The organism is Planktothricoides sp. SR001 (assembly GCF_001276715.1).
Classification (GTDB): domain Bacteria; phylum Cyanobacteriota; class Cyanobacteriia; order Cyanobacteriales; family Laspinemataceae; genus Planktothricoides; species Planktothricoides raciborskii.
Window position 1 is genome coordinate 1 of record NZ_LIUQ01000046.1, and the last position, 55141, is coordinate 55141.

Genomic DNA, 55141 nt, shown 5'->3' on the forward strand with positions numbered 1-55141 from the left:
ATTGATGACACGCCCTAGAATGCTCTTACTTTCCTATCAGTAAAAGTTAATACCGACTTGGGGGCAAGCCACCACTATTGATGAGTGGCTAGATGTTTGTCGTTCGGTTTATAACTATGCGCTGAAGGAAAGGAAAGACTGGGTGAACAGTAGAAAGTGTCCGATCGACCGATGTTCGATTCAGTCAGAATATATCATCTCTCCAGAAGCGAAACGGCCAACTTATGCCAGTCAGTGTAAATCTCTAACTCAGGCTAAACTCTCAAACCAGAATCTCAAAATCCCCCAAGCTCAAGTATTGCAGCAAACCATCAAACAATTGGAAACTGCTTTTGTGAATATGTGGGAGAGAGGATTTGGGTTTCCCCGTTTCAAAAAGCGGATGCGGTCGTTCGTATTTCCCCAAGTTAAACCCAACGCTATCGAAGGAAACACGATAGACCTTCCTAAGATTGGTAAGGTCGCATTTCGCAAATCGAGAGATATTCCCGACGGGTTTATCTGCAAGCAGATTCGAGTTATCAAGAAAGCCAGTGGCTATTACCTCACCGTCACTATCCAGTGCGATGTTGACGTTCCCGATGTTATGCCTCATGGTTATGCTATTGGGATAGATTTAGGACGAAATCACTTTCTCGCCACCAGCGAAAACGAATTCATCAAAGGACACAAATTTTTCAAAGCATCTGAAGGCAAGCTGAAATTGCTGCAACGGAGATTGAAAAATCAAAAAAAAGGTTCGCGACGGTGGTTGAGAGTTAAACGCCAAATTGGACTACTCCACAAAAAAATACACAATTGCCGCAAGGATTTCTTTTTCAAAACTGCCCATCATCTCTGCGATGGTGTAGGCATGATTTTTGCTGAGGATTTAAACCTCTTGGCGTTAGGGCGGTCAGCTTTAAGAAAAGCTTGTCTGGATGCGTCCTGGGGTTCGTTTCTGACAATCCTCAGTTCAGTCATGTTTGTGGGAAAAGAGGGGTGTATTTTGCCAAGGTGGATGCGAATGGGACGATTCAAATTTGTCCTAATTGCGGTGTGAACTGTGGTAGGAAGAAATTGTCTCAACGAGTCCATTATTGCCATAATTGCGGCTACACCACCGATAGAGATGTGGCCGCCGCAATTCTGGTCAAACAAAGAGGATTAAGTGCGGTCGGGCAGGTCGTACCAACGCTCGTCGAGGGTAAAGAGGTCGGGGTTGGAGTTTATACTCCTTCTAGACTCTCCCTATGACGCGAGAATCCCCTCGCCTTTAGGCAGGGGAGTTGTCAAAAAGCTAGAACGATATTTGTTGCATATAATTTTGCTGCAATATTTATGCTGCCAATATTCTGTGACAGATACGTAATAATTAATTATTCGATCGCCAAACTATAACCCATGTTTTGGGTTTCTGGGGTAGGGGCGATCGCTGCTGTTTGGCGACCCACGCCGATAGATCCCATACCCTCGATAATTTCCCGCCGCTAAACAACTTCATGGGCGATTTTTTGATAAATCAGGAGAAAATGTCAAGGAATACTTACTTCTTGGCGGATTTTAGCTAAATCTGGAGCAGAGTAAATCTTTTTTTTACTTTTTTAATGCAAATTAAATATCAATAAAAAATTTTACTAATAACTAAGACAATTTTTTTAATTAAAGCAAGAAAAAAGTGAAAAATTTACATTTTATCGATATAGAAAAATACCTATTTAATTTTTTTTTAGCATTGTCAGCACGGCATGATATTATCTTTTGTGGTCTGTTCCATACCAGTCAACGATCTGGTCAAAATTTATTTTAGCTTGTGAATTTGCCTGATAACTCTCCTGAACCAACCCTTGCTGCCGCAGAACAACTCACCACCAGTGAGGCTGCGGACAACCAGCCAAATGCCGCAATGCAAGACTATTACGACCTGCAAAACCAGTTGTTATTAGTCACCCTAGCAATGACGGCCATCATATTCATGTCAACTTGGTGGGGTTACTCCCTAAACATGGCATTGAATTATTTGCTCGGCGCGATCGCAGGTGTGGTTTACTTGAGAATGTTGGCAAGAGACGTTGGGAAAATAAACGGTTCCGCTCCGCCATTAATCTCTGGCAGGCTAGGGCTGTTTGTTGGCTTGATGATACTGGCCACCCAATTGAATCAGCTACAGATAATTCCCATATTTTTGGGATTTCTGACTTATAAAGCTGCGATCATCGTCTATGTATTGCGAACGACCCTTCTGCCTGAATCTAAGTAAGTCAGAAACCTATTGAAAACCTCAACTCCCTCCGGGGAAAATCCCTGAATGGACATGATCGAGGTGTTAAACACATTTAACCTTGTTCCACTCGCCGAATTAGAAGTAGGCCAACACTTTTACTGGCAGTTAGGCAATTTAAAGTTACACGGGCAGGTATTAATGACCTCCTGGTTCGTAATTGCTGTACTGATAGTTGCATCCTTCGCCGCCACTCGGAATATCCAACGAGTACCGAGCGGCATCCAGAACGTGATGGAATATGCCCTGGACTTTATCCGGGATCTGACCAAAACCCAAATCGGCGAAAAAGAGTATCGTCCGTGGGTGCCTTTTGTCGGCACTTTGTTTCTGTTCATTTTTATTTCTAACTGGTCAGGTGCATTAGTTCCCTGGAAACTAATCCACTTGCCATCCGGAGAATTAGCGGCTCCCACCAGTGACATCAATACCACCGTAGCATTGGCTCTGCTGACGTCCTTGGCGTATTTCTACGCTGGACTGAAGAAACGTGGTTTGGGATACTTCTCGAAGTATATTCAGCCTACGCCGATTCTTCTGCCAATTAACATCCTAGAAGATTTTACCAAACCCCTCTCGCTGAGTTTCCGTCTATTTGGTAACATTCTAGCCGATGAATTGGTGGTGGCAGTGTTTATTCTGCTGGTTCCCTTATTCATCCCCCTGCCGGTGATGATTTTAGGGTTATTCACCAGTGCAATTCAGGCATTAATTTTTGCCACCCTGGCCGGGGCTTACATCGGAGAGGCGATTGAAGGTCATGGCGAAGAGCATCACGAGTAATTATTGGACAGACCAAATCAGTCTTGTCTAAATGTTTACTCACCGACTCCGGTGCAAACGCTGTAGGGGCGCAACGCTTGCGCCCGCAATGTTTATCGCCCTGGGCAAAGCAAATTTTGCCCCTTTAAATAAATTTCGTTGTGTCGTTTAACTTGTACTCTACTAAGGAAAAGTCATGGATTCATTAACTGCTGCTGCTTCCGTTATCGCTGCTGCTCTGGCTGTTGGTTTGGCTGCGATCGGTCCTGGTCTAGGTCAAGGTAATGCCGCAGGACAAGCTGTGGAAGGCATTGCTCGTCAGCCAGAAGCTGAAGGAAAAATTCGTGGCACCCTGCTGTTGAGCTTGGCTTTCATGGAAGCACTGACGATTTACGGCTTGGTGGTAGCACTGGTGCTACTGTTTGCTAACCCCTTTGCGTAAAATATAGCCCTTCTTGTAGGTAGAGACGTTACGCCCCTAAGCAATCGTGAGACGGATCCTGTCACCAAGAGGCAACGAATGCCACCACGTGAGCAGAGCCATCACCCTGTGTACCAGTTACTCAGCAACGGTAACGTCTCTACATACAAGGATTTTTTCTGTTTTGTCAATAATAAGCTCAACCCAATAGCACCCTTGGTGCCGATTTGATATGACGCACTGGACAATCCTACTAGCCGTAGAAGAGGCTGCGGAAGGTGGGCTGTTTGATTTTAACGCCACCTTGCCTTTCATGGCATTACAATTTCTGATTCTGGCGGCTATCTTAAACGCAATCTTTTACAAGCCCCTTACTCAAGCAATTGATGAGCGAGACGAATATATCCGCTCTAACAAACAAGAGGCGAAAGAACGCTTGGCCAAAGCTGAACAACTCGCTAAACAATATGAGCAAGAGCTTGCTAGTAGCCGTAAGCAGGCTCAACAAATTATTGCCCAAGCCCAAGCAGATGCCCAAAAAATGGCAGCGAGTGAAATAGCCGCTGCTATGCAAGCAGCCCAAAACCAACGGGAACAGGCTCAAAAAGAAATCAACCAGCAAAAACAAGAAGCATTGGCTTCTTTAGAGCAACAAGTCGATGCTTTGAGCCGCCAGATTCTAGAAAGACTCTTAGGTTCTGAGTTGGTCAATAGTTAGGGTTGAGAAAGGGACTCATAATTATGACAACTTTCTCGATATTAACTTATAAAAACTGAGAACCGCACTAATTAAGGGAGTAATCAATAGACTATCATGGGTAATTTTTGGTTGCTGGCCCATGCGGAGGCAGCTTCAAAAGGCGGTTTCGGTCTAAATTTAGACATATTTGAAACCAACGTTGTTAACCTGATCATTGTTATAGGTGTATTGGTTTACTTTGGCCGTGGCGTGTTGGGAAAAATCCTGGCTGAACGGCGGGAAACGATCGCCTCAACGATCGCTGAAGCGGAAAAACGCCAAAAAGATGCGGCTGCCGCTTTGGCAGAAAAACAGCAGCTCCTTGGAGAGGCGCAAGCTGAAGCGAATAGGATCCGCGCTGAAGCTGAAACAAAAGCTAAAGCAGCTAAAGAAGTTATTTTAGCTCAGGCTCAAAAAGATATTGAGCGGTTGCAAGCGGAAGCGGTTCAGGATCTCACTGCTGCTCAAGAAAGAGCGATCGCTGAATTGCGTCAACGAGTGACCGCAATGGCTTTACAAAACGTGGAAACCCAATTGAAAACTCAGCTAGACGAAGGCAAACAGCACAAGTTAATTGATCGCAGTATTGCACTGCTCGGAGGTGGTTGATGAGCGTTGTACAAGCACAAGTTCTCGAACCATATGCACAAGCCTTAATGTCTGTGGCGCAAACCCACAATATCACCGAAGAAATCGGCGAAAATGTGCGTTCTTTGCTGAGTTTACTGCAAGAGTCCGCCGATTTAAAGGATCTTTTGGCCAATCCTTTGGTGAAACCAGAGGTCAAGAAATCGGTGGTTAATCAGATTGTAGGCGATAAAATTCATCCCTACACCGTTAACTTTTTGAAACTGCTCGTTGATCGCAGACGCATCCTATTTTTAGAAGGAATTTGCCAACAATATCTGGCAATTCTGCGTAAGCTGAATCAAACGGTACTCGCTGAAGTCACCAGTGCGGTAGAACTAAACGAAGCCCAACAGCAGGCGGTGAAAGAACGAGTCAAAGCGATCGCCAACGCCAATCAGGTAGAACTAGAACTCAAACTGGACAGTGAATTAATTGGGGGTGTGATTATTAAAGTCGGCTCTCAAGTGATTGATGCCAGTCTGCGGGGACAACTGCGGCGAATTGGGATGCGTTTGAACAGTAAGATCTAGAACTATTTGACGATCAAAAATCGTTTGCGGTTGACTGTGATTTAAAAACAGTCAACCCCCGCCAGCAAGCCTAACCGACCGGATGCCGATCAAGACTTCTACGGTATGGGCGATCGCCTTGGGCGCGGGGGCTTCTCTTCAAGCGAGTTAAATCGTCAGTTCATTAACAGTTAAACGTCCACAGCCAATAATCAATAAACAAGTCGTTAAAGATATGATCAGCATCAGACCTGACGAAATCAGCAATATTATTCGCCAGCAAATTGAACAGTATGATCAAGACGTTAAGGTTTCTAACGTCGGTACAGTATTACAGGTGGGAGACGGAATTGCCCGGATCTATGGCCTAGAACAGGTGATGGCTGGGGAATTGGTCGAATTTGAAGATGGCACGGTTGGCATCGCCCTGAACCTGGAAGAAGACAACGTGGGTGCAGTGTTGATGGGCGATGGCCGTGATATCCAAGAAGGTTCCTCAGTGACGGCTACGGGTAAAATTGCCCAGGTGCCAGTCGGTGAAGCCATGATTGGTCGGGTAGTGGATGCCTTGGGTCGTCCCATTGATGGCAAAGGTGAGATTAATACCACCGAAACTCGTTTGATTGAATCCCCGGCACCAGGGATTATTGAACGCCGGTCTGTGTATGAACCGATGCAAACGGGGATTACAGCTATTGACTCCATGATTCCGATCGGACGCGGACAGCGGGAACTGATTATTGGCGACCGCCAAACCGGGAAAACCGCGATCGCCATTGACACGATCATTAACCAAAAATCAGAAGATGTGATCTGTGTCTATGTGGCGATCGGTCAAAAAGCCTCCACCGTGGCTCAGGTGATCGACAGTCTGCAAGAAAAAGGCGCAATGGACTACACCATCGTGGTTGCGGCTAACGCCAGTGACCCCGCTACCTTGCAATACCTGGCTCCCTACACCGGCGCCGCAATGGCCGAATACTTTATGTACAAAGGCAAAGCCACCTTGGTGATCTACGATGACCTCTCCAAGCAAGCTCAAGCCTATCGTCAAATGTCCTTGCTGCTACGTCGTCCCCCCGGTCGTGAAGCCTATCCTGGGGATGTGTTCTATCTCCACTCTCGCTTGCTGGAACGCGCTGCCAAGCTGAGTGATGCTTTAGGCGGTGGTAGCATGACCGCCCTGCCTATTATTGAAACTCAAGCCGGTGACGTTTCCGCTTATATCCCCACCAACGTGATTTCGATTACCGATGGTCAAATCTTCTTGTCTTCTGACTTGTTTAACTCCGGTCAGCGTCCCGCAGTGAACCCCGGTATTTCTGTGTCTCGGGTGGGTTCTGCGGCTCAAACCAAGGCCATGAAAAAAGTGGCTGGTAAAATTAAGCTGGAACTAGCTCAGTTTGCTGAGTTGGAAGCTTTCGCTCAGTTTGCCTCCGATTTGGATGCCGCAACTCAAAATCAGTTGGCTCGTGGTCAGCGTTTGCGCCAAATTCTCAAGCAATCCCAAAATTCTCCCCTGCCTTTGAATGAACAAGTGGCAGTGATTTATGCAGGGATCAATGGATATTTGGATGAAATTCCCGCCGATAAAGTGGTGGAATTTACCCAAGGTCTACGGGAATATTTGCGGAATAATAAGTCCCAATATTGCGAAACCGTTCAGAAGTCTAAGGCATTAGACGAAACATCGGAAAATCTGCTCAAGGAAGGAATTAAAGAATATAAGCAAACCTTTCTAGCCACTGCGTAAGCAATGGTTCCGGTCTTCAGTAGGGGCTGTAGGGGCAAAGCATTCGGCAATTAATTCCTGATTATATGTGCTTTTGCCCGAATGCTTTGCCCTTACTGTAGGGGCAAAGCATTCGGATATTAAATTTGGGGTTTTTTCCAGAAATTGTTGCCCGAATGCTTTGCCCTAATCCACAGGGCAAAGCATTCGGATATTAAATTTGGGGTTTTTTCCAGAAATTGTTGCCCGAATGCTTTGCCCCTAGAACCCTAATTTAATTTTGATTTTTGTAAGGGCAAAGCATTCGGATATTAAATTTGGGGTTTTTTCCAGAAATTGTTGCCCGAATGCTTTGCCCCTACAACCCTTTCGCAATTCCGCAATTCTGGGGAAAAATTATGGCAAATCTCAAAGCGATTCGCGATCGCATTCAGTCCGTTAAAAATACTAAAAAAATTACCGAGGCCATGCGCTTGGTGGCAGCAGCTAAGGTGCGTCGGGCACAACAACAAGTGACCGCGACTCGCCCTTTTGCTGATGAATTGGCTCAGGTGCTCTATGGTCTCCAGTCCCGTCTGAAGTTTGAAGATGTGGATCTGCCTTTGCTGCAAAAGCGGGAAGTTCGCACCGTTGGTCTGTTAGTGGTTACGGGCGATCGCGGTTTATGTGGCGGTTACAACAGTAACCTGATCAAACGCGCTGAAGCTCGGGCAAAAGAACTGAAAGCCGAAGGTCTTGACTATAAGTTCGTCCTCGTCGGTCGCAAAGCCACCCAATATTTCCAACGCCGCAATCAACCGATTGATGCTAACTATACGGGTTTAGAACAAATTCCCACAGCCACAGAAGCTTCTCAAATTGCCGATGAACTTCTGTCTTTGTTCCTCTCGGAAAGCGTGGATCGGGTGGAATTAGTCTATACCAAGTTTGTCTCTTTGATTAGTTCTCGTCCCGTAGTCCAAACTTTGTTACCTTTGGATCCTCAAGGGTTAGAAGTGGCGGACGATGAAATGTTCCGTTTAACCACCAGAGGCGGACAATTCCAAGTGGAACGGGAAAAATTCACTCCCCCAGTTCGCAGCTTCCCACGGGACATGATCTTTGAACAAGATCCTGCCCAAATTCTCAATGCCTTGTTGCCATTGTATTTGAATAATCAACTGCTGCGAGCATTACAAGAGGCTGCCGCTAGTGAATTGGCAGCCCGGATGACGGCGATGAACAACGCCAGTGAAAATGCCAGCCAATTAATCAGTACCTTGACCCTGAGTTACAACAAAGCCCGACAAGCCGCTATTACCCAGGAACTTCTGGAAGTGGTTGGCGGTGCTGAAGCCTTGAAGGGTTAATTTTAATCACCTAGGCATTGTTTTGATTTGATATAAAGCGTCTGAGGCAACTCAGGCGCTTTATACGTTATTGGTTGATTGTTGATGGTTGATGGTTGATTGTTGTTGGTTTTTTGTTCAGCAGTTGCCAAACTTGCTCGATCGCCTCTTCAGGGGTCGTAACAATCATAACATTTTTCGGGGATAAATATTGCAAAAAAACTTGACTTTCTGGTTCATTATTTAACAAAATTACTGGCTTATTCGCTTTAATTGCTAGGGCAATTTCTGATACGGTTACCGCTCCAATGCCACAAGCAATCACCACATCAGACGAAAGCACATTAATACTATTGCGGGCGCTACCCATGCCGGTGACAATGGCAATATCTACCCCATCAGAAATATTTTGCGTATCCGCTTCCGGGAGAATCCCAATAGTCAGGCCATTGGCCGATTTTGCCCCCAGACTGGCCGCATCCATCACGCCGGATTTCCTGCCTCCTGTAAGTAATACCCAGCCGTTTTCGGCAATCAATTTTCCGAGTTTATAAGCATTTTTTAGATTAATTTCAGTGGCACCGAGGCTCGGTCCCATAATGCCGACGATTGTTTTTTTCATTATGATTAAATTTTTTTCAAAAAATTATAGTAATTTTTAAAAAATTGTTTCCAGCTTAGGTTATGTCGATATATTTTCGTTTTTCTGACGCAAGATTATAGGCTAATTTCATGGGCATCAAGTAAATTTTGCCTGATTTATATCAGGTTCAAAAGGTTGATGGTGAAATTTTCAGGACATTGGTCAATGAATTAGCCCGCTTTTTGTTTGAGGTTGTTGTTTAAGGTTTGCGCTTGACAATGTAATGTTTTCATAACATTTGGGGAAATTGAATTTTGTTAAATCTTAGGGAAATTTTAGCAGCGATCGCGTGTAGAAAGCGAACAGGGGAGCGATCGCCTACGATACTGAGTCCACAATAATTCTCACTCCTAACCTTAAACCAGGCTTTTGGCTGAGGAATTCTTAAGAAGATATAAATCTAGAGAAATCTTGACACTGCTTTGGTAAAAATGGGTTGATAATAAAAATTTGTTTCTTGTAGGAGTGAAAACATAATGGGTCGCGCTACTAAAGTTGTATTAGCGTATTCGGGCGGAGTCGATACCACCGTCTGTATTCCTTACCTGAAAAAAGAATGGGGCGTTGAAGAAGTGATTACCCTGGCGGCGGATCTCGGTCAGGGAGACGAACTCAAACCGATTCAGGAAAAAGCCCTCAAATATGGCGCCAGTGAATCTTTGGTGATGGATGGCAAGGAAGTATTTGTCAAAGATTATGCTTTCGCGGCGATTCAAGCAAATGCCTTGTATGAAAATCGCTATCCTCTATCCACCGCTTTAGCCAGACCGCTGATTGCTAAAATGTTGGTCGAGGTGGCGGAAAAATATGGGGCCGATGCGGTGGCCCACGGTTGCACCGGCAAAGGCAATGACCAAGTAAGGTTTGATGTGGCGATCGCTGCCCTCAACCCCAATATCAAAGTCTTAGCCCCAGCCAGAGAATGGGGGATGAGTCGGGAAGAAACCATCGCTTATGGGGAAAAGTTTGGCATTCCCTCTCCCGTGAAAAAGTCTTCCCCTTACAGTATTGACCGCAATATTTTAGGACGCAGTATTGAAGCAGGGCCGTTAGAAGATCCCTGGAATGAACCCCTGGAAGAAATCTATGCCCTGACTAAGGCGATCGCAGACACCCCCGACCAGCCAGACTATGTAGAAATTGGCTTTGAACAAGGAATTCCCACCAGTCTCAACGGCCAAACCCTCGATCCCGTCAGCCTGATCGTCCAACTGAATGAAATCGTCGGTCAACATGGTATTGGTCGCATTGACATGGTGGAAAACCGCCTAGTAGGGATCAAATCGCGGGAAATCTATGAAGCCCCGGGCTTACTGGTCTTAATTCAAGCCCACCGGGATCTAGAAAGTCTTTGCTTAACCAAAGATGTGGCTCACTACAAACGTGGCATCGAAGAAACTTATGGCCATCTAATTTATAACGGTCTGTGGTATAGCCCGCTGAAATTGGCCTTAGATGCTTTCATCCAAAATACTCAAGAGCGAGTTTCTGGTACAGTACGAGTCAAACTCTTTAAAGGCAGTGCCACCATCGTCGGTCGTAAATCGGCCAACTCTCTCTACAGCATGGATTTGGCAACTTATGGCGCTGAAGATCAATTCGATCATAAAGCGGCTGAAGGCTTTATTTATGTTTGGGGACTGCCCACTCGTGTTTGGTCAGAAAAAATGCGGGGTTAATGAACAAGAAACCGGGTTTCGCCGAATTTACCCGGTTTCTGTGCCGCAACATAAAGAAACCCGGTTTCAAGAAGAAACCGGGTTTCTTTGCCGAAAAAAATCCTAAATGCCTTTCGCTGCTTCGCGAATCAATGCACGGGCAACGGTTTGAATTCCCGTATGCTCATAATAATTCGTCGCTTGATCGAGAAAAGCGGCGACAAAATCCAATTTATCATCGGAAAATTCAATAAAACCTTCCAGATGAGAAAAAACATTTTGCGGGGTTAAACCAGCGGATCCCACTAAATTAGTCATCCAGCCACTAACGGCTCCAAAACTGTTAGAAATAAAGCCTAATTTATCCTCTCCAGGAATCAAACTGCTGACGGAACTAAAAACTGGATTGCTGGTGAAAGCACTTTGACCCTCACTGCTCAAGGTATTCTGCACTTTTTGCAGAAAATTTGGGCCAAGAGGAACGAGGCCATCAATACAAACTAAAGCGGCCATTCGCATCAAAGCTGCATCGGTATAATGCTGATTAATTTCCGTGGCAAATGTTTTGGGATTAATACTGGGTAAACCATTTATTTTGGCATAAGCGAGTAGTTCTACCACAATTTTTAGACATAAATCAACGGATTGTATGGTGTCAGCTTTTGGGGTTAATTTATTTAAAAAAGAGAGAAAGCCAATTTTCTCCCCAACCTTATTGGCCATTGCCGCTGCGCCCATTGCTTTGTCTGCACCATCAACGGTTTGGTAAAGCCAAATCGCTTGTTGATAGCCTTTTGATTTATCATTATAAAGTTCAATTGCCCGATTGCGAATTTGCATAATTTTATTCGCATCACTGACCCCGGTGACAGCTTTAATAGTGTTGTCAAAACCGACAACATTCTGCCATTTACCCGGAATCACATAATCTAAAGCGTTGAGAACTTTTACGGTCAGGTTATTGCTGGGCAATGTATCGACTAATTGAATAATTGATTCACTCACAATAAACTCCTGATAAATAAGTGAAAAGTCGGAGAAACCCGGTTTCTTCAAGAAACCGGGTTTCTTGAAGGTGACATCGGCGAAACCGGGTTTCTGTGTTTAAGCAACCGCAGCCGTAGCAGCGGCTAATATGCCCTGAAATAATTTGAGGCCATCAGTGCCACCGTTCGCGAAGCGTTGCGGATGCAAGATCGCTCGATCGGCGGCTCTTTCTGGGTGGGGCATCATCCCCACAACATTGCCTTTTTGGTTACAAATTCCGGCAATATTATTTAAGGAACCGTTGGGATTTCCCTCGGAATTAATTTCACCGTTAGCCGTACAATACCGGAATAAAACTTGTTGATTGTCTTCGAGTTGTTTTAGGGTATCAGCATCGGCATAGTAGCACCCCTCTCCGTGGGCAATGGGCAAGGTAATAATTTCACCGGGAGAATAGCCAGAAGTCCAAGGTAGGTTAGTGCGTTCGACTTTTAAGGGAGCGCGATCGCAGATAAAATGTAAATCTCGATTGCGGGTCAGGGCACCGGGTAGCAGTCCCACTTCCGTTAAGACTTGGAAGCCATTACAAATGCCAATGACCCATTTCCCTTGTTCCGCGTGTTTAACCACTTCGTTCATTACGGGAGAAAAACGGGCGATCGCGCCACAACGCAAATAATCCCCATAACTGAAACCCCCCGGAACCACTACCACATCAATATCGGCAATATCCTGATCCTGATGCCAAACTAAGCGGGTGGGTTGCTTCAGTAAACCTTCTGTCACCCAGACCACATCGCGATCGCAGTTGGATCCGGGAAAAACCAGCACGCCAAATTTCATGCTGTTGCCTCCTCTAGCAGACCAATTTCGGTCAACTCAACGCAATAATTTTCAATCACTGGGTTGGCCAAAAGTTGATCGCAGACGATATCCAGTTGTTTTCTCGCGGCTTCCTCCGTAGCAGAGGTAATCGTCAACTGAATATATTTACCAATTCGGACACCTTCGACATTATGGTATCCCATATTCTTCAGTCCCGACTCCACAGCGGTTCCCGCCGGATCCAATACTGAAGGTCTAAGAGTGACGTAGATTTGAGCGTGATATTTTTTTTGAGTCACGGTAAAGTGGTGTCAAGTATATGTTGTAGGGGCGAACGGCTGTTCGCCCCTACTGCTATTTTCCAACTTGTTTGTCCGTTCCTAAAGGGATCGGCCAATTTTATGTCATCAGTTAACCAAGTTTCTGCGCGTTTCGGGCTTTCAACCCTTGAAAATAGCGAAGTAAATCCTCGTAATTGGCTGTAACCCCACCATAGCGATAAGATACATAAGCCGTAGAAATTCGAGCGATCGCTGCTGCATCCTCTTGGTTAAAGTGCTCTCGTAGCATCTGGGCATATTCAAACGGGGTCTGAACCGATGATTTACGATAACCTTTGACCGCTAACCAGTCGAGCATTTGTTGATATAACCGGACAATTGGGGGCAATTTCCCTAAAAATCTCTGCTTACGCCAATTTTGCCAACCAGTCCAACTCAGCCACAGTAAGAATCCTAAACCAGTGATGGCCAGCAAAAAGGCAAAAAAACCGATCCAACCTTTTGCCAGTAATCCAAATAACCAGCCAAAAGTGGTAAAGACGATCGTGGCGATCGCCCGAAACAGATATTGCAACACCCCTGTAACCGGGGATGGCAACCAACCGGCCACCCATTGCCAAAACTGGCGCAAGACGCCAAAAGTTTGGTTTTCCTCCACCGACGGGGGAATTAAATCATGGCCTGGAATGGGATCGAAGGCAAACCAACCATAACCGGGAAAATACACCTCGGTCATAGCATAAGCATCGGTATTGCGAACAACGTAATATCCCGTAAACGGATTAAATTGACCTTGACCAAACCCAGCCACTAATCGTGCGGGAATGCCAATAGAACGCAGCATCACCGTTAAGACCGTAGAGTAGTGGTCGGGATAGCCCCATTTCCAATCAAATAAAAAGGCTTTGACTAAATCTTGGTCTGGCAATAAAAACGGCAGGTCTGGTTGATTAGATGGAGGTGCATATCTTTGCTTCAGATATTGGGCTAAATAAAGAGTTTTTTCATAAACAGAATCTAAATTAGCCGCCTGAGATGGGTCACTGCCCGCTCTTTGGGCATTAGCTTTTAGTTCTTGGCGGCGTTTTTCCAGAATTTCTTCGGTAAATTGACGAATCTCCGGCAGAATTTCCGGCGGTACTTGCAAATAATATGGTGGAATTGATTTGGGATAATTGGTCGAGGCCGAATTTAAGGCGGTGCGATCGCGATAGGGGACCTCGGAAACCACCGAGTAAGTCAATCCATCGGCTAAATTTACTGGAGCACGCAAACTACCTTCTGTATCTAATTCGATTGTGGGGGTGGGAAAATAAATCTCCGTGGGATCTGCCATTGCCGGAATAATATTCGGCAGGTCTGCCAAAATCACATAAGTTTGCACCACCGATTCCAACTTCGCCCGGTTTCTTCTGGGGATGAAAACAGAAAAGCGATAAGTCCAACCCGGTCGGCTGAGTTCTTCCACTTGCTCATTCCGGGAAATTTCCCAGCCCTGACCCGTGTAGTGATCGAACGCCAAAGCCCGCCAAAAACCCGGAGACTGCGATCGCACCCGCATCACAACTTTGGGTTTCATCTGACCCCGCAAATTTTGGTTAATCCGGGTATTAAATCCATAATAAAAAGTATCATCCACCTCACCGGATCTATCGGTGCCATCACTACCGCCACTGCCATCCGTCGCTCCATTTTCCCCATAACCCGGATTTCTAATACTGCCGCTTTGGAAATTGCCATCCAGTTCAATTCCTGAAGAAACTGGAAATGTTTGAATTTGATAACTAGGAAACCGAGGTAACACCGCAAAAATCCCCAGCCCTAAACTGACAATCACCAGTAAAAAAGCCCCTAAACGTTTCGGAGATAAATCAGCGCTCAACAACTTGAGCAGATTGCGGGTTTTCACTGATTTTCCAGTTTTCGGTGCGTTGGTCAGGGGAATACCCAGGGACAAACCAAGGCGCGATCGATAATCTAATACTAAAGTCGGTAGGGCGATCGCCAAAAATACCAGCAACAACGGCGCAAAAGCCAAAGTCTGACTCAAAGTCCCCGCCACCCCCAGCAAAATCAAGCCAATCACCATCGAATAGCCTAAATCCTGACGGCGGGGTAAGTCAAAACTATGAAGTACCTGCACTTGAATCAGCAATTGTGCCAGCACCAACCGCGTATCATTTTGCTGCTGAAACAAGTCAGCAAAGAAAGCAAACAAAGCCACCAGCATCCCAATCGCCAGCAAAAACTTAACCCAAGTATTGCGATGGCGACGACGGTACCAACTCCAAACCGCAGCGGCAATTCCTGCGGGAACTGCCCAAACACTCATTTGAGTTTCAGCCGCCACATCTGTGGCGACGATGCCCACAATCACCAAAGCCTGAACCAGCACTCGTAACCAAATTGAGTCCTCAATGACCACTGTGGATGATTCAGTCTGGCGTAACCTTTGCCGCAGACGCTGCCCGAATGAGCCAAAAACCATAGAATCCTGTTCCCGAAGCGTGCCGGATGGCACTAGAAAAGTCAAACGTTGAATTTGTCAACCGATGGATCGAAAGATCCTCAGACCCGTCTCACCATTTTTTCAGGTTAACCCATATATTCCATCAACCGTCAACCGAATCTCAAGATTTTCAGACTATTTGACCCAGGATTCAGACTCCTCAGAGACAACCGCAGTCTCCCTTGACTCCCGCGAGGCTGACATTATGGTCGGCGATCTATTTCCGTTCGCGAAGCGTGCCGGATGGCATTATGTAAACCGCAAAGGTCAACGAATTTTGCTCTGGATTGTTTAAATGTACTTCCAATAAATAATTTTGCTCAAGATCGCGATTCGCTGACGCGATAGCTTCGCTAACGCACAACTCAATACTTAATTCTCCTGGGTTCGCTCTTTCTGATTTAGTCTGACTTTGACCATTGCTCAATCTCACCGAGCCACCACACGGTAGAGTCGCGGCAACTTTTACCACAGAAGAAACATTTTTCATCCGGGGATAATAAGAAATCTCCAGAGTCAGCAACCCCAAAGCAGTCAACCATTCCCGTTCCACTCTGGGCTTCGTCGATGACAATTCCAAAGTTAAATTGCCCATAATCTCCCGTGCAGCGAGTAATGACATCAGCATCTGTTGATTTGGGGTCGCCAGTTCATAACTGATTTCGCCGTTGACCTCTCCAGTTTTTTGCTTCACCGAGGGATCAATGGTCAGCGAACTGCGGTGTTGTTGAGCAATACTTAATCGATTGGCAATTTGATTAAGTTCCCAAAGCCGCCCGGGAAACAAAGTTTTTTCCACCACATCAACTAACTTTGCCCATTCGCGTAAATTTGATTTCACCGCTTGAGTGCATTGTTCCAGCAGTTGCGTCAATAAGTCTTGTGGCATCCCCTCTAAACTATTCATATAGGGTAATTGATGAGCCCAAAAACCAATTTGATTTCCCGGAGATTTTCCATTGAATATAGAGGGAACCAGATTGCCTTGGGGAAAGTCTATGCTCTCAGGTTCGTAGTCCACAATTTCCGTTTCCCAAGGAAATAAGGGTGGGTGATGCTCAATTTCAGTTCTCAATCGACTTTTAATGATTGTTTGTGAACGTTCAGAAATCACAGGGGTGTCTCCTGGTCTAAATAATTGATCGACATCCGAGACCGAATGTCCCGCGCCATCAGAAGACTCACAATCTGTTCGCGGAGCGTGCCGGATGGCACTACCCATCTCAGAAATTGGTAAAAATTGCAGTTCTTCTGACAAAAGTGGATCGAAATCATCCACTTCCCATAAGGCTGGGTCATCCGCAGAAGATTTCGGGAAACTGGAGCCATGGAGATGGTTGTCTCCTGGGATAGACAGGGGATGAGCGCGCCTAGATATAGCATCTGTTTTTAACCATTCTAGAAAGCGGCCCTCAAGGCGATCGCACTCCTCAAAGTTCTCAAAAGCTTCATTGTCCCGGTTCATGTCTTACACCCCTATTCATCAATAGATCAGCTTTTTCCGGATGAACCATTCCTAATTTCCCAAGCTAAATTGAGCAGCTTAAACCAACGTTTATTCACTTGGTTGACTGTACAACCCAGCTTTTGAGCAATTTCTGTGTCTGGTAATCCTTGTTGCTTTAAGCGTAACAACTCTTTTTGTTCCGATTCAAGATTTTCTATAAAATCTTGCCATTGGGTAGGAGTCAAGCCTAAATTTCGATCTAAATCCGCTTCCAACCATTCATGTACCAGTTCCCACTGATGAGACAAAGCAAATCGCATCAGGTGATATTTAAATCGCTGTTGTAAATAATCCCGCTCACGGGGGGTCAGACCCAGAATTGCTTCAATCTCTTGGGTCGGTAAATCTTGTAGCCGCAGGGCAAAATAGTCGGCACAGTCATTTTGCTGCCGTTCCTCCAGATAGGCAATTAATTCCTGAATCACCTTTTCCCGCAGAGACTCTTCGGCGGTTTCTGCTTCTGGACTGACCATTGCTTGTCGGACTTCACGGATCGAGGTATCATTCTCCATATAGTTCAAGTCCAAGGAAGTCCCCTCAGCCGCTTGTTCTATATCCACCAAAGTTTCTGGGGGTTGCTGTTGGGAAAAAGTTTGCGCCCGCAAAATAATTAATTGCTGAATCCTACCGCCTGATAAAGTAATTCTTCTTTTGCCATACCGTTCCGTAAACGCCATATATTCCGCCAGTTCTAAGAGCGATTGTGGAGAAAAGGTTTCTCCGAGCTTGGCTTCTCGGCGAAATGCATTTAAGGATTCTACATAAAATGCTTGCAGAAAATCTTCAATTAAACTCAATCGGGCTTGATAACTAGATTGAATCTGCGGTGGCGTAATATAACGATAAACAATTGCACTGAGGGTACTATGTAATTCGACCCGCCCATTGCGAGAACCCAACTTGTAATATTTTAAACATTGCTGTAACCGATTTTTTGCCAGGTTAATCATCCATTTTTGGATGTCTCCGGATGATTGAATTCGTTTACTTTCTTCACAAATTCTTCTGGCTTCTTCCACCAAACGCTGTGCCACTGGAAGACACTGTTTTTCAGAAGATCGAGTAGATTGCTTTAGTTCGGTCAAGATCATTTGCAAGATTTCATTCACACCCCAGTCATTTTCCACCATCTAGTCCTCCGCAAGCTTACAGCCCTTTTGGGCTTCTAACCATTTACGCACGACGATTTATAGTCATTTTTTCCGATATGATTCGGATCAAACAAAATATACTTTAAATTAAAGGTTTAAATTTGTCTTTATTTACGCTTTTTTTATTAGTTACTTTTCCATGGTTAATCAATATAATATTTTACGTTAAAATAAGATCATCGTCAACCATTTTATTTTTCATATAACATCTGTTGTTTCTGAAAATCCAATCTCATGTTTATATTTATTTATGCTTATCTTGGTGGAAAAAACTTTAAATAAATTCATTTAAAAAATGTAATTTATTTAATATAAAACACAATTTTCATCGTTTTATTTTATATAATTTATCGATGAAAAGTGATGGTATACTCACTGTTAAAATAAAATAATTTGATGTTGGTTGTATAAAAAAATCACCCTGTTTTGCTTGAGGTTAACCCTGATTCTTTAGCACCCAAATTATCCCAACTTATGTTACGGTAGAATGATTGTCCCTGAATAACCTTGTCTCAAATCTAAAATCAATATTGGTTTTAATCTTTACAGTTGATTTTAGGATGCAAAATTGATCGAGTATATACGATGCAATTTTTAAAGGTTTATTCAATGAAATTTTGATGAGATTGATTGACTGACAAAATGTTGAGCAAACTTGACCGAAATATCGATCCAATAAGTGATTGATTATTAGAGCAAATCGGTTTGGCCAAGAAAGCGCCAAGCCATTTAAAGATTATTTGATTTGGCAGACCCAATCAATAATCTTTAAAAACTTTTCTCAAAAAAGTTTAGCATAAGTTTAAGTATAATCGCTGGCATGGGTTGAGACTTGTTTCGATTGATTTAAGTTCCACCAAGGAAATATGCTAAATTAAAGCTTTCCCACCCTGACAATTTGTAGATTTTTAGGAGCACACTTAAATCATAGTCTATGCTTGCTTCCTGGAAACCGCGATGAGTCTCAGAAGATTTTGTCGGTTGCCCGAAAATATCTGTGGATCGGGGCTGAATTCCCGGAAAATGTAGATGTTGTCAGTTAATTTTTACCCGAAAATGGATTATTTAGACCAACAATTGCAAGTGCTGATTGACGAGGCGCCTCAAGATGGACAAACTCCACAGATTGTAATTGCGATCGCCCCTGCACTGAAAATTATCGCCAGTCAGTTACGACATTCTCAGTATTATATTCTGCAAACCCCAGATGGCCGCCAACGTTGGCGTTGGGTTGTCACCACTCTCAGTCATCGGACACAACCCAATCTGCAAAAGCAGGTGATTTATGCCTTTGCCTCCGAGGAAGATGCCCAGACTGGATCTTGGGTCGCCCAAGGAACCCAGGCGCTGGCACGACCCATCCCTGTCACCCATATTTTATTTCAGACGATCGCGATCGACAGCGTTGATAGCTTGGTGTTTTTTGAAACTCCCGGCGATCTTTCTCAGGGGACAGAAGTCTCCCGGGAAAAGATTCAATTATGTATTCAGGCGGAATTGAAAAACACCCTGGGCAATCCTAGCAAATTCCAGCTTCCTCAGATCCCGAACGATCTCGCTTGAAATATCATCTCTAACCAGGCCAAAGTTATTTGCCTTTCTCAGGATAACTTTGGCCTGGTTAATTAACCACAGTCATAAAACCTTAGTACAGTCTCTTGAGTACATAATCAGCAAGCTTGATCAGAGCTTCACGTTCTTCACAGGGTTGGAGAACCTGGAGATTTTCTATGGCTTGCTGTGTATGGTGATTCGCTAATTGCCGAGCGCGATCGATTCCCTGACTGTCTTGAATTAGAGTCAAAGCTTGCTCTAAGTCTCCGTCCTGGGCAAACTCGCGCTCAATCAGCGTCTCTAAATAAGGTTTTTCTTCTAAGGCAAATAATGCCGGAGCCGTCAAATTGCCACTTTTCAGATCCGAACCCGCTGGTTTACCCAACGCTTCGGTAGAACCTGTGAAATCGAGGATATCATCGACGATTTGAAATGCTAAACCAATATGACGTCCGTAATTATATAAATGATCGGAGATTTCGGCGGATTTCTCACTTAAAACCCCGACCGCTTTAGAACTGTTGGCAATTAAAGACGCTGTTTTGTAGTAACTCTTTTCCAGATAAGCTTCCAGGGATAAGCTGGAGTCAAATCGATTCAGTCCTTGCTGAATTTCCCCTTCAGCAAGATCCATAATCACTTGTGAGAGTAATTTCACCACTTCCAAATTGTCTAAGGAAGCTAAATACCAGGAAGATTGGGCAAATAAGAAGTCTCCCGCCAAAATCGCTACTCGGTTGCCAAATAGTTTATGAACGGTGTCTACTCCTCGCCGAACTTCTGATTCATCAATGACATCATCGTGAACTAAGCTGGCGGTGTGAATCATTTCGGTAATTTCCGCCAAACGCCGATGTCGAGGAGTAATCTCCTGTGGTCGCATGGTTGCCCGTGCTAATAACAGGACAATCGCCGGTCTAACGCGCTTTCCCCGTGCTGAGAATAGATGTTCTGCCGCAGCATACAAAATCGGGTGACGGGTGCCGACGAGGTTTTTCAGGTTCTCTGTGAGTACCAGCAGATCGGCTTCAACCGGAGCAAAAAGGGAGGTGGTTGAGGTCATGGATAGGCGGATTCAGACGTAAATTTACGAAAGTTTACATATATTCTAAGCGAAGCCTCTCATATGGGAAAGTTTTCCGGGGAAAATATCCGCCAAAGCTTTACGGGGCAAAATTTTGGGAATTTTTACCAAAAATGTCTGGTATTTTCGCTTAGGGATCGAATTCTGAGGAATATTATGTTAATCTATGAATTAAGGATTCAAACAATTCCATAACCTGGACGCCACCCAAGTTGCAGGTCTGATATCTCTACCTGCGATCGCAGAGATTGGCGTGTGAGAATTTTAGGCAGCATTTGTTCTGTCTATATTGCCGCACGATCTTCAGTGATGAAGTCAGATCGTGCCTCAACCTGATACCAAAAAGCCCAAAGCACGGCCAAAAAACTTTTTGAACCCGTTGACCGACGATTTGGGTCTTGGGGTATTTTTGGCAAAATTCGCTCAACCCGATTCGTCACCGAATCGTCATCCGTCTCACGGGTTTGTCTTTTTGATTCAAACCTTATAGTTTTGCGTCGTTTGCTGTTATGCCTGCGATTGATCTTTCACTGGACGTCTCCATCACACTTCTGGCTGTACTATGAATGACTTTAATATGCCGTTGATGATTCCCTTGCTCGCGACTGCTTATGTCCTAGTGATTAATTTAATGTTGCGCTTCGCACAGCGATATGCAGCAGCCTCACATTCACCGTCTCAAAAAGTTCAGTAATTCCGAGGGTTGGCTTTAACTTTAGGGATTTGTTGAGCGTCAGTGAAGTACCGACAACGGCAGTGACTCTGTGTCTGTGCGGAAAACTCAATCCATCGCTTTTTATGTTGACCAATTTTAGATGGCCTGAACTTTTTGAGTTTAGGCCATCTTTATTTTGGCTATTGCTCAGGTGGGCAAATATTTGCCCACCCTACCGATCTACCTTTATTTTAGCTATTGCTCAGGTGGGCAAATATTTGCCCACCCTACCGATCTGAGGTGGGCAAATATTTGCCCAGGCTACCAATGGAGTGCCTAGGTGCTATTTACTCTAAGGATTAGCCACGGGACTGCTTTGTACCGCCTGATTTAGGTTGACTTTTTCCACTTGAGGGGTAAATCCCAGCCATTGCTTGGCTCTTTGGGCGAATTCTTCGGGACAACCACTGACACAGAATCGCGTGGGTAGGGGCGATCGCGTTTCGGTTAAGCCGAGTAGCTCTAGTTCTCGCACCGCTGCTGCGACTACATAGACTGCTGGATCCACAAGTTCAACCGATCGCGGCAAAATCTTCTGGATTACCGGAGCCAAAAAAGGATAATGGGTGCAACCGTAGACCAATGTATCAATCTGCTGCTGCATCAGTGGGGCGAGATATTCTCTGGCGACTTCCCTAGTGTAAGGTTCATGGATCCGATTGCTTTCAATCAATGGGACGAATTCAGGACAGCCCACTTGCCAGACTCTGGCTTCTGGATCTATTTCCTGGATGGCGCGACGATAGGCATTACTGGCGGCGGTGGCGGGGGTGGCAATCACCCCAATTCTCCGTCCTTTGTTGAGGGCGGCACGAGCGCCAGGGTGAATTAATCCCAAAATTGGCAAGTCAAATTCTGATTGGATGGTTTCCAGGGCTAAAGCGGAACTGGTGTTACAAGCGACGATCGCCATTTTGATTCCCTGGGGTTCCATCCAGTGCAAAATTTCTCGGACAAACTGGATAATCTCCTCTGGGGAACGGCTGCCATAAGGCAGTCGGGCGGTATCACCGAAATAGAGGATGGATTCGTTCGGCATTTGTCGGTAAACTTCCGTTAAAACCGTTAACCCGCCCAAACCACTGTCAAACACCCCAATTCTGGCTCTTTGAGACTCTTTGCCTTTGCCGGTGAAACGCGGAGGCGATCCCGCACTGGCGGTGGATTGATGTAACACAGGATCGGGATAGGGTCGTTGTGCCTCGCAATAGGCGATTCGCTTCGCGATCCGCTCTGGCGGAATCGCGTCGGCACCAAACTGAGAATGAGAAGACGATGCTGAAAAGTTAGACACAGGTAGTTGATGTTAGAGATATTCAATAATATGTGAACAAGAGTCGATGATGTGCAAGCAACTCAAAACAAATGAGCCCGATCGCTATCCCAGACAAACTAGATTCAGTCTAGTTTTATCGGCATGAGCCAAAATTTCCCGGTCAATCTTGATTGATTTTTCGGGAGATGCTTGTAGGTACTGACGAAAATCCTAGCATTGACTCATTCCGCGAATTGTACTCTGGGGTCTAAATCAATTTCTTGGTCATCGCGACGAGTTAAAACCGTTTGCACCCCAAACCGTTCTAAGTTCGCGGCAACTTGCTGGGCAATGGAGAGGACTATGCTGCATATGAAATGCGGTCATGTTTCCACTGGTTTGAATCAAAAAACTGTTTTACTCGGTTGTTTCCACTTTTTTGACTTCAATGGGATTCTGACTTGCCCAACTGTAATCAGGAGAGTCTGAAGGGATTATGTGGTTTTGTGGATATTGGCTAAAATCTGACCGAGTTGTAGGCGCATTAGGGACAGCCCCACAATCGGGATGCTCCTGAATCATATTAGTAAATCAAGTTAGTAAATCAAGTTAGTAAATCAGGGATGGGGCGATCGCGATGCTTAATTATGCGAGACTGGAGACAAATCTTTATCTATGATTTTACCGATGATAACGAATAACTCAACAAAATCATCACAGGATCGCGGCTTTAAACCCGTTGCTTGTTAGCAGACAGCATATTTTAACCACAATTTCTCAGATATTCTCGAAAAACCGTAGATAAATCAAACAAAATCGCATCCCTTTCGATTGATTTGACTAAATAGCGTTTTTTCAAAGATTGTAACCCATTAATCAAGTTGATTTCGGATAAGGATACAGCTTTTCTTAAATACTCTCTTGACACAGGTTGGTTAGATTTACTGATTTCTAAGACAATTTGCTGTTCCAGCGCGGATAAGCGATCGAACAATTCCCTAATGGTAAATTTCATATCTTCGGTTAGCAGCAGACTTTCTGCTTGTAAAAAATCAGAGACTTTACCCCCAAAAATACTTTTAATTAAAATAGCAATATCTTTTAAATAAACTGGATGCCCTTCGTATCGGTTTAGCAGGTTTAACCAGCTTGCCTCATCTTTTAATCTCAAGTTTTTCAAGATAGCCGGACTATCTAATCCCTGTAATTCTAAACATTTCACCGGATACAACTCCTCATCTAAGCCAATCATCTCTTGGCATTGTTCCTGACTGATTAAGATGACAATACTTTGATGGTCAATTTCGGCGATTTTTGTGAAAAAGCTTTTATAGTCTTTAAATTCTGGTTTGTACTGTCCGGCAAATTGTCCGCTGGTAAATAACTCTTGGACATCATCAAGGACGATTAAACATTTTTGCTGACGTAACAGGTTGAAAAATTGGGTGAATTTATGCTGATTTTGAATAGGATCGGGATGAGTTGCGCTTAAAATTTCCGTCAGAATGGTATCTAAAGACGGGGTGATTTTGATGCTTTTCCAGATTACCAAATCGAATTGTGGTAAATTTAGGTCAACCAACTGTTTAACTAGGGTGGTTTTACCAATTCCACTGAGTCCCAAAACTGAGATGAGATGGGGGTTTTGATTGGTTATCCAGTGGGATAGGGTTTGGAGTTCAGTTTCTCGTCCGCAGAAATGGTTAATTTTTGGCGCTAGAGCTAAATCGTAGTAGGATTTGTTAGAAAAATTTTCTTCAGTAATTTTAGCATAATTTTGAGGAGTATTAGAACACAGATTAATATGACTATTACTATTATTAATCATATTAAAAACCGGCTGTTGTAATAAAGTCGAGTTAAATAATCTTTCTATTGTCCAAGAGAAATTATGCTTATTAATATCTTCTCCCAATTCTGCCGATAAAGTTTTATATAATTCACGGCTCACATTACCGATATGATTTTCACTATCATAGCCAAACTCTTTTGCCATCTCAGCGTAAGTTTTATTTTGCCAAATTCCCTGAATGACATCCTTTTGTAAGTTATTTAAGTGGTTTCCTGTTTGCTTGAAGACTAACTGATCCACCAATTGTAAAATTTCTGTTACAGGCATAGATGCTATATATAGTAAGGATTTCAGCCATTATAGCCTATTCTCGCGGCAGAATATCGAGGGTTTTCGAGGATTTTTGTCATATTTCTTTACAAAAAATCGCAGAAAATAAAGTTTTTTCATGTTGCAGCGATCGGACAAGCAGCTTTAAAGTTTATGGGGTGGCGATCAAATCGAGGTAGGCAAAAAACCTGACCCATTAGCTGTCCCGTAATTGTGCTGATAACGCAAGTTCATTATCTAGCTTAATGAAGGTTTTCAGCCTGCATTATCCAGAAAATTTGTATCAGCCGCTACTTTTTGTCAAAAAATCGCGGGGCTGAGACTCATTTAATGCTGATCTGTACCGCTATGTCAACTTCAATCAAATTGATAGCTGTAATAATTTTGATTGTTATTTACTGGACATCAACTGACTAAGTTAAGAGGGGATTATGAATCTGATAATAGATCGTAGTAGAGTCAATCGAGTCATTATTGTTTACGAAGGTAAATTAGACCATTCAACCGTATTTGAATTTGAAGAAGCTATTGTGCCACTTATCAAAACAAATAACTCTCTAATTGTTTTAGATTTAGCCAGAGTTAATCACATTACTGATACGGGGGTAAAATGTTTACAAAAAATCTTTCAAATCTCAAAAGAAATTCACGGAGACAATAATAGCGATGGATTATTAAGGATTGGTAATATGTCACAAGATGTGCGTGATTTATTACGTCTGAAAGGATTATTATTGTCAATGACTCATCCTGTATCGTCTCAAAAAACACCCGATAGCACCTACGAAGATAAATTAAATGAGATTCGTCAATTTTTTCCATCACCAACTTCTGACCATCTTCAAACTGTTCACTTGTCTCAACTGATTAACCGAACTTTAAGCAATATTAATCAACTCAAAACCACTTTTCCTTTTTATGGAAAAAGGGAACCCTTAAACCATGAATTAATTGAAAATAGTGCTATCCCCAAGGAGATATCTAATTTAGAACAAATTACAGATAATTTGAGTGCTTATTTAGAAGGAAATTGGAATTGGGATAATTCTAAAATTCAAACAAATGTTATACCACCAGTTACAATTTCATCCATGATTGCACAAATAATTGCATCATTAGGTAATGCTAATATTGTATCGGAAGAATATAGTCATAAATTGGTTAAAGCCGAAATAGAAGCAATAAGTATCAGTGCTAATTTAGTTGGCTATAATCCTAATCAAGCAGGAGGAATTTTTACTTTTGGTGGGACAGGAAGTATTCTCTATGGGATAAAATTGGGAATCGAAAAAGCCATTCCAGACGCATTTATTAACGGGATTAAAGAAGATGCAAAAATAATTTGTAGTGATGTTGCTCACTACGCAAATATCACAGCACTTGGTTGGCTTGGATTAGGAACAAAAAACCTTGTGGCTATCCCAACCGATCCAGATAATTCGATGAACTTAGAAGCATTAGAGGAAAAATTACATGATATTTTAAGGAAAAAGGAGAAAATTGCCGCGATTATCGCCACAATGGGAACGACTGATGCTTTTGGCATTGATAATCTTGAATCTATGGTTAAACTCCGAGACAAATTAGTTCAACAATATCAGCTTGACTATAAACCGCATATTCATGCTGATGCTGTGATTGGATGGGCTTTTGCAGTATTTAATGATTATAATTTTCAAGATAACCCAATGGGTTTTAGTCCTAGAACTTTGCAATCTCTTTCTGATACAACTAATAAATTAAAGTATTTATATCAAGCAGACTCTATCGGTATAGATTTTCATAAAACTGGCTATACACCTTATACTTCAAGTATATTTATTTGCCGCAATCAAACTGATTTATCTCTGATTTCTCGGAATAAACAAGATATGCCTTATCTATTTAACAGTGGTCATTATCATCCGGGTTATTTTACCTTAGAGGCATCTCGTTCAAGCAGCCCCTTCATGGCAGCCTTAGCTAATTTAAAGTTACTAGGGAAGGAAGGATATCAAACTATTTTAGGTCATCTGGTGACAATGGCAGGGCGAATCAGATCAAGAATTGAGCGCGTTGATAATATCTGTGTTGTTAATGACTATAATTATGGGTCAGTGACTCTGTTTCGAGTGTATCCTCATGGGGTAGATGCAAAATCTACCTATTTTCAGGAAGTAAACGATGCCAATTTTAGCGAACAACTGAAAAGCCATAATGAGTATAATCGGCAAATTTTTACAATTTTGAACTACCAGGTAGAAAGAGGTTATGGAGTTGTGTTATCTTTAACAGAAAGATATCGTAGTACCTCTTATGGTGAACCGATTGTTGCTCTTAAATCCTATTTGATGTCACCTTTTACTGATGTTGATATCATTGAAAAGCTTTTTAGTTGCTTAGAAGAGGCTTGTCTGGAAATCGCGGAATCAGGTTACGCAAATTTTGATACGCAACCCCAAATGTAGGGGTGATTCGCGAATCACCCCTACCATATATAGAGGTAATGCGTAAGTCCTAGTAATCTCAAATACTCAAACAAAGACAGGAGAAAAATCATGGTTTACATTGTCCCTTTTGAAAAAAGCGATTTAGAGCAAACAATTCGTTCTCTAAGTCGATCCTTCACATCAGAAACTATGTCTAAAGCATTAGGTATTGATGTGAAGAGTTACACTTTATTTGCTGAAATATTTTGTCATAAAGCCATCAAAGAAAAGTTATCTTTAGTTGCCAAAGATGATAAATCGGGTGATGTTGTTGGTTTTAGTATCTTGGAAGATTTTGTCACTGAGGTTCCTAACCTAGATCGTCTCGATCCCCGATTTATTCCGATTCTTAATCTTGTCTTTGAACTTGATGAATGGTATAAAAGTAACTACCCAGTAAAATCTGGGGATATTCTCCACATATTTCTGACTGGAGTTGATGAGCAGTATCGGGGTCAAGGAATCGTTCACAAACTTATGGAAGAAACCTTTAATGTAGCGAAAAATAATGGTTACAGCAAGATCATGGCAGAATGTACAGGAGTTATTACTCAACATATAAGAGCTAAATACGGTTTCAAGGCAATTAAAGAGATAGAGTATAAAACTTATCTTTATAATGGGGAGTTTGTCTTTAAAGACATTCAAGAACCTCCCACTTGTAAATTAATGCTGAAGACTTTTGATTAGCTTGTGATTGTTTAAGTGTTAATATAAGTGCGATCGCCTATTTCATTGCGTCATACCAAAAAGTTATCGATAAGATAAATAACTTAACCATCTGACGCGCCCTACAAACTATCATTGAGGATAGCGCTATCCCCTTATTCTCCAGCTTCTTCTATCAAATATTTAACTAAATCATCCGATAGCCATAAACCAGAATCCTTCAATGATTGAAGTGCTAAAGTCATAGAATCAAGCATCCCCTGTTGTTTGGCTAATAACAATAATCCCACTGTCCCAACAAACGGTATATTTAAAGTCCGGGCAACTCGTCTCCCTGCGGCATCATCAATAATCACTACTTTGTCCATTGACACTGGCTAAATCCTCAGCAATTTCTTCCGGTGTATATTGAAATGGTGAGACCTGATAGCGGGACAGGATATTGATAAATTCCCATCGATTTAACCCGGCAATTTCCGCTGCTTCGCCTTGAGATATTTCCCCCATTTCATACCATTTGACCGCCGCCACAATTCTCATTTCTTTGGCGAATTCTTGCGGATCTTTTCGCAACGCCGCAAAAACGGTTTCAGGGAGTTGTATTGATACATTGTGGATCATAGCAAGGTGCCATTCAAGAGATATAAGATATTTATAACATAAAGTTTATTTTCACCTATCCCGGAAATTTAGATCCAGGATAGGTGACTAATTTCATCACTGCCAACTCATCATGGTTAATGGCGATCGCCTATTTCATACAGCGGTTTTCTTTCTTACCGAACCACTGTAGGGCCCGCGCATTCCGGCAGTCAGATTAATCTTTTAAGCATCAAACTTCTGCCGGAATGCGCGGGCCCCTACAAAAATTTGTGGTTTACTCAACAGAAAATTGGTGTAAAGTGCGTCAGACAAATAACTCAACCATCAGACCCACCGCAGCAGCCTAAATCATCTAGCGTTGAAATTGCAGAGTAACAACCATGTATAGCCGCAAAAGTCTTGACCTAGGGGAAGTCCCACATCCTTGCTAGTCCCACTCTAGATATTTCCGGCGATATGCCATGCGGCACGCGAAAGCGATATGCCATCCGGCACACTTCGCGATCGCCCTGTTTGTTAAGAATTATATACGAGATATTTACTAGGGACTCCCAGCAGTTAATTTTTCACTTAAATAGCACTAATACCCATCAACGGTTTTCCCAAGCTAAAAGGATAATGATCTATAGCTGGAAAAATCTTCCCTGAATCACTTACCGCGATTTTTTGGCAAAATTAATGAAAAATATATGTTATAATCAATCCAGACATCGTTAACGCAACAACATAGAACTACTCTTCTATAGAGTGCGCCCCATAGCATTCCCAGATTTTTGCTAATATAATGATGTTAGTGCTTAAAGTACACTAGCCATGTAGCTGGGAGTCTCCTGTTGCCAACAACCGTGATTTATAGCTGGCTTTGTGGAAAATGACATAAATCCTCAGCAGAATAGAATCAGACTCAGTAAAATGGTCACTAACAGTGACTTCCTGTTTTATCTGGCTGAATTAATGTTTAACTCTCCCTAGCTCCTTTGAAAGTGGCACGACTCAGCGTCGCTACCACTGACATTCAGTAAAGTTCTCTAGGCTAAAAGGATCCGGTTTCAACTTCTTGGCAATTGGCTATGACCATAGCTGTTCTCAGAAAAAGTTGCTCTCTTTGCTCCCCTTCACCTGCAAACGTAGGTGTGTTTAAGCTTTTGAGCAGCGATACTGAATTGTCAAGAGATCGAAACCCAGACTCGACCCCCGCTGACCAGTTAATGAATTGCATCATCTCTAATGCCTGTGATTAACAAAAAACATAATCGAGATTTACCACAGATCAACGAAAGAATTCGCTTTCCCAAAATTCGGGTTATTGACACGAACGGCGACCAACTGGGGATTTTGACTCCTCAAGAGGCTCGACAAATTGCCCAAGAGAGAGAACTCGACTTGGTTTTAGTCAGCGATAAGGCGGATCCACCAGTCTGCCGAGTGATGGACTATGGCAAGTACAAGTTTGAGCAAGAGAAGAAAGTACGAGAAGCCAAGAAAAAACAGCATAATGCTGAAGTTAAGGAAGTGAAGATGCGCTATAAGATTGAAGAGCACGATTACCAAGTGCGTCTGAATCAAGCCAAGCGCTTCCTAGCATCAGGGGACAAGGTGAAAGCCACCATTATGTTCCGAGGCCGCGAAATTCAACATAGCGATCTGGCCGAGAGTCTGCTTCAGCGGATGTCAAAAGATTTGGAAGAAATAGCAGATATTCAGCAAAGTCCCAAAAAAGAGGGACGGATGATGATGATGTTACTCGCTCCTAAAAAATAACGCTTAGATATTAGTCAATAAATATCACATAAACGGGTTCGGTCCAAAGAGTGTTTGGTGGTTTTGGCGCCGGAATGAATTGGCCATAATCACCGCAAGATAGATGTGTTAATCGACATCTATTTTTGGGGATCGGCCTTTTTTTTGACTGGTTTTTGGGTAAAAAAACGAAAATTAATAATCAATTAATCAAATTAAATTAAAACCAAAAAATATTTTTGGCATTTTTTTACATAAAAAGAATATAAAAAAATGAAATTAAATACAGATTTTATTAGGATAAAATGATGATAAGATTGATGATAAGATTGCATGGGGAAGAATTGTTTAAGCATCAGAAGAAAACATCAGGGATACCGATGAGTTGCTGATGAGTTGCTGACTTAAGCCGCGAATTGACCATAAGTCAGTCAAAATCGCTCAAAATAAATGATGTTGGCTGAGTCATTCAGTGAACGTGATAGTTATATATATGTGATCAGGAAACATCTCAAGGCGGAGGAAATCAGCGCTGCATGGAATTGAAAGATCGGCGTTTAGCTAAGGGTGTATTGGGACGATCGGTGCTGCAATGGCTGAATTTGCGGCCAGATGAAGCAGAACGAACTGGGTTGATGTTCGCGTTTTATACCACTACTTCGGTGGGACTGCTGTGGTTGGAAGCGACTGCGGTGGGTCTGCTGTTGGGAGAGTATGGGGCGGGATCGCTGCCTTGGATTTATATTGCCGGAGCGGGCTTGGGTTCGGCTTTGGGCTTGTTTTATTCTTGGCTGCAAAAAATTCTGCCTCTGCGTCGGGTGATTGTGGCGATCGCCCTGTTAATCGCGATTCCCCTGATTTTCTGCCGCTTTGGTTTGACGGTGCAAGGTTCGATTCTTTACGGCATCACGGTCTTTTTGTTGCGACTGTGGGTGGAAAGTATTTATATTTTGAATGACTTGAATACCGCGATCGCCGCCAATCAACTATTTAATATTCGGGAAATCAAGCGGACTTATCCCATTGTCAGTAGTGGCATCTTACTGGCTGATGTAGTTAGCGGCTTTTCTCTGCCGTTTATTCTCAAATGGTTTGGCCTGCCTAATGTGATTTTGGCGGCATTTATCATGTTTTGTAGCGGGGCTGGTATTCTGTATTATTTGAGCGATCGCTACAAACAAGCCTTTCCCGACGCTCCGGCACACCTAATCGAAGACGAAGAAACCCGGTTTGCCAACAAACGCCTCCAAGGAGAACAACGGGGCTATGTGGTGCCACTAATTATCTTTTTTCTTTTGTCGCCCATTCTCTATCTGCTGATTGACTTCCAATTCCTGAGTATGTTGGAAGCCCAAAGCCCATCAGAAGAAAGTATCGCCAGCTTTATCGGCATCTTCAATGGGAGCTTAGGCATTTGTGAAGTCATGGTTCAATGGTTTATTGCCAGTCGATTAATTGAAAGATTTGGCGTCTTTGTCTCGGCGACAATTCTACCAATTGGCATTGTGGCGATCGGGGTGATAGAACTCTTCATCATCCTCTGGTTTCCCGGCAGCAGCAAGGGTCAAATCGCCTTTGTCATCTTTGCCGGTTTAGTGGCGCTAAAATTTTGGAATGAACTGTTTCACTACACCCTCTCCGAAGCCAGTGGCCCCGTATTATACCAGCCCCTGCCAGATAGCAATCGCAATCGCTTACAATCATTCATTGGCGGAGTCCTCAAGCCTCTGTGTAATGGCCTCACCGGGTTAGCCATGCTGGGAATTATCGGGTTATGTCGCTGGGTAGTCAGCAACATCTCAGGGGCAGATCAGTGGCAGAATCTACAAGATTTATTATTTTTAGCCTTGATTGTCGCCAGTGCGGTGACTTGGCTATTTGCCATAGGAATTATTCGCTCTCGGTATGTGCGTTTATTGGTTTCCAGTGCGGAACGAGGACGCCTCGGTGTCTCGGACGTGGATATGCGGACTTTTAAGCGCACGGTGATTGAAAACCTGGAAAAGCCCGGTTCTTTGGAAGACAAACGTTCCTGCATTGAACTCCTGAGTCAAATTGACCCAGAAAATGTTGGAGAAGTCCTGGCACCGTTGCTGCTGGAAATGCCACCGGCTTTACAAAGTCAAAGCTTAGAGACAATGCTGAACCATCCCAAGCCAACCCAACTCCAAGCGGTCAAAGCTTTGATCGATCAACCGTCTCTCTCTCCAGAAGTTTTGGCCTTGGGGCTACGCTTTTTCTGGCTGATGGAGTCCGAGCAAGACCTGGAGCAACTGCGACCATATCTGCAACAGGAAATCGATCCGGTGGTGCGCGGAACTGCCGCTGCCTTGATTATGCGCCGTGGCAACCGCGAACAAAAAGCGGAGGCGACGAATACGTTGCGGCGAATGGTGACGCACAAACAGGAACGGGAACGAGTGATGGGTTGCCGCGCTTTGGGAGAAGCGGATTATTTACAAGGGTTGCGGCTTTATATTCCTAATTTGTTGCAGGATGAGTCGATTCGAGTGCGCTGTGCTTTGCTGGAAGTGATTGCTTCCACCCGATTAGAGGAATATTATTTCTCTCTGTTGCGGGGACTTTACTACAAGTCTACTCGCGAGTCGGCGATGCGAGCTTTGGTGCGATTGGGCAATGAGGTGTCAGGGCGATTAGTGGCTTTGGCCGAAGATATCCATAAGCCAGAGTTGGTCAGATTGCACGCTTGGAATGTGTTGGGAGAAATGGGCACCCGGGAATCTCTGGATTTGTTGGTGCTGCATTTAGCTAGTTCTTGGGGGCATACTCGCCGGAATATTCTGCGGATTTTGCTGAAGCGACCGAATGATTCGGGGATTGAACGAGTTTTAGATGTGTTTGGTCGTTCCGGGGTGGAGATTTTTATTGAGCAAGAGTTGATGTTTATGGGTCAGGTCTATGCGGCTTTGGTGGAAATCCCCGAGGAAGCGGTTTCTGGTCGAGAAGCGAATTTGCTGCGTTCCGGGTTGAGAGATTTGTTGTCCGATGCGAGCGATCGCCTCTTTTTATTGATGCGATTCCTTTATCCCACGGAACGAATTCAAGCGGCTTCATTTAATCTGAAGTCCGGTCAACGGTCGAATATTGCTCGCGGTTTAGAAATTTTAGACAATACCTTCGATCTTCCCAGTAAGCGAGTGTTGCTGAATGTGTTGGATCGCCAATCCGATCGCGAAAAGCTGGAGCATTTGTCGCCGATGATTGACTACCAGAATATGACCCCGAGCGATCGCGTCCGCCGATTATTAGAGTTACGACACTTTTTGTCGGACTGGCCCTTAGCCTGCTGTTTTCACTTAGCCCGTGTCCAGCGTTGGAGTCTGACTCCTGAATCCACCTTAGCCTGTTTGCGCCATCCCAAGGGTTTTGTCCGCGAAGCGGTCTTAGCCTATCTCCGATTAGCGTCCCCTCGGGCTTTGGCGGAATTGCTGCCGATGATGAAAAACGACCCCGATCGCTTGGTGGCAGCGCAAGTACGAGAAATGATGAAAGATTTAGGGGTGAGCGATTCTACTCAATCCCGTTACGGCAATTCTTTACAGGATAGCCGGATTGTTAACTATCCCGGAATGGCTGGTTTTGAAGGCACATAAGTTTCCCGGACAGACGCCCGAACCCCTATCCCCAGTCGGGGCAATTCATCCTTTGTCCCGACTGCTTAGGCTCATTGTTGGATTCAGCAAGTCCCGAAAGCAGTACAATGTCGATTGTCAACCCACCCAAGCTAGGTAGACCCGAATCTCAAATCTTTGTAAATGCTTGTTTTTTATTATATAAAAATAAAATATAAGGGTGTAGATAAATGCTGACGAGCGTTGAGCGATTACTATTTGTCAGGGGCGTTCCAATTTTTAAAGAACTGCGTGACGATTTTCTGGTGCGGTTAGCATCGGTGATGGATGAATTGTCTTTTCCTAAAGAATATACTATTTTCACCGAAGGACAAGAAGGACGCGCTCTGTATATTGTGGTTTCGGGTCGAGTGCGGGTTCACTTGGGTAATCGAGATTTAGCGGAACTGGATGAGGGCGCTTGTTTTGGGGAGATGTCTTTGTTTGATTCTGAGCCCCGTTCGGCTTCTATTACGACTTTAGAACCTTGTGATTGCTTGGTTTTGACTCAGCAGCAACTTTATGATGCGATCGATGAAACCCCTGGAATTGCGGTTAATATTATTCGTCTCTTATCGCGGCGGATTAGAGAATTAAATCGGAAAAGTCAAGAAGGGGAAACGCATCAAAAACCAGTTATTTCAAAGTAAAATTTGGGCGCAAATTTGCCCATATTATTGCCGTAATATGGCCAGGGAAACATTTCTCTGGCTTTTAACCCACATTCCGCACATCTTCATATATCGTTACATATCTTAACTCTATTCAGGATGTTTTTACGAAAAACTGCCATTACAGGAATACTTAATAATAAAACTTATCAATAGCTAATTTTTATGAGAAAATTTATTACAATTATTCATATTATGGGCAATGAATCCTGATAACTAGAATGCTTACAGGATAAAGATTACAAGCGATATATTAGTAAAAATAATTCATTAAATGTTAAGAAGTGCGGAATGTGGGATTAATTATGTTCACCTACTTATCAGGAGTTATCTGTGGGTGGCGAAAAAGAAACCCGGTTTCTGGGGTTCTGGGGTGGCTGTTGGGGCAAAGAAACCGGGTTTCTGCTGTGGGGATCAGGAGTTATCTGTGGAATGCGAACAAGAAACCCGGTTTCTAAGTTTCTGGGCTGGCTGTTGGGAGAAAGAAACCGGGTTTCTTTTGTGAATATCAAGAGTTATCTGTGGGATGCAAAAAAGAAACCCGGTTTCTGGGGGCGGCTGACTACTATGTCTGATTCATCTGAATAGTTTACCTCTGTAGTGGCCCGCGCATTTCGGCAGTAAATTGGTCATTTTAACTGATAACTTACGTGGCGAAATGCGCGGGTCCTAGTTCAGTCAATAGCAAATTGCTGTAACTTATGGGGTGGAAAGAAATTAATCACGGGCTAACCACCAAACTAATGCCCCAGCAGTCCCAACAGCTAATAAGGGTGCTGCTACGGCCACAAATGAACTAATAGCCACTGCCCCAACTGTTCCCGCTGCGGTAGTCACAGTCGCAATTCCCACACCACCAGTAGTAGCAATAATATGATCCTTAAAAAAAATGACATTTTTTGAAGGATCATATTATTGCTTGAAATGGTATAATTAGTTTGTATTTTAGATTAAAATAATAAGTCAATTTTAGCGCAAAATTTAGTATTAATCTGAGGTGAAACCAGGAGATAATTTTGCCGTTAAATTTGTATGAAGCCGAAATTAACAAAAATTGTGCTTCGTAAATAAATGTAACATCATCTAAATAAATATTACTAACTTTTTCTTTGGCATAATTTTTATTATCATTATGTAGCATAGTATTTTCTGATATATAATTTAAGATCACGGAACCTATATTAGCCGCAGCGTTAGCATTAGGAACAATCATCGGCACAAAAGCCTTAGAAAAAACTGGCTAAAAAATTGGTGAGGCTTGTGTTGAAAAAACAAAACAATTCTTAAAAAATCTTAACCAAGCAAGTACCAATACAGTAACGGCGATCGTTCAACATACACCCAATCAGTCGTTAAACTATAGTCAAATCATTCCCGCGATTCAAGCCGCAGCCGAAAAACAACCAGAATTAATGGCACAAATTCAAGAGTTAGCAGCATTAGGGCAACATCAACCAAAACTGATGCCCTATATTCAAGAAGCAAAACAATCGAATTATCAAAAAAATATTGTTAATCAAATGGGCGATAACCACGGTGTAATTGCTGAAACAATTGATAAAAATGTGCATATTAATACCGTTCAAGGTTATCTACACATTTAGATAGGATAACCTGAATATTAACGGCAGGGGATTGATGTTAATTCATACCCAGTAACAGCTAATGCCATGAATGATAATTACGGGGTTAACGCCAAAAATATTAAGACAAGTGTTCTCATCCAAAAGGTTGAAGGCGATGCAACAATAGGTGTCACACAGGAAAATACACCAAAACCTATTGATATCAATTGGCGCGAAGTCTGTCAAAACGGCCACCATCCCCCATTGCCCGTTGACTCAATTGCGCGACTAAATGACACAAATTCTGAGTCAAAAACGGTTGTCCAGCCGTGAAATCTAAAATCGCCTTTACAACCGATGCTGGCTGTTCCACCTTCTTCTCTAGCCCTTGAATTAAAGGAGTTACTTCTGACCAATCAAAGCCTTTTAGTTTGATCGCTTGTCCAATACTAAACGGTGTCTTCGTCCTGTCTCGAATCAAATCGGAAGGAGTTGCTACCCCAAAAATGGCAAAGGTAATGCGTTGATATTCTGGGTTGATTGCCCGTTGGTTATAGCAAAAGCGAATCAAGGCAAAAAAGTCGTCAATTGAAAATTTAAGACCTAGCAAACTATCAACTTCATCAATAAAGATAAACAACTTTTGTTGGGGAAACTGCACCAGTAGCAATTCCTCAATAAACCACCGTAGCCGTTGCAATAAACCGAGATCGTTGCGTTCTTGCCACCAAGTTTTCAGATTCAAGGTTTCTAGTAGCCCCAACTGTCGCCATAAGTCAGCGGCGAATCCCTTGTACCATTGCACTGGCGTAATCTGCTTGCTCCCCACCACACTCAAATCCACCGCAGCGCAGTGAAAGCCATCTTGTTCAAGGCGATGCTTAGTTCGTACTAGCAGCCTTAAGTTGTTACGAATGGCCTTGGGGTGTATAAACGAGAATTTATACCAATTTTATGAGACAATTCTCAGGAAAGTTGATTTGAGGGGGGCTGATTTGGTTAAGGCTGATTTGAGATATGCCGATTTGACAGAAGCAAACCTATACCGAGTTGCCCTAGAGTTAGCTAACTTAGTCGGCGCTGACTTAAGCCGTACAAATCTAAAACGAGCCTCTCTATTTCAAGCTAACCTAGAGGGATCCGTCTTACAGGATACGAATCTGGTTGAAACCGATCTGAGATACGCCAACTTGAAAGATACTCAGCTAATGGGTGCTAATTTTTCGGGTTACCGTGTCAAAGGAGCTTGCTTTACAGGCGCTCAAGGTTTAACTCACCTACAAAAGCAGTGGCTAAAAGCCAATGTAGCTTTAAATATCACAACCTAGCAAGTTGCTATTTGAATGAAAAACATTGAAGAACTTGTTGAATTTGCACTCCAGTTATTAGCTACAAAAACAGGGGTTTCACTTAGTTATATTCAAAAGGTAATCCTGCGAGAATCTCTACTTGAAAATAAAAAAACTTACGCTCTTATTGCTGAAGAAAATAACTACTCTGAAAGTTATATTAAATTCACAGTCGCGCCTAAACTATGGCAGTTGCTTTCACCGGTGATCGGTGAAAAAGTTAATAAGAAGAATTTCTTAACACTGCTAGAACAAAAGTTCACAAATCAAAATCCTCCTCCGACTGAGACAATAACAGCAATATCTGCGACGAGATTGACTAGGCCATGCTATGTTCTAGAATCTCCAGAAGGACAGGTTCCCCTCGCTTCTTCCTTGTACGTTGAGCGATCGCCTATTGAACAAACGTGTTATCAAGAGATTCTCAAACCCTGTGCCTTCATTCGCATCAAAGCACCGCGAAAGATGGGAAAGACTTCCTTGATAGCCCGAATTCTGGATTATGGGAGCAGTCAGAATTACCATACCGTGCGATTCAGCTGCTATCACGCCGGAACACAGGTGTTGGAAAAGAGTGATCGCTTCTTACGCTGCTTCTGTGCCAATGTCACTCAGCAGTTGGGTTTGGAATCTAGATTAAATGATTACTGGGATGAGGATATGGGAGCCTTGATTAACAGCACGATTTATTTTCAGGGCTATCTTCTCAAGGAACTCTCTAACCCTATAGTTTTAGCATTAGATGGCGTAGATCAATTACTTGAGTACCCAGAAGTCGCTAGTGATTTTTTCGTTTTGTTGCGTTCCTGGTATGAGGAAACCAAAGACACTTCAGTTTGGCAGAAATTACGAATAGTGATAGCTCATACCGTTGAAGTTTACATTCCCTTGCCTACCTATCGCTCTCCGTTTAATGTGGGATTGGAGATCGAACTGCCAACTTTTAGCCCAGAACAGGTGCAAGATTTAGCCGAACGTCACCAACTTCAACTCACGAATTCTGAACTTGAGCAATTAATGAAGCTCACTGGTGGCTTTCCATATTTAATCCGACTAGCATTGTATCATAGTAGTCGCTTGAATATTTCTGTACAAATGTTACTGCAAGATACTACAAGTTCTAGTGGAATCTATCGTCAACATCTTCAGTCTCAGTTATGGAACCTGCAACAGCATCCTAAATTAGCTGACGCCTTTCAACAGATTTTAACGGCTCCAATCCAATTAGAAATTGAGGTGGCGTTTAATTTAAAAAGTTTAGGATTAGTGCATGTTATCGAGAATAAAGCAATTGTTAGCTGCGATCTATATCGCGCCGCGCGCGAGTATTTCCGCGAATGGTACGCTCATTAAGGCTTTTATGCTTCATCTAAACTGGACTTTATCCATTCAGGCAGCGTAGTGCCTGCGAAGTCACGTTCACTGTTTAAAAATGAGTTGATAGATTAACTCATAACAATATCCTCCAAATAATACTCCACCTGCTCCAATCAAACCTAATAACGGAGGAACCGGAGCCGGTAGCTTTAACCAAGCAAATACCACACCGATAATCCAACCTCCAAGAATTGCCATTCCAGCCGCTTTAATGAATTCCATAGTTTAGTTCTTCACGATCTCGTCAATCAAGCGAACGCTACTCTTTTATAAAACATAAGCACCGATCTAAAGACTGTTTTACTGTCTTAACAGCTTCTTCTAAAGGCATATTTTTGATTTTTTGATTCCAGGGTTCTACCGCGACAGGGCCTCGGTATCCTTTCTGATAAAGTGCTTGTAAAAAATCTTTAATCTTGGTTACTCCTGTCGTCAATGGTAGTTCCCGTTCAAACTCGGGAATGTTAAACATATCATAACCTGGTAATCCATCATTTAATTCCACATACAATATATATTCCAAATCCAAATGGTGAATATCCAATATCCCTGCCCCACTATTTTGCCAATGGTGAACATCTAATTTTAAGCCACCATATCCATATAATCCAGCACTAGCAATCAAAGCACGGGTGCCATCTATAGTATGAATAAAATCGTATTTTGTGCTGCGTCTAGTTTCAGTTGGACCAATAAACTCTAAGCCAATTTTGATGTCATATTTTTGTAAAATCGGTTTGAGTTTCCCCAAGCGATCGCTAGTTTGAATAAATAGATCGTTAAAATTGCGATCATTGCTAAATGGTGGGAGGTAACAGAGAGTTAAGTTACAGCCGATTTCTTGAGCTTCTTTAGCCTGTAATTCAAATAATGGTAAATTTTCTTCAAACTCTTTTTGACTGCCAAATAAGTTTACAGAAATGCCAAATGAAGCGGGTTTTAAATTAAGCTGCTTTAGCAATTGTTTGCAAGCAGAAATATTTAAGTTATTCCCCGCATTAAAATCAATATTAATCCCCTCAAATTGATATTTATGAGCCAAATAACAAATTTTTTCAAAATCATTGACCGTATGACCAATATGTCCGCAATGATTTAAATTAGCAATAGGAGCAGTTAAATTCAAAACGGTATACATTACAAATTTACCTATCAATGTTTTCACACTTGGGCTTGGATCGTTGATGCTGAGGGACTAGAGGCTAGCTAGTCCCTCTTCGGTAAGCCTTTAGCTATCAGTTAATGAAATTTGCTTCCGTTTACGTGAAAAAATTGTTTATTGTTGAAGATAAACTTTTCAACAACTTTTTTCACCAAATCATGGTCAACAGTAACCAAAAAATCGCCTTCAGGGTTGTAACATTTGCCAAGTTTATCCAATAAGACAAAACGTAGATCTTCCCCGGTTTTTTTATTATCTGCTATCATTGCCTCCATTAGTCCTTCGGTGGTAATCGTTTCCGGAAGAGGATTTTTAAAGCCAAGTTTTTCTTCAATTAAATAATAATGTTTTTCCACATCTTCTTGTGAAATTAATCCTATTTTTTTAGAAAGTTCGGCAGCTATTTTCATCCCAAATGAAATGGCTTCTCCGTGAGAAATTTTACCCTTTTCCAGCCATTCAATACCATGACCGAAAGTATGACCGTACTCAAGAATAATACCGTAGCCTTTCTCGCTGGGATCTTGCTTGAGAATCTCTAGTTTTGAGACAATGATATTATAGGCGAGTTTGTACAATTCTTCGTCTGTAAACTTAACATCAGGATTGAGGGCTTCTTCTAAATAGTCCAAAAATATTGCATCAGAAATAAAACCATTTTTTATTCCTTCAATTATGCCACTTCGCCTAGAAAAAGCTGGCTCTGTTTTGAGATATTTAGTATCTACCCAAATAAATAGTGGTGCATGATAAAGACCGAAATGATTTTTTCCAGTTTTACCATTGATCGCCTGCTTATTACTTAGTGTACTGTCCGTTTGGCCAGTCATACTTGTGGGGATTTCGACAAAACGGATACCTCGGTAAATCATCCCAGAGGCTAAACCAACTAGATTTCCAACTGTTCCGCCACCAAAAGCTAACAAGATAGATTTTTTGGAAATACCTTTGGCAATAAGATTTTCGCAGGTTTCTTCCAAAATTGTAAAAGATTTACATTTCTCCCCTGGCGGTACCAATTCAAGATTGCAAGGAAATTCGGCACTAATTTGCTCGTACAGTTCTTTTCCATACAAATCAAGTAAATGTGGTTCTGTAAAGAAAAATATTTGGTCGAAACTGTATTTCTTTAATTCCAACAAAAATTGGTTATGGATGTCATATCCAAAATAAAATGGACTAGGTTTTTCCAGGTGGGTACTGAGTGCGATAACTTTACAGGGTTCCCATGCTAATGTTTGAGAATTTAGTTGAATTTTCATAATTTATTTTTTTACACTTTAGTCCAACTATCCTCAAATATCAAAGCATAAAAAATTTATTTGATCAATATTACAAAGTTGGCTATAAATAAAAAGGTTTTGTTACCAAGTTTATATATTGCGTTTTTGAAAAAAAATGTGCATTGCTATATGGAGAGATCATTAGCTCGGTCTAACGAACTTCAGTAAGACTAACTTGGCGCTGGAATGTCATCGCACATCTTGAAACCAACCTGTAGCTCTAAGTGGGGAATTAATTGACCAATTTAGTATATTGACAAAAGTAATTAATTGTGATTAGTTGGGTTTGCTAAATGCTACAGTATAACTTTACACAAACATACCAAATCTATTTCTCGTAGTAGCTCAAGAACTGAATAATAGAGAAAGATTCTGCGTGAAGCGGCGATCGAAGCATATAGCTTTGGAGATCGCATAAACGAAACAGGGATCTTTCGGGTTAATGGGGAAAAATGTTCAAAAAAAATGTTACAAACCAGGGAAAAGGCGCGTTAGGCACGGGAATTTATTTATGGGTTGAAATGCTGAATTTATCGACCGTGCCTTTTCTTGAATGCCGTAGGCTATACACACCAAATCAGTTAAATAAAATTTTGTTATAGCGCTACGCGGTGGGTGCATCCCACCTAGGCATAAACATAAATGCTTAGGCGGGATGATCGGTTCAAATAAGCACATCGAAGTCGAAGAATACGCTCTACATTTTCTCTAGCCCACTTTGCCCCAGAGATTTTAACTCGGGCTGCAACCTGCTTAATTTTGGATTTTACATCCCCTGAACCAATGGCAATACCCATATGCTGATAGTGTCTATAACAGGGAATACGATCACGATGACTTTCCAGATACTTGCGAAAGTTCACAGATCCTTTGTTTTTTTAATTCTCAAATTCTTGAATTGCTCTATCCACCCAACCGTGCCATAAGAAGTTTTCGACTGGCCTCAAACGCCGGAGTGAACCCCCTACTTTGTAAAGATTTTCCTTGAGATGTAACCAATCTAAAACCTCACGCTTGATGAGTATTTGATTAGCACCGAAGGTTTTTATAATCTTCCAGATTCCAGGATGCCCATCTCCCAAACACTTTAGAATCGGACTCAGAGGCACAGAGTTACTCCAGTTTAATAATCCCTCTGGGTCTTTGAAGAAAACCCTTACTCTTTAGAAAGAGATACAGAGAACGTTGATAATTTTGCTACATCGATAAGCAGGGTTAAACAAATAGATTTAATTAATCATACAGTGAATCTCGTCGTCAATTTAACTCGTGACGATGTAGGTAACGTAATTGTGAATTTTCTATTTTTTCCCTCTTGAAATAGTCCGAATTTTCCCCGCAATCTCAAATTAATTATAGAGCAAGGAAAATTTACCCATTGATTATCCTCAGAAACGCTCAAATTATTAAGTGTAAATTAGAGGTAAAACCGGGGGAAAAGTTGGCGGTAAAAGTGGCATTAGGGGAAGCCGAAATCACAGAAAATTTTGTGTTGAAAACAAATCTAACTCTCTAGTTATTTAAAATCAGAATCGATAGGAGGTTCAGGCACAATACTTAAATCAAGCAATATTTTAATACCAAACTTAACCCCTACCTATCAACATTCAATTCCTAGCCGATGAAACAGACCCCAGTGCTATTTGTCAAGAACTTTGCACCCTAATTTACTCCCTCGCACTCCCCGATACAGACATCCCCACTGTCAGCAACTTTGCCCAACTCAAACAACAGATTCTCACCGTAAAACATAGCTGCAAAAACGCCACATTGCCCTAATTTTCCATAACTGTAAACCTCATCCCCCACTCCTCAACTGCTGTCGCAAAATCGCCGATGCTAACCTGGGTTTACACATCCTCTGGATAACCGATGAACCCCTGGAAGCACCTTTACGCAGTTTTCCCCCTAGTCAGGATAATTTGTTAGGGGCGATGCAAAGTTGGTTAGAGGAAATGATAGAATAAAATTGACTAATCTTAGCACAAATAAAACCCATGAAATTAAAAGTAACGGAACAAGTAGTTTTAATCCCCAAGGAATTATTAGGAGATAGCCAATAAGTTGAACTAACTCAACAGGAAGGACAACTGATTATTACTATCAAACCGCCAGCCCTATCCTATCAAAAAACCACAGAATATGTCCTCAAGAAAAACCACGATTTTTATCAACGTCTAGCCTGATGTTCTACTTAACGATAGAACAAATTTTAGATATTCATCATCAAATTATTGCTCAGACGGGTGGGGGTTTAGGAATTACAAATCCGGGTTTAACCGCAAATGACTTTTGGGGGTCAAGAAATGCAACTCTTCCAGAAAAAGCCGCAGCATTAGGATTTTTTTTGATTAAAAATCATCTTTTTCTGGATGGGAATAAAAGAACAGGTCATGCAGCAATGTAAGTTTTTTTAATCCTGAATGGTTGTGAAATTAATGCCAATGTAGAAGAACAAGAAAAAGTAATTCTTCAAGTCGCATCAGGAGAAATGACAAGAGAGGAATTTACCCATTGGTTACAATCGGTAATTATAGTTGTTTCAATTAAGACTAATACAATTAGTTAGGGGCGATCGCCGAAGCGGGCGATCGCCGAAGCGGGTGTTCCCCTACTTGTAGGGGCGATTCGCGAATCGCCCCTACAGCATTGTATCAAGCACAATTGAAATAACTATAAAAAGCTCCCCTTGGATCCGCCATCGGTTGGGGCGATCGCACCAGCCTGGGAAAGCCAGAATTGTCTAATAACAAAAAAAATGGTTATTGGTTATTCAAACAACTAACAACCAATAACCAACAACCAAGAACAAAAATTAAGAAAATTTCTAGGCATTATGATTAGACTTGCGTTTGGCAGCGGCAAACAGACCACCGACCGCCATCAAACCCAGCATCGTAGAGGGTTCGGGAACTGATTCCACCGGAATTCCTGCATGGTTCCAAGAGTAAATCCCACTGTAGGACTTGCCATCATCTTTGGCTACGAAGCCAGATTTAACCGCATCAAAGCTATAAGCATAGTGAACTTCGCCATTGATAGTCACTTTGGCAATTTCACTCATTTGCAGCGGCCCCATGCTATCAAGTGTCGTCTCTAACAGACTGATATTAGCCAAAAGTGCTTGTGAGGCGGCTTGCCCAACTAACGCTTTGAAGAATGGACTGTTAGCCTGAGTCTTAGCTTGGGCGATAATCGGATCTAATTTTGTATTCAGGTCATACCAACCCGCCATCTTGATATCCACGGCGCCGGTTTCATCCAGGTTAAACTCAGCAATGTTGGGGTCGCCAGAACCCATTGTGGTAAAAGCCCCGATCGCCATATCCTGAACGGTTTTGTCCAACTGTGGCCAAACATTATTCAGCGGTTCATATTTGGTAAATAAATCGCCCAGCCATTTGGTTCCATACTCAGCCCAATCAGCAGCGGTCACGCTTTCAACGCTTACGGTATGCGCTCCTGCGGTGGCGGTAAACCCTACGTTCGCTGCAACATCTTCGCTACCAAACCAAAGTTCTACGTTGGTTTCTAGTTTGCCATCCGTCAGGTAGCTGCTGTTCGCACCCACCCACAGATTGCCATCTTGGTGAGTGTAGCTTTTAATATTTTCTGACCCATGAAATGTAATATCAAGGGCTTGTGCGGGTGTACCGACTACGGCACTCAGACCGGCAGCAAGAGAAGTACCGATGAAAACTTTTTTTGTTAATCCTGCCATGACTTTGATCTCCTGTTGTTTCGAGAGAATTGGGGATATGGGATGGGAAAAAGGGGATGGAATAAAATCAGCTTTGCTGCTTGGTTAAAAGCCTATCTTAAAATCCTATATTTTGACTATACTCTGTGTTCTGGTAATTTGCCTGTGACAGCTATCACGCCGAAACCTTAATTATTTGTCCCTTGGAAATTTTTATCATTTATTAAACACTTAATCTATGCTTGAAATTCCTTGGCAGGGAAATGTTTTCTCCTTTACAGCAATTGTCAGAGTTAAGTAGGTGAACATAATTAATTGCACGTTTCGTTCCCCGCCGATAGGCTTTGGATTCCCGCCTTCGCGGGAATGACAGTTTTTTTCTAATGATGAAACCAGAAACCCAGTTTCTCCTGCGGGAAAGATCGCGCCTTTACAAGCCCTATTTCTATTGTACAAAAAAAATCTGCAAGCATTGATGAAGTTCTTGCAGATTTATTTAAAGTTTTTGTAAAGTTTTTGTAAAGATTGTTGTTCTGAGTCATTTGTCCTGAGTCATTTTACCAACAAATAACAAATAACAAATAACAAATAACAAATAACAATCAACAAATAACAAAAATAATTAATGCAAAAATTGAGAAATTCTCTGAACGGCTGTTTCGAGAATTTCTGGATCGTGGACGAGGGCAAAGCGCACATATCCTTCTCCTTCTTTGCCAAAACCCGTACCCGGAGATACGGCAACGCCAGTGGTTTCGACGAGTTGACGACAAAATCCCAGGGCGTTGTTGCTCCAAGGTTCGGGCAGTTTTGCCCAGACGTACATGGTGGCAAGGGGTTCAGGGACTTGCCAACCGATCCGATTTAAGGCGCCGACAAAGGTATCGCGCCGTTTGCGGTAAATTTCTACGGTTTCGGCGATGCAGTCTTGGGGGCCGGTCATGGCGGCGATCGCCCCATTGAGAATGCCTTTATATTGGTTAAAATCAATCACCGCTTTGACTTGTCGCAGGGCAAGAATCAACTCACGATTTCCCACCGCAAACCCAATCCGAAAACCGCCCATATTATATGGTTTTGACAGGGTAAAAAACTCAATGGAAACGGTTTTATCCGGGTCAGCTTGTAAAATTGATGGGGCGACGCCTCCGGCAAAGACAATATCCGCATAAGGGAAATCGTGAACCAGGACTAAATCATGGTTTTGACAAAATGCCACGGCTTCTTGGAAAAAGGATAAGGGCGCGATCGCACTGGTGGGGTTATGGGGATAACTCAACACCATCATTCGCGCTTGTTCCAGGACTGCTTGGGGAATTTCTGAAAATATGGGCAAAAACCCGTTTTCTGCCCGTAAAGACATGGGATAAATTTGACCGGATGCCAAATAAACTCCGCCCGCGTGGGAAGGATAACCCGGATCCATCAATAAGGCAAACTCCCCTGGGTTTAAAATCGCCAAAGGCAAATGGGCAGTCCCCTCTTGAGAACCAATCAGTTGGAGTACCTCGGTTTCTGGATCGACCGCCACTCCATATTTATTGGTGTACCATTGAGCGGCGACTTCCCGAAAATCTTTGGTGCCGTGAAACAACAAATAACGGTGGGTTTCTGGGTCGGGCAGGGATTGGGTGATCGCCTCGATCGCATTTGGGGGTGCAGGCAGATCGGCTGATCCCAAAGATAAATCAATCACATCAAGTCCAGCGGCTTTAGCCTTTGCCTTGGCATTGTCCATATCCGCAAAGACATTAGATCGCAGGGGGTCTAAACGAGTGGCAAATTTCATAAATTTTTCTCTCCCAATCTTTCTCTGAAACCCCTAAGAATCCGTCGCACCGCTTTGAAGCTGAGAATCGAGCAATTGAATGATTTTATCCTTGGTAATTGCCCCTTCATGCTCCAGAATTAGCTCACCACTCCGAAACATCCGTAAAGCGGGAACCCCTTCCACCTTATATGCTTTCACGGTTTCTTGATTAGGATCCACTTCCATTTTCACCACTTTGAGGCGATCGCTATACATCTGGGCGATCTTGTCCATCGAAGGTGACACCAAACGACAAGGGCCACACCAAGGTGCCCAAAAATAAGCTAAAACAGGTTGCTCAGACTCCAATACTTCTGTTTTAAATTCCTTATCTGTAATGACTTGAACGCTACCGCTCATTAGACCTTCTCTATAAATTCTTGCTTGACTGTTAATAATCTTTCTCGATTGGTTACGAGAACAAGTTCAATTTGTTTTTTGGCGCGATCGTCAGCAGACAGATGGGATCTGCACTTTACTGACTCCACCTTTCTTTAATTTATCATGTTAGGGTTTTCTCCTTAAACCCACGAGCATTTTTTCCGGGAAATGGCCAAAAAAATGATCCCCTGACCCCCAGGCCAGAGGATAATTCATTACAAGCGGTCAGCGATCGGCTATCGGTCATCAACTATCAGCTATCAGCGGTTGAGAGGCGATCGGGCGAAGTCTCTACATCACCAAATGCATCACTAAATGCCGTCAAGTTCAGCCCGTAATTTTTCCAACTCGTCGTCAACGGCTGTTTTTTTGCCAGTGGTTTGACCCGAAGAAGGTAACTGACCTTGAGCCGCAGAACCTCCAGTTAACAATTGTTGCTTCATCGCCGCCAGTTCATCCTCCACGCCGCTACCAGCTTCCAGCAGAGCAAATTGTTGCTCCAGACCGGAACTGCCCAGTTCTGCTGCCGCTTGAGAACGCGCTTCCATTTGTAAGACTTTCTCTTCCATGCGGTCAAAGGCACTCATCGCACTGCTGGTATTCAGCGAACCAATGGTATTTTGCAATTGTTCATTTGCTTTGGCTGCTTGGGCGCGGGCTTTGAGCATATTTTTCTTGGTCTTGGCTTCGGAAATTTTACTTTCCAAACCGATCAAGTTGCGCTTGAGAGTCTCCACCTGGGAGCTTTGCTGGTCTAACTGAGCTTTAATCGTTTCAGCGGTTTCCGTGTTAGTTTTTTTCCGCTGGAGAGCTTGACGAGCCAGTTCTTCATCCCCTTTTTGTAAAGCCAGCATCGCTCTTTGTTGCCAGGTATTAGCCTCGGTTTGCGCTTGTTCGTACTGTTTCTGGCTTCTTTTTTGGGTCGCAATGGCCGTGGCCACTGCTTGACGCAGTTGTACCAGGTCTTCCTGCATATCAACAATCGCTTGCTCCAGAATCTTTTCCGGATCTTCCGCTTTGTTGACTAAATCGTTGATATTCGCTTTAACTACACGCCCTATACGATCGAACAATCCCATGATTCTTTTTTCCTTTCCGCGTTAACAAATATACTTAGTTTACTCGCGTCAGCGATCGGGTTGAATGAAACCAGACTCGCCCACTGCCATAGAGAGCTAGAACCATCGGACTGACGCAAATACTCTTTTTCTATTCTAAGTCCGATGCCAATTGCTTGACAGCAATTTTTATCGCCGCAGGGATATCTATGCGATATCTATCTAGTTTAAGAACTACAGGCGGCAATTGAGCAATTACAGAAAAAATTTTGTCTCAGTGGGGAGTAGCCGCCAGGGATCGGCTGAATCAAACAAGGATCCCGACCAAGAAGCAGTCCAATCATCCCAAAGATCCCAAATTACGCCGATCTTTTTTTCTATCCTCGATCGCTGGAGGGAAAAAATCTGCCCTCCGCAGCAATTCAGCCAAACATGAAGGGGGCGATCGCGTAGTCATGGCCTAAACAATTGTTGAATTAATCAAGATTAATTTAACAATTCAGGTCGATCCCCCCCTAGGGGATATGATAAACTATTTCACAAGAGTGTAACCCCGGTATAGCGTCTAAGTAATTGAACTTATCCGGGATTTAGCACTCGATCCAGCCACGCAAATGGAGGAAGATTAAGTGGTTGCAACTCCCGAAAAACTCCAAGAAATCCCCCAAGCAATTTCCGGTAAAAATAAAATCGCTGTTTTGCTGATGGGATATGGCGAAGTAGAAAGCTACGAAGATTTCGCCAACTATAATGAACAAGCGCTCAATTTACTGACCGCAAAATTTGCCCCAGTTCCTACCTGGATGTATCCCCCGTTTGCCAAATTATTGGCGATGTTTGATTTTCACGAATGGAATCACCAGCATGGACACTTTATTTCTCCCCATAATGGGATTTTTGAACAACAAAGAGCCGGGATTGAAGCCGAACTGCAAAAACGTTGGGGAAGCGATGTTCAAGTCTTCAAAGCTTTTAACTTTTGTGCGCCTTTCTTGCCCGCACAAGTCATCGCTGAAATCAAAGATCAAGGATTTGATCAGTTATTAATTTATCCTTTGTTAGTGGTGGATTCTATTTTCACCAGTGGCATTGCTATTGAGCAAGTAAATAAAGCATTGGATCGGTTAAATCAAGATCCAGAACCCTGGCTCAAGGGAATGCGTTATATTCCGTCTTTTTACAATCAACCAGCCTATATTGATTTGATGGCCGAGATGGTTGAAACGGAAATTGCCTCGGAACTTGGTGATAAATATTTGCCTTCAGAAATTGGCATTGTGCTGATGAATCATGGTTGTCCCCATGAAGCCAAAGGATTTGTTTCCGGGATTGATGAATCTCAGGCTCTTTATGAATTAGTCCGCAACAAACTGATTAACCGTTATCCCTTAATTTCTGTGGGTTGGTTAAATCATCAAACTCCTTTGATTAAATGGACGCAACCGAATGCGGAATTGGCAGCGCTGAATTTAATTCAGTTAGGGGCTAAGGCGATTGTGTTTATGCCGATTGGATTTGCTACGGAAAATCACGAGACACTTTTAGATGTTCATCATATTATTCATGCGATCGAACGGCGTTTTAGTCAGGTGTCATTTATTCAGATGTCTTGTGTGAATGAACATCCCAGTTTCTTGAAAATGGCGGCAGAATGGGCGAATCCTCAAATAGAAGCGCTGTTATCCGAGTCGGCTTTATCCGAGTCAGCGATTGGACCCATCCATCACCATAGTTCATCTCACAGCCATCATCATTCACATCACCATCACAGTCATTAAAAGGTCTTAATTATTCAGAATTCAGCAGTCTGAAGTATTGCTGCTGAATTCTGAATTATCAGAACTAACGGCGATCGCCTTTAAGCTTAAGGTTCGCGATTTTTTCTCACTTTCAGGTCTTGTAAAGAGTTACCAATACCCTGAATAATTCCCTGAGCAATTAACCCAATTCCTCGACCTAATTGCATCAGCAAATAGCGACCTCCACTGCCGAGAAAGACCATCATGGATTCGACCCGGGGGGCGATCGCATCTCTGGTCTCCAGCAACAAAGTCACGGTTTGTTGTAATCCATTTAATTGGGCTAACTCCTCCCGTCGTGGGGCATAACTGGAAATTTTGCGGATGCCCCGCTCATCTAACACTAATAAAACATATTGACTTTCAAAGATAGACTTGGGTTCTTGCCAATATTTTTGCCAGCGATATCGCCAAGATAAATTATTTCTAAAACGTTCAATTTCTCGCGTAGTCATCCACCGCGAATCATAAAAATCTTGTTTAATTTTTTCCACATCAGCCAACCGATTTAACAGGGGATAAATCACTGCATTCGCCACTTGAATCATTAAATTTTCTAGCAAAAATTCGGCGTGTTGCAATGATTCTGAACTGTCGGCTAAATATTCCACATTTTCTATAGTAAAAGATGTTTGAAATAATAAATAAGAAAATAACTCACTCCCTTGGGGTATTTTATTCAAAATACTGGCTTGAACCTGAGCGGCATCTTGGCTAATCAATGGCACAATATCAACAATTTGTTGATTGCCCATAGACAAGCCCATAGACAGGGAAGAATATTTGCCAAAAAATTCAATAATGGTGGCTTGCCATAAATCACTCAGGAGTATTTCCTGTTTTTCCTGCAATCCATCAGGCTGAATCTGAGAATATTTTAAAGTGCCGATAATTTCCTCAAATTGGCGCAAAATTAGGTAGAAAAGTTGCTGTTTTTTTTCAAGCTTCAGAATATCAATTTCTAGGGGTATATCGGTTAAATTTTCCAACCGAGATTGGAGTTTAGTTAAGATGCGATCGAATAACTGAGATTTCAAGGTGGAGAAATCTAAAGGATAAATTTGGGGCGATCGCTGTAAATCTCCGGATACCGAAAACCTTAAATCTATGCTATTCTGGGTGGAAACTGGTGAAATTTTCACCTCAGAAAAACTGACAGTATTTTCCAGAGTTAATTGCGTTTCAGATCCACTAATAGCAGGCAAAATCTGATTTACCAGCCAACGAGCGACCCTGAGTTCTCGTCGTCGTCCCAAGAGAAAAAAACGATCGAACTGTGATAAGTGGATATTTTTTAGTTGAGCATCTAATTCAACAATGTGGGCATTCATTTGCCGATTCGCCGATAGCCGCAGATTTTGCATCCATAAACGGCGAGGCTTCACAGAAATTGGCGACCCTGTGACCGTGGCCGATAACCGCCGCTGTTTTCCAGAAATTGGGATGTCACCGCCAACCCAATCGCTGATCCCCGCCGTGATTTGCCGAATGGCATTGACCAGAACTGTCGGCTCGGTGCCTTTAGGAAAATATCCTTTAACCCCTAATTCACGAGCCGCATGAATTTCTCTGTCACTGAGCCAGGAATCAATCAATAACAGAGGCAGTTGGGCATATTCACTTTTTAAGGTTTTAATTAGAGCGATCGCGCCTTGGTCTGGTTCCGCCGGAGTGACTCCCTCCACAGCCAAAAGCACCAAGTCTATAGATGGCGCTGCCGAGGGTGCGCTTTTAATTTCCTGACTTTTAATTTCCTGACTTTTAATTTCCTTTAACTCATGCAAAGCTGCGGCAACCGTTGAAACATCTACCAGGACAGAAATCTCGGCAAACTGAGCCAAAAAAGTTCTTAATCCCAGTCGAAAGATGGGGTCATGGTCAATTAGTATTAGCCTGATGGCTTTGCCCTGAAGATCATTGCTCATTGACTATTGTTTAGGGTTCAGGGTTTGTGGGCAAGATGTTGAATGTTGATTGTTTGAAAACAAGACACTCAACATTCAATATACCTTTATTCAATGCCATCAATTGCTGGAGCATCATTATAGGTTGGCTCAGACGCTGCTGGCTCTTGGTAAACCGGCTCCGGTTCTTGGTAAACCGGGGCGGGTTCTTGGTAATAAACCGGCTCCGGTTCTTGGTAAACTGGCGCGGGTTCTTGATAACGGGGCGGGGGTGGTTCTTGGTAAACCGGAGCCGGTTGTTGATAGGTGGCTCGTCGCGAGGCTTCTTGTTCCGCTCGAATGGCTTCTAACTGTCCTGACCACTGGGCGATCGCCTCTTGAGCTTGAGGATACAACGCCCGACCATAGCTAATTTGATAGGCAGTATCGATCGCCAAACCCAAACTGCCTTGGGCAGCCAAAGTCTTGGCTTGATCCAGAATCGGTTGATCCTGAGCAATTTCTATCGTGCTTTGCCATTTACTAATTTCTGCTTGCGCTTCTTTATATAATGCTCGATCTGAGGTAATTTTTTTGGCAGTAGTGATAGCTTCTGGCAACTTGTTCGCTTTTGCCAGGGCTAAAGCTTGATCTAAGATCGGTTGATCTTCAATCCGTTGAATTTTTTTCGTCCAATTCGCAATCAAAGTTTGGGCTGAAACCCGCATCTGTCGGCCTTTTTCTACCTGACTCGCCACGGCGATCGCGGCTTGGTAAGCTTCAATCGAGCCGGGGAGGGCGATTTGTTGCGCTTGGGCGACATAAAAGCGATCCTCAAATAGCTGAATTTCTTTGCTCCATTGACCAATTAAGCTTTGACCCTCGATTCGTCTAGGGCGGTCAACAGTAACCATTTGCGCTTGGTCGATCGCCAGTTTTAATATCCAGGGATGATTAAAACTGGCAGTTAAAGTCGCTAATTGTAATTGCAATAAATCTTCAATTTGTTGATTGGCCTTGGTTTGGAAACCTTGAACTTCCTTATGTAAAGGGCTATTCGGTTCAATATTTCCCATCGCGGCGATCGCCTCAGAAAAAGCAAACACTTGCGCCAATCGGTCACTGGCAGAATTCTGTGACTTCATCAGCTTCTGTGCGGCGATCAGGGTAATCAAATCGCGACTTTCGCGATACAAGGCCAAATTATCGCGAGGCACCCAGTTCGCGGCTTTCACTGCACCTTCAATATCATTTTGCTGCCAAAGCTTTTGGGCAATTTGCAGCAAATCTCGACTCCAGGTGACAATATCTTTTTTCGCCGCTTCAGCGGCTGATGTTTGTGGTTGAATTTGTCGAGCCAGGTCAATGCCAAAAGCCAAGTCTGCTACGCTTTTAAATCCAGCGGTGTACCGAGCTTCTTTTAATTTATCCCAAGCCTGTTTTTCTTGAGAAATTTGCTCCTTGAGTTGATTGTAACGAGTGCTGCGCCAGTAAACATTGTCAAGTTCTAATAAATTTCGGGCATAGTTTTCCGCTTGTCTCCAGTCTTGTTTTTTGATGGCATCTTGGGCTTTGTCATATATGGTTTTGCCATCCGCCCAATTGCCTTGCCAGGTAGCGACTTCATTTTGAATCGCTGTATATGCTGGGGAACTGGCGGGAATTTTTTGAATCAATGCTTCCGCTTGATCGAGATCCCCCGCTAAATATTGTTCGCGAGCGAGATCCATAATTTTCATCGACCATTCTCCGACCAATTTGTTGGCCTGAGCTTTTAAGGGGTGGTCATCAGGCCAATCTTGTACCAGGGCGATCGCCGCTACCAAGTCGTCTAAGTTTTTGGACTCAGCACTTCTCTGGGCACAGTAAAGCCGCTGGCGATCGGAAGTCAATTGATCTGTTTGCTCACAATTAATCGGCGGGGGCATAGTCAGCAACCAACGCAGTGCCATCACCCCAGTGGTGCTGCAAGCCACAAGCACCGCCAGCCAGAGACTCGGCCAAGTAAAAATATATTTTGATCCATAACCCAACACTTTGCCGCAACCACGGAGCAGAAGCGCTCCCTTTTCTTTAAGCTGGATCTTTTTCGATGAATCTTTGGGCTGAGACAGAATCTCTTCAACCGAGTTAGGAAGATGTCCATGTTGTGAGTCCACAGATAACACACTGGAGCCATCAGATCCCTGTTTTAAGCTGATCTGGCGTTTATGAAGTAGTAAATACTGGGTAACGGCTGTGCCGCTCCGCCTGGTTTTTGGTCTGCGTAATCGTTGTACTGCCTGTGTATTCGATTGGTCAAATTGTTTTTTCACCATAGCTTATATAGATTCCTACCAGATCAACACCAGTTTTAGCCCTAAATATTTATGAGAGCAAGTATTAAATAATAAGTCTAGACAAGTCTAGCCATTCGTTCCTAGTCAGCGGAATTAGAGGTGCGGCGATAGTGCGTCCGCACCGCCGAAGCGATCGCTCCCTTTTCCAGCATATTTTTTCGGGGGTGCAATCAAGATCCGTTTGGCGATGTTGCATCCGCAACGCCGAAGCTATCGCTCACGGCGATCCAGTTGTCGGTGAATGTTTGGTCTTGACCTAAATTTTCCGCCTGTTAGACCGATCTAGTCAGTCACGGCAATCTGTTCAGAGGTTTCAGCCGACGATAATCGATAACCGTAAAAATCAATTCGGTAATCAGTAATTTGAACGCCAGTTTGCGCTTCTATTTGCTTGATCAGTTCTTCTGGTAATGTTACATAAATATCCAAAAGTTGACCTGTGTTGAGACAATTGATATGACTGTGGGAGTCACTGATGTTCCCATACAGCCGCCCATCGGATCGCTCGATACATTCGATAATCCCTTGACCGGATAAGGCTTCGAGGTTTTGATACACCGAAGTATGACCAATGGCTTTGCCTTCTCGATTGAGGCGATCGTAAATTTCCCGCGCCGAAAGATGTTCTGGAACCTGCCACAGCAGTTCCAAAATAAATCGCCTCTGACGGCTCATCCGCATCCCTAAATCTCGACATTGGTTTAAAGCATCTTCTAAAGAGGAAATTTTTTTCACAGCCACTCCTTTAGTTAGGACCTCACGAAAGTTTAATTTTTTTTATCAGTGATTTTATCGGTGCCACTTTTTGGGACAGCTTTGCGGTTTTGCATGGTTGATTCTATCGAAACAGAATCTTCTGCCGTTGGTGGCAAGTATCCAAAAAATCAACCAAAAAATCAACCCCTGTGCTGCCTAGTTATTTTAACGGATCGATAACTGAATCCAGGGACGAGCTTTGATAGAAGGCACAGGAGGTTAAA

General features: G+C 43.0%; 49 protein-coding genes and 1 pseudogene. 26 read left to right on the top strand and 24 right to left on the bottom strand.

Annotated elements, in window-relative coordinates; translation table 11 throughout:
- Positions 1-49 precede the first annotated feature (49 nt).
- The 9 genes and pseudogenes from AM228_RS21765 (at position 50) to AM228_RS21805 (ending at position 8402) form a co-directional block, all read left to right on the top strand.
- Positions 50-1236 (top strand): annotated as a pseudogene (locus AM228_RS21765) (RNA-guided endonuclease InsQ/TnpB family protein).
- 556 nt (positions 1237-1792) lie between these two features.
- Positions 1793-2239 carry an ATP synthase subunit I gene (locus tag AM228_RS21770; protein ID WP_231636900.1) on the top strand — a complete coding sequence of 149 codons (447 nt, stop codon included), beginning with the start codon at positions 1793-1795 and terminating at the stop codon, positions 2237-2239.
- 48 nt (positions 2240-2287) lie between these two features.
- Positions 2288-3043: a F0F1 ATP synthase subunit A gene (gene atpB, locus AM228_RS21775; protein ID WP_190879133.1), complete on the top strand. Its 756-nt coding sequence runs from the start codon at positions 2288-2290 to the stop codon at positions 3041-3043.
- 175 nt (positions 3044-3218) lie between these two features.
- Complete coding sequence (atpE, locus tag AM228_RS21780; RefSeq protein WP_054469050.1) at positions 3219-3464, top strand: ATP synthase F0 subunit C; 246 nt, start codon at positions 3219-3221, stop codon at positions 3462-3464.
- A 211-nt stretch (positions 3465-3675) separates the two neighbouring features.
- Complete coding sequence (locus AM228_RS21785; protein ID WP_054469051.1) at positions 3676-4161, top strand: F0F1 ATP synthase subunit B'; 486 nt, start codon at positions 3676-3678, stop codon at positions 4159-4161.
- Between the two features lie 96 nt (positions 4162-4257).
- On the top strand, positions 4258-4791 hold the full coding sequence (locus AM228_RS21790) for a F0F1 ATP synthase subunit B (protein ID WP_054469052.1): 534 nt from the start codon (positions 4258-4260) through the stop codon (positions 4789-4791).
- Positions 4791-5342 carry an ATP synthase F1 subunit delta gene (atpH, locus tag AM228_RS21795; RefSeq protein ID WP_054469053.1) on the top strand — a complete coding sequence of 184 codons (552 nt, stop codon included), beginning with the start codon at positions 4791-4793 and terminating at the stop codon, positions 5340-5342. The genes AM228_RS21790 and atpH overlap by 1 nt, the downstream gene beginning before the upstream one ends.
- Positions 5343-5556: 214 nt before the next feature.
- A complete protein-coding gene (gene atpA, locus AM228_RS21800) occupies positions 5557-7074 on the top strand; it encodes a F0F1 ATP synthase subunit alpha (protein ID WP_054469054.1) in 1518 nt (505 codons plus the stop codon).
- Between the two features lie 377 nt (positions 7075-7451).
- On the top strand, positions 7452-8402 hold the full coding sequence (locus tag AM228_RS21805; protein ID WP_054469091.1) for a F0F1 ATP synthase subunit gamma: 951 nt from the start codon (positions 7452-7454) through the stop codon (positions 8400-8402).
- A gap of 67 nt (positions 8403-8469) precedes the next feature.
- Here AM228_RS21805 and AM228_RS21810 read toward each other — a convergent pair whose 3' ends face one another.
- A complete protein-coding gene (locus AM228_RS21810; protein WP_054469055.1) occupies positions 8470-9003 on the bottom strand; it encodes a TIGR00725 family protein in 534 nt (177 codons plus the stop codon).
- 497 nt (positions 9004-9500) lie between these two features.
- Here AM228_RS21810 and AM228_RS21815 point away from each other — a divergent pair, with 497 nt between their 5' ends.
- On the top strand, positions 9501-10703 hold the full coding sequence (locus tag AM228_RS21815; RefSeq protein ID WP_054469056.1) for an argininosuccinate synthase: 1203 nt from the start codon (positions 9501-9503) through the stop codon (positions 10701-10703).
- 102 nt (positions 10704-10805) lie between these two features.
- Here the strand turns inward: AM228_RS21815 and AM228_RS21820 are convergent, their stop codons facing one another.
- The 6 genes from AM228_RS21820 to hetZ form a co-directional block, all read right to left on the bottom strand.
- On the bottom strand, positions 10806-11687 hold the full coding sequence (locus AM228_RS21820) for a hypothetical protein (RefSeq protein ID WP_054469057.1): 882 nt from the start codon (positions 11685-11687) through the stop codon (positions 10806-10808).
- A 99-nt stretch (positions 11688-11786) separates the two neighbouring features.
- On the bottom strand, positions 11787-12512 hold the full coding sequence (purQ, locus tag AM228_RS21825; protein ID WP_054469058.1) for a phosphoribosylformylglycinamidine synthase subunit PurQ: 726 nt from the start codon (positions 12510-12512) through the stop codon (positions 11787-11789).
- Positions 12509-12793 (bottom strand): phosphoribosylformylglycinamidine synthase subunit PurS, encoded by a 285-nt coding sequence (gene purS / locus AM228_RS21830; RefSeq protein WP_054469059.1) that lies wholly within the window; start codon positions 12791-12793, stop codon positions 12509-12511. The genes purQ and purS overlap by 4 nt, the downstream gene beginning before the upstream one ends.
- A gap of 112 nt (positions 12794-12905) precedes the next feature.
- Positions 12906-15263 (bottom strand): DUF3488 and DUF4129 domain-containing transglutaminase family protein, encoded by a 2358-nt coding sequence (locus tag AM228_RS21835; protein WP_054469060.1) that lies wholly within the window; start codon positions 15261-15263, stop codon positions 12906-12908.
- Between the two features lie 238 nt (positions 15264-15501).
- The gene (locus AM228_RS21840; protein ID WP_054469061.1) at positions 15502-16749 is read right to left on the bottom strand and encodes a hypothetical protein; all 1248 of its coding nucleotides are present in this window, start codon (positions 16747-16749) and stop codon (positions 15502-15504) included.
- Between the two features lie 26 nt (positions 16750-16775).
- Complete coding sequence (gene hetZ / locus AM228_RS21845; RefSeq protein WP_054469062.1) at positions 16776-17921, bottom strand: heterocyst differentiation protein HetZ; 1146 nt, start codon at positions 17919-17921, stop codon at positions 16776-16778.
- Positions 17922-18971: 1050 nt separating this feature from the next.
- Between hetZ and AM228_RS21850 the strand changes: the two genes are divergently transcribed.
- The gene (locus AM228_RS21850; RefSeq protein WP_231636901.1) at positions 18972-19505 is read left to right on the top strand and encodes a hypothetical protein; all 534 of its coding nucleotides are present in this window, start codon (positions 18972-18974) and stop codon (positions 19503-19505) included.
- An 82-nt stretch (positions 19506-19587) separates the two neighbouring features.
- Here AM228_RS21850 and sds read toward each other — a convergent pair whose 3' ends face one another.
- Positions 19588-20559: a solanesyl diphosphate synthase gene (gene sds / locus AM228_RS21855; RefSeq protein ID WP_054469063.1), complete on the bottom strand. Its 972-nt coding sequence runs from the start codon at positions 20557-20559 to the stop codon at positions 19588-19590.
- A gap of 583 nt (positions 20560-21142) precedes the next feature.
- Between sds and AM228_RS36340 the strand changes: the two genes are divergently transcribed.
- The gene (locus AM228_RS36340; protein WP_255353243.1) at positions 21143-21274 is read left to right on the top strand and encodes a hypothetical protein; all 132 of its coding nucleotides are present in this window, start codon (positions 21143-21145) and stop codon (positions 21272-21274) included.
- 313 nt (positions 21275-21587) lie between these two features.
- On the opposite strand, the gene murI is transcribed toward AM228_RS36340, so the two are convergent.
- Positions 21588-22394 (bottom strand): glutamate racemase, encoded by an 807-nt coding sequence (gene murI, locus AM228_RS21860; protein ID WP_231636903.1) that lies wholly within the window; start codon positions 22392-22394, stop codon positions 21588-21590.
- Between the two features lie 919 nt (positions 22395-23313).
- A complete protein-coding gene (locus AM228_RS21865; protein WP_054469064.1) occupies positions 23314-24669 on the bottom strand; it encodes an NB-ARC domain-containing protein in 1356 nt (451 codons plus the stop codon).
- Positions 24670-25103: 434 nt separating this feature from the next.
- On the opposite strand from AM228_RS21865, the gene AM228_RS21870 reads away from it, so the two are divergent.
- Positions 25104-27119, top strand: coding sequence for a pyridoxal-dependent decarboxylase (locus AM228_RS21870; protein ID WP_054469065.1), 2016 nt, complete (start codon positions 25104-25106; stop codon positions 27117-27119).
- 90 nt (positions 27120-27209) lie between these two features.
- A complete protein-coding gene (locus tag AM228_RS21875; RefSeq protein ID WP_054469066.1) occupies positions 27210-27830 on the top strand; it encodes a GNAT family N-acetyltransferase in 621 nt (206 codons plus the stop codon).
- A 134-nt stretch (positions 27831-27964) separates the two neighbouring features.
- Here AM228_RS21875 and AM228_RS21880 read toward each other — a convergent pair whose 3' ends face one another.
- Positions 27965-28177: a DUF3368 domain-containing protein gene (locus AM228_RS21880; protein WP_054469067.1), complete on the bottom strand. Its 213-nt coding sequence runs from the start codon at positions 28175-28177 to the stop codon at positions 27965-27967.
- Entirely contained in the window at positions 28155-28430 is a 276-nt protein-coding gene (locus tag AM228_RS21885; protein ID WP_054469068.1) for a UPF0175 family protein, read from the bottom strand. The genes AM228_RS21880 and AM228_RS21885 overlap by 23 nt, the downstream gene beginning before the upstream one ends.
- 1209 nt (positions 28431-29639) lie before the next feature.
- Here AM228_RS21885 and infC point away from each other — a divergent pair.
- The 4 genes from infC (at position 29640) to AM228_RS21905 (ending at position 35043) form a co-directional block, all read left to right on the top strand.
- Entirely contained in the window at positions 29640-30173 is a 534-nt protein-coding gene (infC, locus tag AM228_RS21890) for a translation initiation factor IF-3 (protein ID WP_054469069.1), read from the top strand.
- Between the two features lie 515 nt (positions 30174-30688).
- Positions 30689-33766, top strand: coding sequence for an MFS transporter (locus AM228_RS21895; protein ID WP_054469070.1), 3078 nt, complete (start codon positions 30689-30691; stop codon positions 33764-33766).
- Positions 33767-33975: 209 nt separating this feature from the next.
- Complete coding sequence (locus AM228_RS21900; protein WP_054469071.1) at positions 33976-34434, top strand: Crp/Fnr family transcriptional regulator; 459 nt, start codon at positions 33976-33978, stop codon at positions 34432-34434.
- Between the two features lie 354 nt (positions 34435-34788).
- A complete protein-coding gene (locus AM228_RS21905) occupies positions 34789-35043 on the top strand; it encodes a hypothetical protein (RefSeq protein ID WP_054469072.1) in 255 nt (84 codons plus the stop codon).
- A 129-nt stretch (positions 35044-35172) separates the two neighbouring features.
- Here AM228_RS21905 and AM228_RS36350 read toward each other — a convergent pair whose 3' ends face one another.
- Positions 35173-35307, bottom strand: coding sequence for a hypothetical protein (locus AM228_RS36350; RefSeq protein ID WP_255353244.1), 135 nt, complete (start codon positions 35305-35307; stop codon positions 35173-35175).
- Between the two features lie 560 nt (positions 35308-35867).
- Between AM228_RS36350 and AM228_RS21915 the strand changes: the two genes are divergently transcribed.
- Positions 35868-36059 (top strand): hypothetical protein, encoded by a 192-nt coding sequence (locus AM228_RS21915; RefSeq protein WP_054469074.1) that lies wholly within the window; start codon positions 35868-35870, stop codon positions 36057-36059.
- 184 nt (positions 36060-36243) lie between these two features.
- Here the strand turns inward: AM228_RS21915 and AM228_RS21920 are convergent, their stop codons facing one another.
- Positions 36244-36951, bottom strand: a complete 708-nt coding sequence (locus AM228_RS21920) for an AAA-like domain-containing protein (RefSeq protein WP_369817793.1) — start codon at positions 36949-36951, stop codon at positions 36244-36246.
- On the opposite strand from AM228_RS21920, the gene AM228_RS21925 reads away from it, so the two are divergent.
- A complete protein-coding gene (locus tag AM228_RS21925; RefSeq protein WP_082349000.1) occupies positions 36935-37348 on the top strand; it encodes a pentapeptide repeat-containing protein in 414 nt (137 codons plus the stop codon). The genes AM228_RS21920 and AM228_RS21925 overlap by 17 nt on opposite strands.
- 15 nt (positions 37349-37363) lie before the next feature.
- On the top strand, positions 37364-38722 hold the full coding sequence (locus tag AM228_RS21930; protein WP_054469076.1) for an AAA-like domain-containing protein: 1359 nt from the start codon (positions 37364-37366) through the stop codon (positions 38720-38722).
- Positions 38723-38788: 66 nt separating this feature from the next.
- Here AM228_RS21930 and AM228_RS21935 read toward each other — a convergent pair whose 3' ends face one another.
- The 3 genes from AM228_RS21935 to AM228_RS21945 form a co-directional block, all read right to left on the bottom strand.
- Positions 38789-38968, bottom strand: a complete 180-nt coding sequence (locus AM228_RS21935; protein WP_054469077.1) for a DUF1427 family protein — start codon at positions 38966-38968, stop codon at positions 38789-38791.
- A gap of 37 nt (positions 38969-39005) precedes the next feature.
- Entirely contained in the window at positions 39006-39911 is a 906-nt protein-coding gene (locus AM228_RS21940; protein ID WP_156331963.1) for a sugar phosphate isomerase/epimerase, read from the bottom strand.
- A 74-nt stretch (positions 39912-39985) separates the two neighbouring features.
- Positions 39986-41170, bottom strand: coding sequence for a 2-deoxy-scyllo-inosose synthase (locus tag AM228_RS21945; RefSeq protein WP_054469079.1), 1185 nt, complete (start codon positions 41168-41170; stop codon positions 39986-39988).
- A gap of 1626 nt (positions 41171-42796) precedes the next feature.
- On the opposite strand from AM228_RS21945, the gene AM228_RS37130 reads away from it, so the two are divergent.
- From AM228_RS37130 to AM228_RS35585, 3 genes are all read left to right on the top strand, one after another.
- The gene (locus AM228_RS37130; protein WP_375339732.1) at positions 42797-42970 is read left to right on the top strand and encodes a hypothetical protein; all 174 of its coding nucleotides are present in this window, start codon (positions 42797-42799) and stop codon (positions 42968-42970) included.
- Complete coding sequence (locus AM228_RS37135; protein ID WP_375339733.1) at positions 42961-43158, top strand: hypothetical protein; 198 nt, start codon at positions 42961-42963, stop codon at positions 43156-43158. Before AM228_RS37130 ends, AM228_RS37135 begins: the two co-directional genes overlap by 10 nt.
- A 218-nt stretch (positions 43159-43376) precedes the next feature.
- Entirely contained in the window at positions 43377-43598 is a 222-nt protein-coding gene (locus AM228_RS35585; RefSeq protein ID WP_231636902.1) for a type II toxin-antitoxin system death-on-curing family toxin, read from the top strand.
- Between the two features lie 420 nt (positions 43599-44018).
- Here AM228_RS35585 and AM228_RS21960 read toward each other — a convergent pair whose 3' ends face one another.
- The 4 genes from AM228_RS21960 to AM228_RS21975 form a co-directional block, all read right to left on the bottom strand.
- Positions 44019-44912, bottom strand: coding sequence for an NF038130 family PEP-CTERM protein (locus AM228_RS21960; protein WP_054469081.1), 894 nt, complete (start codon positions 44910-44912; stop codon positions 44019-44021).
- Between the two features lie 601 nt (positions 44913-45513).
- Entirely contained in the window at positions 45514-46680 is a 1167-nt protein-coding gene (locus tag AM228_RS21965; RefSeq protein WP_054469082.1) for an LL-diaminopimelate aminotransferase, read from the bottom strand.
- A 33-nt stretch (positions 46681-46713) separates the two neighbouring features.
- A complete protein-coding gene (locus AM228_RS21970) occupies positions 46714-47061 on the bottom strand; it encodes a co-chaperone YbbN (RefSeq protein WP_054469083.1) in 348 nt (115 codons plus the stop codon).
- Between the two features lie 332 nt (positions 47062-47393).
- Entirely contained in the window at positions 47394-48161 is a 768-nt protein-coding gene (locus AM228_RS21975) for a PspA/IM30 family protein (RefSeq protein ID WP_054469084.1), read from the bottom strand.
- 248 nt (positions 48162-48409) lie between these two features.
- Here AM228_RS21975 and AM228_RS21980 point away from each other — a divergent pair, with 248 nt between their 5' ends.
- Both AM228_RS21980 and AM228_RS21985 read left to right on the top strand, forming a co-directional pair.
- Positions 48410-48604: a hypothetical protein gene (locus AM228_RS21980; protein ID WP_054469085.1), complete on the top strand. Its 195-nt coding sequence runs from the start codon at positions 48410-48412 to the stop codon at positions 48602-48604.
- A gap of 165 nt (positions 48605-48769) precedes the next feature.
- Positions 48770-49918 (top strand): ferrochelatase, encoded by a 1149-nt coding sequence (locus AM228_RS21985; protein ID WP_054469086.1) that lies wholly within the window; start codon positions 48770-48772, stop codon positions 49916-49918.
- Positions 49919-50004: 86 nt separating this feature from the next.
- On the opposite strand, the gene AM228_RS21990 is transcribed toward AM228_RS21985, so the two are convergent.
- The 3 genes from AM228_RS21990 to AM228_RS22000 form a co-directional block, all read right to left on the bottom strand.
- Positions 50005-51864, bottom strand: a complete 1860-nt coding sequence (locus tag AM228_RS21990) for a DUF3685 domain-containing protein (RefSeq protein ID WP_054469087.1) — start codon at positions 51862-51864, stop codon at positions 50005-50007.
- 86 nt (positions 51865-51950) lie between these two features.
- Positions 51951-54140, bottom strand: a complete 2190-nt coding sequence (locus AM228_RS21995) for a hypothetical protein (protein WP_054469088.1) — start codon at positions 54138-54140, stop codon at positions 51951-51953.
- A 303-nt stretch (positions 54141-54443) separates the two neighbouring features.
- A complete protein-coding gene (locus AM228_RS22000) occupies positions 54444-54896 on the bottom strand; it encodes a Fur family transcriptional regulator (RefSeq protein ID WP_054469094.1) in 453 nt (150 codons plus the stop codon).
- Between the last annotated feature and the right edge of the window lie 245 nt (positions 54897-55141).

Excerpts from the sequence above, each read along its gene's own strand:
- atpB (WP_190879133.1), top strand. The coding sequence starts at position 2,288 with ATGGACATGATCGAGGTGTTAAACACATTTAACCTTGTTCCACTCGCC.
- atpE (WP_054469050.1), top strand. The coding sequence starts at position 3,219 with ATGGATTCATTAACTGCTGCTGCTTCCGTTATCGCTGCTGCTCTGGCT.
- AM228_RS21785 (WP_054469051.1), top strand. The coding sequence starts at position 3,676 with ATGACGCACTGGACAATCCTACTAGCCGTAGAAGAGGCTGCGGAAGGT.
- AM228_RS21790 (WP_054469052.1), top strand. The coding sequence starts at position 4,258 with ATGGGTAATTTTTGGTTGCTGGCCCATGCGGAGGCAGCTTCAAAAGGC.
- atpH (WP_054469053.1), top strand. The coding sequence starts at position 4,791 with ATGAGCGTTGTACAAGCACAAGTTCTCGAACCATATGCACAAGCCTTA.
- atpA (WP_054469054.1), top strand. The coding sequence starts at position 5,557 with ATGATCAGCATCAGACCTGACGAAATCAGCAATATTATTCGCCAGCAA.
- AM228_RS21805 (WP_054469091.1), top strand. The coding sequence starts at position 7,452 with ATGGCAAATCTCAAAGCGATTCGCGATCGCATTCAGTCCGTTAAAAAT.
- AM228_RS21810 (WP_054469055.1), bottom strand. The coding sequence starts at position 9,003 with ATGAAAAAAACAATCGTCGGCATTATGGGACCGAGCCTCGGTGCCACT.
- AM228_RS21815 (WP_054469056.1), top strand. The coding sequence starts at position 9,501 with ATGGGTCGCGCTACTAAAGTTGTATTAGCGTATTCGGGCGGAGTCGAT.
- purQ (WP_054469058.1), bottom strand. The coding sequence starts at position 12,512 with ATGAAATTTGGCGTGCTGGTTTTTCCCGGATCCAACTGCGATCGCGAT.
- AM228_RS21835 (WP_054469060.1), bottom strand. The coding sequence starts at position 15,263 with ATGGTTTTTGGCTCATTCGGGCAGCGTCTGCGGCAAAGGTTACGCCAG.
- AM228_RS21840 (WP_054469061.1), bottom strand. The coding sequence starts at position 16,749 with ATGAACCGGGACAATGAAGCTTTTGAGAACTTTGAGGAGTGCGATCGC.
- hetZ (WP_054469062.1), bottom strand. The coding sequence starts at position 17,921 with ATGGTGGAAAATGACTGGGGTGTGAATGAAATCTTGCAAATGATCTTG.
- AM228_RS21850 (WP_231636901.1), top strand. The coding sequence starts at position 18,972 with ATGTTGTCAGTTAATTTTTACCCGAAAATGGATTATTTAGACCAACAA.
- sds (WP_054469063.1), bottom strand. The coding sequence starts at position 20,559 with ATGACCTCAACCACCTCCCTTTTTGCTCCGGTTGAAGCCGATCTGCTG.
- AM228_RS36340 (WP_255353243.1), top strand. The coding sequence starts at position 21,143 with ATGAATGACTTTAATATGCCGTTGATGATTCCCTTGCTCGCGACTGCT.
- AM228_RS21865 (WP_054469064.1), bottom strand. The coding sequence starts at position 24,669 with ATGCCTGTAACAGAAATTTTACAATTGGTGGATCAGTTAGTCTTCAAG.
- AM228_RS21870 (WP_054469065.1), top strand. The coding sequence starts at position 25,104 with ATGAATCTGATAATAGATCGTAGTAGAGTCAATCGAGTCATTATTGTT.
- AM228_RS21875 (WP_054469066.1), top strand. The coding sequence starts at position 27,210 with ATGGTTTACATTGTCCCTTTTGAAAAAAGCGATTTAGAGCAAACAATT.
- AM228_RS21880 (WP_054469067.1), bottom strand. The coding sequence starts at position 28,177 with ATGGACAAAGTAGTGATTATTGATGATGCCGCAGGGAGACGAGTTGCC.
- AM228_RS21885 (WP_054469068.1), bottom strand. The coding sequence starts at position 28,430 with ATGATCCACAATGTATCAATACAACTCCCTGAAACCGTTTTTGCGGCG.
- infC (WP_054469069.1), top strand. The coding sequence starts at position 29,640 with ATGCCTGTGATTAACAAAAAACATAATCGAGATTTACCACAGATCAAC.
- AM228_RS21895 (WP_054469070.1), top strand. The coding sequence starts at position 30,689 with ATGGAATTGAAAGATCGGCGTTTAGCTAAGGGTGTATTGGGACGATCG.
- AM228_RS21900 (WP_054469071.1), top strand. The coding sequence starts at position 33,976 with ATGCTGACGAGCGTTGAGCGATTACTATTTGTCAGGGGCGTTCCAATT.
- AM228_RS21915 (WP_054469074.1), top strand. The coding sequence starts at position 35,868 with ATGGCACAAATTCAAGAGTTAGCAGCATTAGGGCAACATCAACCAAAA.
- AM228_RS21925 (WP_082349000.1), top strand. The coding sequence starts at position 36,935 with ATGGCCTTGGGGTGTATAAACGAGAATTTATACCAATTTTATGAGACA.
- AM228_RS21930 (WP_054469076.1), top strand. The coding sequence starts at position 37,364 with ATGAAAAACATTGAAGAACTTGTTGAATTTGCACTCCAGTTATTAGCT.
- AM228_RS21935 (WP_054469077.1), bottom strand. The coding sequence starts at position 38,968 with ATGGAATTCATTAAAGCGGCTGGAATGGCAATTCTTGGAGGTTGGATT.
- AM228_RS21945 (WP_054469079.1), bottom strand. The coding sequence starts at position 41,170 with ATGAAAATTCAACTAAATTCTCAAACATTAGCATGGGAACCCTGTAAA.
- AM228_RS35585 (WP_231636902.1), top strand. The coding sequence starts at position 43,377 with ATGTTCTACTTAACGATAGAACAAATTTTAGATATTCATCATCAAATT.
- AM228_RS21960 (WP_054469081.1), bottom strand. The coding sequence starts at position 44,912 with ATGGCAGGATTAACAAAAAAAGTTTTCATCGGTACTTCTCTTGCTGCC.
- AM228_RS21965 (WP_054469082.1), bottom strand. The coding sequence starts at position 46,680 with ATGAAATTTGCCACTCGTTTAGACCCCCTGCGATCTAATGTCTTTGCG.
- AM228_RS21970 (WP_054469083.1), bottom strand. The coding sequence starts at position 47,061 with ATGAGCGGTAGCGTTCAAGTCATTACAGATAAGGAATTTAAAACAGAA.
- AM228_RS21975 (WP_054469084.1), bottom strand. The coding sequence starts at position 48,161 with ATGGGATTGTTCGATCGTATAGGGCGTGTAGTTAAAGCGAATATCAAC.
- AM228_RS21990 (WP_054469087.1), bottom strand. The coding sequence starts at position 51,864 with ATGAGCAATGATCTTCAGGGCAAAGCCATCAGGCTAATACTAATTGAC.
- AM228_RS21995 (WP_054469088.1), bottom strand. The coding sequence starts at position 54,140 with ATGGTGAAAAAACAATTTGACCAATCGAATACACAGGCAGTACAACGA.